Raw genomic sequence first — 57,671 nt, 5'->3', positions numbered from 1 at the left:
CGGAATCACCGCCAGTTCATGGCGGCCGGGCACGATTTGCTCCAGACGTTGGTGGCAGACGATATTGGAGTTGCGGAACAAGGCATTGTCCTGGCCGGCGACGAATAGGCACGGCGTGTCAATTTCGGCGGCATGTTGGAAATAATTGTCCGGCAAGCTGCGGTAACGCGGTTCGTTGGGCTGATATTTCACGGCGGTGTTATTAGCATTGACCATTTTCAACACATGCCGGTAGTAATTGACGCTACAGCCGCCAAACAAATCACCGCAGCGGCGATGAGTCACATCCTGCAGATTTTCGTGTTTGTACAACACAGGAAAGCCCCAGCCCCACATGAAACTGAGCATATGACATTCCGGCGAGTCGCATTCGTGATGAAACGCCGAAATGGCCGTCGCCAGCAATTTACCCGCCCCCCAACCCGGTTCGCGCCGCCAATAAGGGTTCAGATAATCCACGCCCAAAATGTAATCGGCGGCCAGCGGGCCCAGATACAGCTTGATCTTGGCCGGCAGCGGCACGCACGGCGTCAGCGCCACGCCGTTGGCGATCAGGCTGCGCACGCCGGTCACCGCTTTGCCGAACAAGCCCATGGTAAACGCCAGCGCCCCAAAGCAGTGGCTGATGACATGAATGCGGGCGGAAGGACCGACCGCCGCGCGCACGGTGGCGATGGCCGCCGGCATGTCGTATAGCGCCAGATCGTCAACATTGAAGTTGTGTCTATGCAGGTTATAGGAATAGCGGTTACTGATCCGACCGTCCAAAGTCCAGACGTCGCCAAAACCATGATCCAACAGATAACTGGTCAGGTTGTAATGTTCCGGCATGATGAACATATCGCTGGCGGCGGTCAGGCCCGGCACCAGCACTACCACATCGTCGCTAGCCGCGCGCTTGAAGCGCAATAAGCTCAGGCCCAGCCGGTCGGCGGTCGTGAACTGATGGGTGCTGACCTCCGCATCCTTGACGCCTTCCAAGGTATACAGTGGGATTTCCCGCTCGAAGCTGCCCATCTTTGGCAACATGGATGGTTTGTAGACTTCCCACAACGCGCCTAAAAAGAAGCCGCCGAAGCGTTCGATGGCATGCAGACGGTCTTTCAAGGTATCGCCGCTGGCTTTGATCGTCGTCAGCTGTTTGGCAAAGTCCATCACTTCGATATACAACAAGCCGGTGGCGTAAACCTTGGCTTTGGCTTCCTTGTCGGCTTCCACATGGCCCTTGAATAAGTTAGTGAACAAGGTGGTGGTGTCGGCCCATAAGTCCGGGCCGACGTTGTTTTGAATCTGTTTGCGACCGCTCAAGGTCATGGCCTGACCATTGGCATCGGTAAAAAACAGCCGGTAGAGCATTTGTTTGCGGTCGGCGTCGGCGCTGTCGACGAACAGATTGAACACGCCTTTATCGACGTTACGCCGGCCACCGATCAAATCGCCTTCGACATAGCCGATGGCCGCCGATTGGTGAGCTTCGGACTCCAAAAAGGTATCCAGGTCGTCGCTCTGGATGGTCAGATGAAACATGAAGTAATGGTTATCTTCCTTGCCTTGCTGGTAACCGTCCTCAAAAGCGGTTTGGCCCAGGCTGAGATAGCCTTTCATTTCTTCGGTGAATTCGAACGAGGTTTTGCTGTTAGTTGTCATGTCAGTAGTCCTGTGAATTGGGTTTACACGCCCAGGCTGGCATCGGGTTTGATGCCGGTGATGCCTTCCGCAATCCATTCCGCGGTCGCGGAAATGGTCGCTACCGGATTGGCACCGACTGCGCTCGGCAAGATCGAGCCGTCCACCACATACAAGCCCTGATAACCGAAGGCTTGGCCGCGCTGCTCGGGATGGCCGCTGACCACGCCTTTGTCCGGCGAGTCGGCCAGGATGCAGCCGCCTAAAGGATGCACGGTCACGTTATGACGGATCGGTAAGTCCCAGGTCGGCAACGGGAAAAACCAGTCGGATTTGACAAATTTTTTGAAGCGTTCGCCAGTCGCGAGAATTGCTTGATACAAGCTCATGCTGGTATCTTGCGGCCAATCCAGATCAATGTGTCCGGTCTTGTTCAAGGTCAGCGTGCCGTCGCCATGATCCAGGCCCATGCACAACATCACCACGGATTTGGAAGATAAATCGTCCTTTAATATTTCGTGTAGCGAGAACCCCAACGTGCCGTTCCAGACGCCGTTGCTCACGTATTTCTTCAGCCACTCGATTAACGCTTTCACGGCGCGAATCAGTTTGCGTAAAGTGCTGGTCGGGAAAACGCCTTCGATATACCAGGCCAGTGAAGCCGGATAAGAAGCGTCTTCCAGCACGAAGGCTTGCTGTCTGTTGAAGCGGTCGAACAGGTTGTAATCGGTGTATTGGGTGATTACCGGGCCGTAGTTGGGGTCGGCGTCTTTTTTGCCTTCAATCGCGAACGATAAAAAGTCGCCGTTGCCGGAGAACCAGCGTCCCAGTTGCTCGCTAAGTTTGGGCAGGCTGTGATGCACATCGCGGCAGCGCAGCAATAGCTCGTTGCTGCCGAAGGTGCCTGCCGACACCACGACGCGGCGGGTTTTCAGGCTTTCCAGTTTTCCCGTGGCAAAGTTTTGAAATTCAACCCGATAACCGAATTCGCCGCTGGCGGAGCTGTCGTCGTCACCATGCTGATTGAGCGGGATGATATTTTCGGCTTGGCAGTCGGTAAATACCTGGCCGCCATGCTGGTGTTGGCCGGCGTGAATGTAGTTCAGATCCAGCGTGTTTTTCGAGTGAGTGTTACAGCCGATATCGCATTCTCCGCAATAGGTACACGAGGTTTGCGTGGCGCCGTAACGGTTTTTTTCCTGCAAACCGATGGGGATTGGCGAATCCGAAGCGTTATAGTTGTAATCGTTACCAAAGAACACGCAGATGTCGGCCAGCTTGCTGCTGCGGTTTTCGTGGGCGGCAAACTCTTGAAACAGTTCGGTGCGGACGATTTTTCTGCGGTCGTCAGTTTGCCAGGATGGCACCGGGCGAGCGCCCAATACTTGTTTGGCAACTTGATAATACGGGGCCAGGGTGGCTTTATCCAGACCGGTCGGCCAGCCCTGCTCGAAGACCTGTTCGGGCGGTTCGAGGAAGACGTTGGCGTAAATCAACGAGCCGCCGCCCAGGCCCGCCGAAATCACTGCATCCATTTTTTTGTAATTGCGGACGTCAAACAAGCCGCGCAGATTTTTGTTTTGAATGTGGCGTGGTCGGTCTATCGCCTCGCCTTCCACGCTCCAAAAACTGTCGGAAATTTGTTTGGGCGAGCGGGCGAAAGAGCCCATTGGATAATGCCTGCCGCGTTCCAACAGCAAGACTTTGGAACCCCACTTCTGCGCGAGCCGGCAAAAGCTGATGGAACCGCCGAAACCGCTACCGATGACTATCGCTTCGTAATCGAAGTGCTGACTAGCCATTTACACCTCCTCAAGAATGATTTTTTATTATTATTGGCTCATTGTCCTGCTATCGGATGTTGAAGAAAAACGGTGTTGCCGGGTAAAGGCTATTGCTAAAACCCTGTACAGAACAATGTCTTACGGCAGCATGCGTAGACGCTGCCTGGGCAGTATAGCCTAGTTTTTGCCGTGATTCGATTAATGCGAGACGCGCTGCAGACAGAGCCGAGCAAGCCGTTAAACATTCCGTGCTTCAGGGGTAGGCAGGCTATACTGAAGGCCTCTTTTAGCGATAGGTGAGGAGCCGTTATGAAGAAAATATCCGTCAAAAATCCGGTGGTGGAGATCGACGGCGATGAAATGACCCGCATCATCTGGCATTTCATTAAAGACAAATTGATTCTGCCTTACCTAGATCTGCAAATCGATTATTACGACTTAGGTATCGAGCAGCGCGATGCTACCGACGACCAAGTCACCATCGATGCGGCCCACGCCATTCAAAAGCACGGCGTTGGCATCAAATGCGCAACCATCACCCCGGACGAAGCGCGGGTGGCAGAGTTTGGATTGAAAAAAATGTACAAATCACCGAACGGCACCATTCGCAACATCCTGGACGGCACCGTGTTCCGCGAACCGATCATTTGCAAAAACGTGCCGCGCTTGGTGCCGAATTGGACCCAGCCGATCTGCATCGGCCGGCATGCGTTTGGCGACCAGTACCGAGCCACCGATTTCGTCACCAAAGGCAAAGGCAAGCTAAAAATCAGCTTCATGCCGGACGGCGGCGGCCCGGAGCAAAGCTTTGAGGTCTATCATTTCGAAGGCGACGGCGTCGCGTTGGCGATGTACAACACCGACGAGTCCATCGCTGGTTTCGCTCGCAGCTGTTTCAATGTGGCCTTGGATCGAGGCTGGCCGCTGTATCTTTCCACCAAAAACACCATCCTGAAAAAATACGATGGCCGCTTCAAAGACATCTTCGAAGAAATCTACCAAGCGGAATACAAAGCCTTATACGAAGCCAAAGGCATTGTCTACGAACATAAACTGATCGACGACATGGTGGCTTCAGCCTTGAAATGGAACGGCGCCTTCGTTTGGGCCTGCAAAAACTACGATGGCGATGTGCAATCCGACACGGTGGCCCAAGGTTTTGGTTCACTGGGTTTGATGACCTCCACCTTAGTCACGCCAGATGGCAAAACCATGGAAGCCGAAGCAGCTCACGGCACCGTTACCCGCCATTACCGCATGCATCAACAGGGTAAGAAGACCTCGACCAATCCGATTGCCTCGATTTTTGCCTGGACGCGCGGTTTGGCGTTTCGCGGCAAACTGGACGGCAACGCCGAGTTGATCAACTTCTGCGAAACCTTGGAAAAGGTCTGTGTCGATACCGTCGAGGCCGGGCAAATGACCAAGGATTTGGCCTTGTGTATCTACGGCGATGATTTAAACGACTCGCATTATTTAACGACCGAGGATTTTCTGGAAGCTTTGCGAGCCAATCTGGAACGCAGCCTTTCGGCGTCATGAGGCTTTTGCCGTTCGCTGGGTTTTAGTTGCAATCCCAGCGAACTTTTAAGTTGCTTACTCGCTCACAGAACACTGAGAAATCATTGCTACAATCCAGGCTAAGTTAATCACTCAGCCCATAGGTACACAAACATCATGCGCTTATTATTGGTAGAAGATGACGCCATCCTTGGTGATGGTTTAAAAGCCGGCTTGACGCTGGAAGGTTATGCGGTGGATTGGTTAATCGACGGCGCGCAGGCCGACGAGGCGCTGAAGTTGAACCACTATGATCTGGTGGTGTTGGACTTGAACTTGCCGCGCATGGACGGAATGAGCGTGTTGAAGAACCTGCGCCGGCGCAAGGACAGCACCCCGGTTTTGGTCTTAACCGCCCGCGAAGGCGTCGCCGAACGGGTGGCCGGTCTGGACAATGGCGCCGACGACTTTGTCACCAAACCGTTCGACCTAGCGGAAATTTGCGCGCGCTTACGCGCATTGGCCCGCCGCCACGATGGTCATAGCCTGCCAGTGATCGAACATAAAGGCGTTACCATCGATCCCGCCGCGCACCAGGTGTATTTCAACGGCAAGCCGGTTGATCTGGCGCAAAAAGAATTTGAAGTGCTGAGTTACCTAATGGGACATATCGGCCAGGTTATTTCCCGGGCTCGTCTGGAAGAGTCGCTCTACGCCTGGGGCTCGGAAGTGGAAAGCAATGCGGTGGAAGTACATATTCACCATCTGCGTAAAAAACTGGATAGCAACCTGATTCGGACCATCCGCGGGGTCGGTTACATCATCGACGAGAACTGATGGTCAAACATTTTCGTCTGGCGCCACGCTCCCTGAAAAAGCAGCTGCTGCTGTCGCTCCTAACCTCGCTGTTGTTGGTTTGGGGCGTTACCGCCTACTTCAGTTACAAACAAACCCGCGACGAAGTCACCGAACTATTCAACGCTGAATTAGCTCAATCGGCACGGGTGGTACACGCCTTTGTCGAGAATATGGTCCGGCAACGTGCACTGACCAAACTCTGGGAGCGCGACAAAGCTCCAGAACTGTTCGACACGCCCATCCTCGGCCACAAATACGAACGCAAAATTGCCTTTCAATTACGCTCAGTGAAAGAGGGGCTGGTGTTGCGCTCGGAAAGCGCGCCGGAATTTGCCTTATCCTTGACGCGAAACGGCTACAGCGAAACCATGCTGTATGGTCAGCTTTGGCATGTATTTAGCCTGAGTACCGAAAACGGCAATTATGTGATTCATGTCGGTCAGCGCGACGATATTCGCCGGGAATTGGTGGAAGGCATCGCCGGCCAGCAAGTGATTGGTTTTTTGATCGCATTGCCGATATTGGGCATGATGATCTGGTGGATCGTCAGCCGCACCTTGTCGCCGGTCAACCAGGTCAAGGAGCAATTGGCCAGCCGGGCAGCCGGCTTTCTGCAACCGCTGTCGGTGGATAATCTGCCGGACGAAGTATTACCGGTGGTCACGCAAATCAACAGCTTGTTTGCGATGCTGGAACAGGCTTTTGCCAACGAGCGCAATTTTACCTCCGACGCTTCCCACGAACTGCGCACGCCCTTGGCTGGTCTGTTGACGCAAATTCAAGTGGCGCAAAAAACCACCGATACACAGATGCGCGATCAGGCTTTGCAAAAAGCCCAGCAAGCGGTATCGCGGATGACGCATACGGTGCAACAATTGCTGACTTTGTCGCGAGTGCAGCATCAGCAGGCCGGGATTGCCAAGCAGTCCGTTGATGTTAACCAGGCCTTGATAGAGGTGATTTCCGATCTGGATCACGCCGCCCGCGATAAGCGTATCGATATTGAATTGCAAGGAGAGCCGGCTCTAGTGATCGTCGCCAATCCTCAGTTATTTCAAGTGTTGTTACGCAACTTGATCGATAACGCCATTAAATATTCTCCGATTGAAGGGCATATCAAAGTAGCTTGTCGCCGCGAAAACAAGCGCTTGCAGCTGACTGTGGACGACAGCGGCCCCGGTGTTGCCGACGACGATTATCAGCGCATCACGCAGCGCTTTTACCGTTGCGTGGAAACCGCCAATAGCGTTGAAGGCAGCGGCTTGGGTTTGTCCATCGTGCAGCGGATTGTGGCGTTACATGCGGCGGATATTGATTTTGCCAAGTCGGAGCTGGGTGGTTTGCAAGCACGGTTACACATGGATTTGGCCGGTTCTGCGCCTGTGAAATAGAGGCAAATTTATTCGAATCAACTGACGCCCAAGAATATGCTTGCAGCAAGACGAATGCAGTTTTGAAGAGCCAGCAGATTATCTTGCGGTCTCGTAAGTCGGGTTAGCTCGATAGCGCGTAACCCGACATTTCAACTAATGCCTAATCGGTTGCTTTTAAACTTGTCTACGACAGCGGCTTAACGAGAACACACCGACTACGCTGCCAAATAACCAAATTGCAGCCGGCAACGGTACTGCGGCCGGTTGCAAAAATCCGCGAATCTCGCCGCCGGGAAATAACGAAGTATGAATGTTGAGATAGGCTTTGCCCGCCTCCGCGCCAACTAGTAGCGCATTCAGGGCACTGCTGACGGTACCGCCGTTATTGGTGATGAATGTCGCGTTATAGCTGCTGGCAAGGCTAAGATCGAATGTTTGGTCCATACTGCCGGATGTTACGCCCAAAGGAAATCCAACAAAGCTTGGCGTTTGACTAGCGACCCCGGCAGTCGCCGCGCCCGCAACGGAAGTGCAGCAATGAATGTGAGCGGCTGTGGTATTGCCCTGCAACCCACTGAAAGAAAAATTAACCCGCATGGTGACCAAGTCCAGATCGAAAGTGACTGTACCGCTGCCAAAACCTAAAGAGCTATTGGGCGGCGCTTCGTTTGGCCCGGATAAAACGACGGCATAACTAAGTTCGTGAGCTGCCACGCCAATACTGGTTAAACTTGCCGATAGTAACGCTAGTAACAACATAATGCTTTTCATGTAAATCTCCCTAAATACCAATGCAAAATTAAAAGATTTTGTGTCAAAAAAACGTCTGCCAAATATCTCAGCCCGCTACCTTCCCCCGACAAGGCGATGGGATTGTCACTTGCTTTAATAGGTACGGTCAATCATACAATTTTTAAGTTTTTCAATGGCTAGCCATTAAACCAAGTGGGCTGGCGGCAATGCCGGGATAGGGCGATTTGGCCTTCAAACGGCGGACCGAAATTTGATCGACGCGGCTGCTATCCATTGGACTCCTGCATTGCTCGAAGTTGCGGGTGTTTCCCGGTTCTGATTTGCGCGCCAATATGATCTAATCATCGCCTTTTTTGTCAGAGAGGCGTCATACCCATGCCGAACTTGAAGGCTATATACTTGAGCGTTGCCGTGCTCACCAGCTTGGCGTCGTTTGGTTGTGGCGAGCAAAAACTTGTTACGGCGAAGCTGGCTTTAGATCAAAGTGTTCTCAGTCCTATCGACGCCAAAACGCTAGGTTTACAAAATTTGGTCAGTTTCGATGTGTATGTCGACAGGCAGACCGTGCATGCCGCCTTCGTCGCGACACCAACCGGCAGTAAGCAACCTTATATAGGCTATCTGCATTCCGAAGACGGCGGATTGCATTGGTCGCAGCCCAGCGCTTTGAGTCCGCAATTTAACCAGCCCGTAGAGGCGAAAGTCGGTAACGATATACAAATTGCTGCCGCCGGCGACAAATTGCTAATCGTCTGGCAAACTACCGGCGAATTGCCCGGCATGGGGCCGTTAGTTGCGATTTATTCCAATGACGCCGGCAAAACTTGGCAGCAAGGCGCCAAACCGACCGGCAGCGATGCCGACCAATCGCATCACGAACTATTGGCAGATACCGAAGGCCGTTTTCACGCGGTGTGGCTGGATGATAGAGACGAGAACGGTTACCAAGGTGTGCGCTATGCGCGCAGCAGCGACAGCGGCAAAAGCTGGGAGATGGCGCAGACGATAGACGATTCCAGTTGCTCGTGCTGTTGGAACCGCATGATTCTGGGTGCAGACGGTAAATTGAATACGTTGTATCGGGATATGAAACCCCGCGACATGGCGTTGGCGCAATCAGCCGATGGCGGCGCCAGTTGGCAACGCCTGAGTACGGTGGGCGAGTTCAACTGGATTTTCGACGGTTGTCCGCATAACGGTGGCGGCCTGGCGGTGGCCAGTGATGGTTCCTTGCATAGCCTGGTGTGGACCGGCGCGGACAATCAAGTTGGGCTTTATCATATGCAATCCATCGACAGTGGTAAAAGCTGGACGCCACCGCAACGGCTTGGCGAAGCCGGCGCGTTTCATGTGGACATCGCGTTCGGCGCCGGGCGCTTAGTCGCGGTGTGGGATGCACTGGGGCCGGAAGGCTCTAAAGTGTTTGTCTCGGAATCCGTCGATAATGGCGAACATTGGTCGGCAAGTAAGTTGCTATCATCCGCCGGCGCTTCGGCGACCTTCCCGCGCATCGTCGCCACGCCGACGGGCTTGTTGGCAATGTGGTTAGAGCAAACGCCCACCGGCAAGCAATGGTCGGCGGCGGTTTTACAATGATTTTTATACTTTAAGAGGTGGTCATGCCCAAGTTAGACATAACAAAAATAATAAAACCCGGCTTGTTGGCGCTCGCGTTATTCAGCCCGGTCTCAGTATTTGCGCACGCGATTCTAGTGAAATCGCAACCCGCCAAGGACGAGACCGTCACCGAATCGCCCAAGCAAATCGACCTGTGGTTTAACGACGCAGTCCGCAGCGAATACAAAGCCCTGGCCGTCATCGACAGCACCGGCAAGCGGGTGGATAACCACGACGTCGCGCAAAGTCTGACCAATGGTGCCAATATCTACGCCACTGTGCCAACACTGGCGCCGGGCACCTACACTATTCGCTACCGCGTGGTTTCCGAGGACACTCACATAGTCACCGGTAAATTCGAATTTACCGTCAAACCCTAGTCTGCATTCTTCCATCGGTTTATTTCTATGAATATTCAGCGACTTCCCGTCTTTTTTATCGCCGGGCTCGTGGCCTGCGTGGTTTTACTCAGCGGTTGCGACAAACTTGGCTTCGGTACCAAACAATCTAATGCACTGGGCAATCGTCCGGATTTGGATTGCATCATCGCCAACGATTTTTACGCGGTGCACTTCAGCGCTTACCTGCAGCCGGATAAAAACGATAAAAATCCTGATCCTAAAGCTGCGTTCGTGCCGTTTTGCCAGAAAATCCCCAGAGCCGGCAAGATGTTTTTCACTGCCGATTTGATCGACCGTGATATTCGCGCCACGCCGATTGGCATTAAATTGGTGGAAGTGGAAAAAACCGGCCAGAAGGCCCCGGATGATGTGCGCGAAATCCGCACAGTCGCCGAAATTCCTTCCAAACTGTATCCGAAAGGCGCGGTAGAAGCGCAAGCCGATGTGGATAAAACCGGCGACTACGTGCTGTACCTGTTGATCGGCGAAGCGATGGAAGACGATGATAAATTCCGCATTGCGCTGGAAGTGGGGGTCGATCCCAAGGGCGCCGATTTACCACTAGTGGCAATAGGTGGCGTGGTGGCCTTGGTGCTGCTGGTGCTGGGATTTTTGGTTTACCTGCAGAAACGTAGAAAAGCCGCGCAAACCAATGGAAATGGGGAACAGCCCTAATGACGAGCGGATGGAAAATGCTTAGGCTGTTTGCCCGCTGGCAATGCCTGCTGCTGGTTTGTTTGCTGCTGCCATCGGGCTGGGCAGCGGCGCACGCCCCTGGCCTTAGCTCAATTGATGTGACTGTCAAATCCGACCAAGTTATCGCTAAATTGACCTTTGCCCTGCAAGACATCGAAGCCTTTGCGCCGATGGATAGCGACCTGGATGCGGAAGTCAGCGCCGCGGAGCGCGAAGCGGCCAAGCCGGACATCGCCAAAATGCTGGCTGCGCAGTTGCGGGTTAATATTGATAGCGTTGATGTGCAAGCCGTGGCGCCGGGGGCTGTCGTTTACGACGAACAGAACAACGCCCATGTCGAATTTATTTTTCAATCTGTGCCGCACCAACAGTTGCTGGTGCAATCCAAGTTATTGGCCTGGCTACCTGACGGGCATCAGCAGTATGTCACAGTGCGCGACGCCGCCGGGAAAACACTGAGCGAGAAAATGCTAAGCAGGGCCGACGACCAGTTGCAATTGGCATTGTCTCCTGCCGATCAATCCGTGGCGCAAAACGATTCCCGATTTTCCGCGTTTGCCGATTTTTTGAAGCTGGGCATCGAGCACATCCTCACCGGTTACGACCACCTGTTATTCCTGTTTGCCTTGCTGGCAGTCACGCATAGTTTCTGGCCGGCGATCAAGATCGTCACCTTCTTTACCATCGCTCATTCCATCACCTTGGCGTTTGCAGGGCTTAATATCATCGAGTTACCCAGCAGCTTTGTCGAACCAGTGATTGCGTTGACAATCATTTACGTGGCGGTAGAAAACATTATACGTGGCGATCACCCCAAGGGCCGGCAATGGCTGACCTTCGGCTTTGGTTTGATTCACGGCTTTGGTTTTGCGAGTGTGCTACGGGAAATGAACATTTCCAGCGGCGACACCGGCATCTTGTTGCCCTTGCTGTCGTTTAACCTAGGCATAGAAACCGGCCAAATCGCGGTGGCGTCGGTGGTGTTGCCTATTATCTGGTGGCTAAACAACAAGCCGGCTTTTGCCGAGAAATTCTTGAAAGGTTGTTCGGCGATGGTGGCCTTGATGGGGGCTTATTGGCTCCTGGAGCGGACGGTTTTGTAAACCGCCCTTGGCTGGGTTGCCGAGCACGAGAAGAGGCAAACACCCAGTTGACCCAAGATATTAACAACTCTGGAAAGTTTGAATATCCAATGCCCTTGCCGTCTGCAAAGACGCCTGCTCCGTCAACTGTGACAGCGCAGGCGAGGAGTTTCGCATTGCGCTACCCATCCTCGAAATTTGCCATCCCAGTCCCTTAGGCCGGTTAGCGCAACGCGAAACCCATCAATCAGGCCCTCGTTTTTCGTTAAATTGTAAACAATCCCGATCTAAAGCTGTGTTTATTCGCTATTTGCAATAGAATACAAACCATCCCCTTCTCAACAGCTAGCTCTCCGGAGAATTTGACATGACTGATAAAAAAGTGACGTTAAAACAGGAAGACCAAGACCGCGTAATCGAATTACCGGTCACACCCGGCACCATGGGTCCGTCCGTCATCGATATTCGGTCTTTATACGCACAGACCGGCCATTTTACTTACGACCCCGGCTTTACCTCCACCGCCAGCTGTACTTCAAAAATCACCTTTATCGACGGCGATGCCGGCGTGCTGTTGTATCGGGGCTACCCCATCGAACAACTGGCGGAAAAATGCGATTTTCTGGAAGTCTGTTATCTGCTGCTGAACGGCGACCTACCCAACGGCTCCGAAATGAAAGGCTTTGTCACCACTATCAGCCAACATGTGATGGTGCACGAACAGCTGATCAAATTCTACAGCGGCTTCCGCCGCGACGCGCATCCGATGGCGGTATTGGTAGGCGTAGTCGGCGCGCTGTCGGCGTTTTATCACGAAGTCATGGACATCAACTGCAAGGAAGACCGGTACATCTCCGCCATCCGCCTGATCGCGAAAATGCCGACCATGGTAGCGATGTGCTACAAATACAGCATCGGCATGCCGTTTATCTATCCCAAACGCAAACTGGGCTATGCGGAAAACTTTATGCGCATGATGCACGGCGACCCTGGCGAAGATTATCTGGCCAATCCGGTGTTGGTCAGAGCGTTGGATAGAATCCTGATCCTGCATGCCGACCACGAACAAAACGCATCTACCTCCACCGTGCGACTGGCCGGATCCAGCGGCGCCAACCCTTACGCTTGCGTCGCGGCCGGTATTGCCTGCCTGTGGGGCGCGGCACACGGCGGCGCCAACGAGGCGGTGTTGAACATGCTGGAAGAAATCGGCGATGTGTCGAAAATTGGCGAATATGTCGCCAGAGCCAAGGACAAAAACGACCCATTCCGCTTGATGGGTTTTGGTCACCGGGTTTACAAAAACTACGACCCGCGCGCCAAACTAATGCGGCAAACCTGCCACGAAGTGCTGGACGAATTGAATCTGAACGACGACCGCCTGTTCAAACTGGCGATGGAACTGGAGCGCATTGCGCTGGAAGACCCGTACTTCGTCGAGAAAAAACTCTACCCCAACGTGGATTTTTATTCCGGCATCGTCCTGCGCGCTCTAGGCATCCCGACCGAAATGTTCACCGCCATCTTTGCTTTGGCCCGCTCGGTGGGTTGGATCGCGCAATGGGACGAAATGATCTCCGATCCCGAATTGAAAATCGGCCGCCCGCGCCAGTTGTATAAAGGTGTGACGACTAGGGACGTGAAATCGATTTCTAATCGGTGATAAAATAAATAGTTAAGTCCCCTATCCTTCTGGACAACTGCACATAACTTAAAGACGGGCAGCCCCTTCTCCCTCAGTACCCACTGGGCATAAAGGAGAAGGCTGGGATGAGGGGATCAATAAAGTTCTTTGCCTTATTTATTCTCCTCACCCCAACCCTCTCCAGCAGGAGAGGGGCTTAACTTAACGGTATTAACTCTAGCTCTATCCCTTAGTAAGGGGGATTTTTTGGAGGTTATTTAGCGCATTGGTTGATGACCTTCAAGAAGTAACCGCCGAGCGCTTCAACACTCTAATCTGCAAAAAATCCCAGGCAAAACGTAGTAGAAACACCGGGTTGGTGGAAAAATAACGCTTAACCAGCCGCCTATCCTTAGCCATCCGATAGCACCATTCCAAACCGCTTTTTTGCATCCACAGCGGCGCCCGCTTGATGTGTCCGGAGTGAAAATCAAAAGCCGCGCCCACCCCCAATTGCACCGGCACATGCACTCTATCCAGGTGCGCCGCAATCCATTTTTCCTGCTTGGGCGCGCCTAAGCCCACCCAGAGAAAATCCGGCCTGGCGGCGTTGATCAAATCGACCAATTGTTGATCTTCTTCTGCTGACAAGGGCCGAAACGGCGGAGAAAGCCAGCCCACAAGCTCTGCTTGCGGATAACGCTTGCGGATGTTGGCGACCAAATCCGCCAAGACCTCGTCTTTACCGCCGAGAAAAAAATGCCGCCAGCCCAACTGCTGCCCGTGATCCAGGCATTTCAACATCAAGTCCGGCCCGCAAACTCGGGTTTTTATCGGCGCTTGATGCACCAGCTTGGCGTACCAAACCAAAGGCAGGCCATCCATGGTGGACAAGGCGTTGTTGGAAATATCACGCAACTCATGATCGGTGAGACAGGCCACGGTGGTATGCACATTGGCGATACAGACCTGATGGGCTTGGCCGCTGGCGATCCACTCCTGAAATAGTTGTAACGTAAGCTCGTAATCCAGGATAGGGAAGCGTATTCCGAAAATATCTACTGACTTGATTGCTTGCATTCCGTGCTCCATCGGGCGGTTAATTGAAAAGTGATGCTTTTAATTTTGTCCCCCTAGCATCGCTATATTTGCCTCCGGAGTCAATTCAGAGCAGACCAATTCGACAAAATCAACGAGGTATCAATCAAGCACACCTGTATTCCGCCTGCGGACAATGCCATTAACTTAAGTTGAACCATAATAGATCCCTCTCCCTATGGGAGAGGGCTAGGGTGAGGGGGTAAATAATGATTTTAACCCCCTCATCCCAACTTTCTCCTTTGTGCCCTGCTGATAAGAGATTTTTAAATTTTTCGCAGCCCCCTATAAGTTTAAGGAGCGCTGCCATAGCTAAAGCGTTCAGAAAACCAGCGCGGTCAAGGTGCACAATTAACCACCAGCTCATCACTATATTGACCAACCTCGGCGTCTTTCAAGATATAAACCGCTGTATAGCGGCGCAATTCCGGCTTGCCGGCAACCAGTAAAGGCCGGTTATCGATATACGGCGGTATCGTATCCCTGGCTAAAAACAAAAACTCCGGTTCCCCCTCGCGCTGACAATAGATATTGATACCGTCGCTCTTGGATTTAACAAAATTGAGAACCACCACGCCGCCCGTTTGATCTACACCGGTCAAAACCGGTTTAGCGTCGGTAAGCTTGGTTGTATCTTCCGAGCCTATGATACCGAGCAAATTACCCAAAGCATCGGAATAAGCCGGATGCGCCTTGATGCGTCTGACTAGGGCTCTCACTCGGCTTTCGATATTATTGCGACTGGCAGTTTTAGCCGCCGTGGCATGCCTTGCTGCCGCAGAAGCGGCATTTACTTCGCTGATCTTGGTATGTAACTCCTGATTATCGCTATCGACACTAGCAATATCCTCGGCGGATAAACCAAATTCCGCCTGACGCGCGGCGAGATTGACCTTAAAACGATCATGCCAAATCAATAAATCGCTATCAGGGTGCGGAAAATAATCGGATTTAGCCATTTTGAATTCTCCATATTGTTATCAGAGGAAACCTCAAAAAATTAAGAAACCGCCTTCTCGCTCTGGGGTATGTCGTAAAAAACGAAATAGTCCCTTCTCCCCAGTACCCGCAGTGCATAAAGGAGAAGGTTAGGATGAGGGTATATAAAACACTAGTTTATTGCCTTCTCACTCTAGCCCGCTCCGATATGCCCAGTGGGAGCGGGAGGAGAAGGGATTTTTAGACGCTTAAAATACGCAATACCGCACAGACATCGGCGCGGCAGACTTCACCGTAGAGCTAACCAAAATCGACGGCGAAACTCTAACGGCTTAATTAATTCTATATACATTATAAGAAGCTCTACAAGCCTTTGGTGGTGCGGCTAAATGTCGCGTCCGCACCGACGACTAGCTCATGGTTGCCGACAAACCAATTGGCGGCAACCATAGAAAGTTCATCGGCACCCACAAAACACCTGGAGGTACCCACAGAAGGCTCAGCGGTGCCAACAACGTTCCTGGCGGTAACCCCAGACGTTTCATCGGTACCGACAATGCCTCCGGCGTTGCCAATCAAGGCCTGTAGCGTGCCTCCTAGCCCTCTGTGAATACTCCCAAATCGTCCAGATCAAACCAGAAAGCAGGCTTCGGTACACAATTAAGATTTAATTAAAATAAAAAAATGGCTTGGTTATCAAGCCATTATGTTTTAGGCTGTACCTAGCCTCCAATATCATCCGCTTATAATTCGACACACTTGGCCAGGCTGGAACAGTTAGCTTGATGCACGCATCAACAACACCACACTCGCCAAACCTGACGAATTTACTCATTGGTCGCACATAGCTATAGGGAACCTTTAAAAATTAAAAAATCTCCTTCTCCCTCCGGGAGAAGGTTGGGATGAGGGAATTAAATATGAAATATGTTCATCCCTCACCCTCTCCTTTATGCCATGCGGTTACGTAGGAAAAGGGATTTTTAGAGGCTACCCATATAAGCTTGGATGGGCACATAAAAAGCCATTATCGACACATGCAATCGAGCTAGGCTGTTACCAACACATTTCAACAGCATGTCAGAACGGTGCGCTTTAGTTCAGATGCTAGCCAAGCGCACCAATTTGGCTCGTCAAAAATTTATTACACCCTGACTGCGGTTGAAAAAGCGGTATTCGTGAGGTTACGTATTTCGTTATTGAAAAGAGCTGCTAGTATTGATTCCGTGTTGGCGATGCAGACTGAATGGAATGGCCCGCAGTTGACCCAATTCTGAAACAATTTCCAAGTATCTTCGTAACCAAGGACCGGAACACTACCCCTCAAATATTAACTGAATTAGCTGACTGTATTCCGTGGTCTGTCAGGCTATTGGAGCATGAGTTAATAAAAGGAGAAAACTATGTTTATTAAACTTGTCATTACCCTAACCTTTGCAACGTTCTGCTCGGCAGCATGGGCGCAAGATTTTTATGTATCGCCCTCAGGTAGCGACAGCCTGAATGGCCTATCTCCAAGAGTGAATTTCTGGACTAAAACCGGCCCCTTCAAAACATTGGCTCGCGCCCAGCAAGCGATCAGAAGTTTAAAAGCTACTGGTAACTTTAACCAGGCGATCACCGTACATGTTGGCAAAGGCGTTTACCAATTGCAAGCGCCGCTGGAACTCAATGCCGAAGATTCGGGCCTGCCTGGACAAGAAATTATTTGGGAAGGCGAAAGCGGCGGTAGTATAGTTTCTGGAGGCATTCAATTAAAAAATTGCCAAACATACGACGAACTCTCGCCAGAAAAGATAATTAGCTGCCCAGTAACTAACTCGACACTATCCACTATAACGGGAGAGAAATCTCCCCGGATTGTAGGGGAAGCCCCTAAATTTGATGTTTTTGTCAATGAACATAAAATGCATTTAGCCAGATGGCCAAATCAAGATTGGGCTCATATAAAAACTCCCTTGCGGACTCGGACTAGGCTATTGGTTTTAGAAAAAATGCCTAAATTTCAGGGCGACCTTAGCAATGCTCAAGTGCACATTTTTGCAGGCAATGACATTAAAGACGAATATATAGACGTAGCCGCGTTTGACTTAGCGAATAACCATATTACCTTATCCAGCGATACTTCCTATAACATTTCATCTGGCAGAAGATTCTACCTAGAAAACATCAAAGCAGAGTTAGATATGCCGGAAGAATGGTTTTACGATAAAACCACCAGTAGAATTTACTTTATACCGCCAAAATACACCATTCCAGAAAAAATACTTCTTTCTTATGCCACCAATTTAATAAAATTAAGAAAATCCAGCCACATTACTTTTAGAAACTTAATATTTCGCCATAGCACAGGAAACGCTATTAACGCCGACAATTCGAACAACATCACCCTTGAAAAACTAGAAATAAACAATATAGGTGGCGTAGCTATAAGAGCCCCTAATAACAATAACGTCATTATCTCGAATAACCATATCCACGATACCGGACTTGGCGGCATATTTTTGTCTGGTGGTGACCGCACGCTATTAGAAAGCTCAAATAATGTGATCGATAACAACACCATCACTAATTATGACACCGTCTTATTAAACTATTCCCCAGCAATAGCTATCTCAGGCGTTGGTGTATCCGTTACTCACAATTTAATAAGCAACAGCACCGGCAATGCCATTATTGTCGGTGGAAATGAACATTTGATCGAAAAGAACGAAATCACCCAAATATGCAAACAATCCGGTGACTGCGGAGCGATATATTTATCCGGAAGAGACTGGACATATAGAGGAAATGTCGTTCGGCACAATTATATTCATGACTTCACAGGTTATCAATTAAACCAAGCCACATTGGATATTCAAAAGAATAAAGTTGAATACATATTCGATGGCGCTAGAGGCATTTATCTGGACGACGGATCGAGTGGAAATACTGTTTACGGCAATATACTAGACAATGTTAGCTTCATTTCGATTCATATTGGCGGAGGCAGGGACAACCGCATCGAAAATAACGTTGTTAAAACAAAAAGCTACGCTTTTTTGATGGATAACCGCGGCATATACGCTGATTGGACTCCGAACAGAGAAAGCCTCGCAACGATGCCGATCAACAGCGATATATGGTCGCAAAAGTATCCGCAACTAAACCAGCCCATGAACAATGACACTTGGCCTGAAGGTAACACAATAACTCGAAATGTTTTTGCGATTACTAGCAATAGCCCCACCAGATCGTTGCGTTACGTGGCCCCACGCGACTCTACCAATATCAGTGATAATTTAGTATGGCACAAAGGAAACGATATTAGAGTGGATTATATGATACTGGAATCGAACGATGGCAAAGGCGGAGTGCCCTGGTCAACGTGGATCGATCAAGGCTTGGAATTAAATAGTATTAACGCCGACCCCTGCCTTAATATCACCCAAGGAATATTAAGCGTAACCTGTAGCGATTCACCCATAAATTCAATCGGATTAAAACCTATACCGACAGATATAGGCCTGATTCAGTAAATAGGGGTTTTCTAGCTCGGCACAAAGCCCATCGCCGATCATGTCTGGCTTTTCTATAAAGTAAAACCGATAAGACTCCGTTATTCTGCAGTTGTTGATTACACCGGGATCCCCGTGCAAGCGGGGACTAACCCAATCGTTTTTTTGCATTGCATTCTTTAGGAAGAAACTCACACGAATTTTTGGCGGCTTCAATACGTTTCTTGAAAATTGCCGGTTATTACTCAAACAACATGGCGGCTGGTGATAGCGCAGATGAGGTCAGAGCCGGCCAGTTAAACATCACTTACCTCAGCAGGTGGTATATGCAGATAACAACAACGGGGAATTCCCTTGTTTACAACAACCGGGATAACGATGCGCCGCTTGCTATCCCACCGCTATTTAGCTCAATGCGCGCGGCTCAAGCACGACCGATTAAATTACTACTGCTGATAAGCCTGCTATGCCAATGCAGCATAGCCTTGTCTGCAGATTTTTACGTTTCCACTGCCGGGAACGACCAAGCGGATGGAATGGCGGCTAAGCCTGAGACCTCTGGTTCTCACGGCCCATTTTTCAGTTTAGCCAGAGCGCAGCAGGCTGTCAGAGAACAAAAAGCTCAAAACCGGTTTAACGAGCCAATTACTGTACATATCCGGTCGGGAGACTACTCATTGCCAAAAACGTTAACGTTCAATATCCGGGACACCGGTTTTGCGGATCGGCCAATACGGTGGCAAGGAGAAGGAGGCCCGGTAACCATCAGCGCCGGAACGTCATTGACCGACTGTACCCCCTACCAGCCGCCGACCTGGAGTTGCAATGTAAAAGGCCAAACTTTTACCAACCTCAAATATCAGCAAAACCATCGCCAGCAAGGCGCCGTACCCGGATTCGAATTATTTGTCAACGACCGTGCACTGCATCTAGCCCGCTGGCCTAATAGTGATTGGGCCCACATAAAAATACCGACTGACGACCGGACCCGCTTCAGCAGTTTCGAACCGCTTCCACCATTGGAAAATAATTCCAAAGCCCAAGTCCATATTTTCGCTGGGAACGACTGGTACGATCAGTACATTGGCGTAAAGACGCTCGAGTCTGCAAGCAATACGTTAACGCTTGACGATAAAACCGCCTACCACCTTGCGAGCGGCCGGAGATTTTATCTGCAAAATATTCGCTCCGAACTGGATGCTCCCGGAGAATGGTTTTACGACCAAAGTGAAGGCAAGATACTATTCATACCCATCGATTCCGCAAGTCCGTATCAAGTTACGGCATCGACATTACCTAATCTGCTCACATTCGACGGCGTCCGACATGTTAGCTTTAGTCGTTTGAGCTTTCGCTACTCGACCGGACATGCCATCAAAATCGACAAAAGCGAGCATCTCAATTTTACCGATATCGAGATCAATAACACTGGGGGGAAAGCAATCGAGGTAAAAAACAGTACTCACGTCACAATTGCCCACTGCCATATTCACGATACCGGTGAAGGCGGCATCCTGCTCAGCGGCGGAGACCGCAACACTTTGCAGCCCGCGAACAATACGGCGCATAACAACCGTATTCACGATTTCGGCCGCGTCGTCATGACTTACATGCCGGCAATCGAGTTGGCAGGCGTGGGCAATCAAGCGACACACAACCTTATTACCGATGCCCCCGGCTCCGGAATATTGGTAAGCGGCAACGACCACCTCATCGAAAAAAATGAAATCCACAATGTTTGCGAACAGGCATCGGACTGTGGCGCAATATATTCCGGTCGAGACTGGACCTATCATGGCAATACCATCCGCTATAACAGCATCCACGATCTGTTCGGCTACGGCCTGAAGAAAATTGATGTAACCCAGAACTCCTTTAGCTATGCACGCCCGGATGGAGTACGCGCAATTTATCTCGACGACGAAGTAAGCGGATTCAACGTAATAGGCAATCTACTTTACAACCCTGGCATGATTGGCATCCAGGTGGGCGGAGGACGCTACACGACGATAGAAAACAATATAATCGTCACCGATAAATACGCTATCACTGTTGATCAACGTCAACCCAGTGCGGAAATCAAACGCCGATTAGCTGCAATCCCTTACCGCAATCCAATATGGAGCAATAAATATCCCGCGCTATCCGCACCAATGCACAATGAAAACTGGCCGGAGAACAATAGCATTATAAGAAATATAGTGATATCGACAGCCGCGAATAATTGGGGGCTACGCTATCGAATGCCGGATGCCAGCAACAATATAGCCCATAATCTGGTTTGGAATACTTCAGGGCCTTTTAAAATCAGCTACGAAATACTGGATCGTTCGAAAAAACGCGATGGCGCCTTGTGGACGGAATGGGTCAACGAAGGCGTTGAAAAGAACAGCGTCGAAGCCGACCCTTGTATGACAATAACCGGCAATAATCTCAAATTTTGCTCAGACACGCCGGTTAAAAAGATCAATTTTCAACCCTTGCCGGAGGACATCGGCCTAACTAGCATCTCTGCGACACCGTAAAATTTACTCCGCCAGCTAACTCTCAGCGCTCAATTAGCTGGCTTGAGTAACCTGGACGCAGACTGATGCAAACCGGACAATAACGCCTCCAACCCACGCCTAACGGCAGGATTGACGGACTTTTCAAAATAACGACTTACCACCCAAGACAGCAGTAACATACCAACCATAATAATAATATTTAGTAATATGCCGCTTGCGGTAATTGTAAGATGCTTCATCAGAATATTGCCAATTTTCAAATGTAGCAAATATAAGGGATACGTAACAGCGCCAGCGACGACCAAGGAATTACACTTAATATCGTCAAACCTTTTTGATGATATAAGCCACATTAATCCATAACAAACGAAAATAACACAGCCAACACCAATATCCGTTAATTCTTTAAACCGATCTACACCAACCAGGACTGCCAGACAGAAGGACAAGACAACCGTCATAACAGACAACATTCGATGTCTTTCTTGATAGATATGGTAAAAAGCCCCCCCGGCGGAAAAATAATAACCATACGATGTGATAAACAACTGCTTAATCCACCCTATATTTACCCCATAATAGTCAACAAAACAAAGAACCACCCACCCCAAAAGAAGCCAATGATAAAACCGGTAAACCTTGAATAGGATTAATACAGCGACTAACAAATAAAAGCGAAACTCTATTGCTATCGTCCAATAAACGCCATCTATAAAGCTCTCGCCCAAGGGGCGTTGTAAAAAAGCCAAGTTTGCAAACAATTGCCGCAAACTTAAAGGTTGATATTGAAAAATCAAAATAACTGCCGAGGTTAATATAATCGCTAGCCAGTAAGTCGGCACGATTCTGGCGACACGCGAGGCGAGGAATCCGCTAAACGATCGTCCTTCAGCACTGAGCGCTATCACAAACCCGCTGATAAGAAAAAACAGGTCTACTCCGAATCGGCCGTATTCGAAAAATGCCAAATGCGGAAATTCGAAAATTTTTCCGTACAAGACATTAAACCGAGTCTGTGCTGAATTGACATCTGCAAAGTAGTGAAAACAAACCACAGAAATTGCAGCCAAAAACCGATATCCATCTATAAGCAATATATGCTGATTTTTTGCCATGCTTAACATTCCTTACGCGGAGCAGCATTTACTTGAAAGGCCAACCATAACGAATAGCCGGCAAGCCGGTACAAGTCTTAACTTTTTCCAATAACGTCGGCATAAATTGCAGCCAACTGGGTATAATTTATTTCTGCCGTATATTTTTCGTTGTATGCCCGCTTTGCGTTTAGCCCCATACGAACTTGTTCTGCCGGATGCTCTAACAACCAACGCGCTTTTTGGGCTAAGTCTTTCGAGTTTCCTGGCTCGAACAATAATCCGGTTTCTCCCTCTTGAACAACTTCCGCCAAACTCCCAACTTGGGAAGCAATTACCGGCAGTCCATTGGCAAAGGCTTCCAACAACACCATTGGAAAACCTTCGTACCATTCGGAAGGTAGTATCAAAAACCCGGCCTGCTGCATTAGACAAGCAATTGCTTGGCTGTTTTGAAAACCCAATAATTGCACGTTATCCATTCCAACAAACCGATTGCTCAGCTCGCCACTGCCTGCAACCTTCAAGACACAATCGCCGTGAAGTCCACCCCATGCCTCGACCAAAGTAGCAATACCTTTTTCCGGACTGAGTCGGCCAACATATAGTGCCTGTCTAGTATCACGCCCGGCATGCCCCAAACTCTCCACCGATGGCGAATCCGCGACAAAATTGGGTTTAACGCAGATTTTATCCTCAGGGAAACCGGCTTGAACGAATTTACTTTTAGCAAATTCCGTTAACGCAATAAAACGATCTACTTTAGTATTCCAGGTTCTCAATGCCCGGTGCCGTGCAACCATATGCGCGACCACCAAACTGCCTAATCGGGAGTTGCGGTAACAACCATACAAAACCGCTTGATACGGGCTTCCATTAATGCACTGTTCGCAGATTTTTCCATCGCGCATTAAAAACGCCCCAGGACAAATCAGCCGATAATTATGTAACGTCTGGACAACCGGAACACCGACATTAATGCACGCATCGTAAATAGCCGGACTGATTTGAGGGAAGAAATTATGCACATGAACCAAATCCGGCTTTAAACTGCCTAATAGCTTATCCGCTGCCGCTAAACTGGTTTTTGAATGACAAGTTGACAACGCCACTTTAACTTTGCCGCCAAGCCCCCCTGTTAGCGTGTTATTGTCTACAGTCCAGACTTCGACGTTATGTCCATATTGACTTAATAGTGAAATTTCAGCCGAAACAACACTATCTTCACCTCCGGCTTGTTGATATCGGTTATGAACAACTAGAATTTTCATTTCTCAACTTATAACGGTAGATTGTCGCGTCATTCGCGGCCATGGGACTTGGATAATATAGACATATTCACAAACTAAGGCCTATGAATGCTCACCGTCGACCAGTCAACCTGGATAATAGCCGCGGCCAAAAGAAACGCTTGAGATGGGAGAAATTAGGTAGAAAACAACATATTTTGAGCAAGCTAACCATTAAGCTTGACCGATTTTCAAAAAAACCGAATTGACAGATAATAATCCCCAAGGGTACATCCAAATCCTTATAAGCTTCGACCATTGCCCTTTTTTGCAAATGGATATAAACAAACTCCCTACTGCATCCATCATTAGAGAAACAATGTAATTTGCCTTGCAACCAAATAAAATACTGCCCCCAATGATTAGGATGGGACGTCATATGCAAAAAAGCCGACCGCGGCGCAATGTCGGCTATTAATTCGCCTCTAAATACCGGTAACTCCAAACTTGCGAAGATGGCATCTATGCCGTTAGTCTCATCAAAGTTGCAAAACTGCTTGATTGAAAAAATCCGTCGAAAATCCAAAAGTCCTTGACCTTCTCTATAAATGGAATTGATTTTGGCCGTATTTTTATACAGGGTCATATGGCCCCTGCGAAATATCTTGACATAATCTCCGCTTGCCGCCTCCACCAGTAACGGATTCAGATCGCCAAACACCATATCGAAATCACAATGCCCCCACCAGTCGTAGCCATTAAAGTACTCGGCCAATAACTCCCCATACGCCGGCTGAAAATCAGTCAATTTATAAGGAGAGTCAAGAGCCAGCGGGAAATCAAAATGGCGCTGAAAACTCTCTCTTACCTCCTGAAAACTTATTTTTACAACCTTGACATTGGGTGGCAACTTAAAATTAACTTCAAAATCAACTAAAAATAAAAAATCGATTTTTGAGTTGTATCCGCATGATCTGACAAACAAATCAAAATACGCAGGGCATTTACCAAAATAAATATTGGCAACGATCATCTTCATATAAAACCCTTACTAACCAGGAATGACGGTTTAAATTCTAGAATACATATAACAGAACGAGAAAGGTTATGAAATAAAATCTGCATCATCCCAAACCAGAGTGCAAGAAACACATCAAAGGCATTAATTTGGACATACATGCTCCAGCTGGCGCATTTCCATTTTATTGAGTTTCGATATTGAACGCGCCATGCCATACATAACCATTAGCTGATATTGAAAAGCACAGAGCGCTTGGTGAACTTCAAGCAAATTAAGCACGGCATAACAGTTATTAACTGCCATTTACATGAGGCACTTTAATATGCCATCAACAAAGTTTGAAGCCATCTTCTCAATAGAAAATCGAACACTGCTAGCTAACGCATTTGTTCTCAACATTGACAACAAAGCCTGATCACCCAAGCAGTGAGATACAGCTTCCGAATAAACATTTATCTCTGGCGCGGTAATCATACCGTTAACCCCATGCTCAAGGTATTCTATCTCGGGACTATGATTGGGAATATCGCTAGTAAATAACGGCAAGCCTGCACTAAAAGCGTCCAAAATCGCTAATCCAACCAACCCAGGACACAGAAATATCTCCGCCGATTTAAAAACCAAGGCCTTATCCGACCCGAATAACGGTCCAAGATATTTTACAAACTCATGCTGACAGGCGTACTCCTCCACCAATCTACGATCATTTCCATCGCCAACCACCAATAATATAAAATCCGGATTAATTTCTTTTATTGCTATTGAGGCATCCAATAAGAACCTTAATTTTTTATCGGAATATAACCCGCCACAGAATAAACCTATCCTAGATTTATCACGTATTCCTAATCGCTCCTTTAAGGCGTTAACGGCCTCCCCTTCCTGAGCAGACAAAAGTTGCTTGAAACATGATGTATCAATACTATTATTCAGAGCAGTGATTTTATTTTTCGGATACCCTAATATGGAAACATACTCAGCGACGCCGGGCGTATAAGCAAACCACCAGTCACACTGAGTAGATAATAGTTTTTTTATCTTTTCCCGAAAACTATGAGGATTACCTTGTCTATTTTGACCATGTCCCCAATATGCAAATCGCTTATATCCAATTAAACGCGCTAAAATCAACAGATAATTATGCAAATGTTTATTAGCCTGCTCAGTGATCACGAAATCGGCCCAAACAATATGCCGCATAGCGCTAGGCAAAATATGTAGTTTGCCCCCGAACAACCAGACGCTTGCATCGACTACACAATATTGATTACTGACCAACACATTATCGCCCTTATTCCTTTCATGACTAGGCGGAGTTCCACATACTACCCTCAATTCATGACCGGCTTCGCTTAACATTTCGCCCATCAATTTGAATAACGGTATCCGATATTGCTTCAGCATCGGCTGGAAGATCACTATTTTCATACGCTAATTGTTATAGCCTTAGTTTTTTGCGAGTAATAAGTGTATAAAATACCCTGAAATTACCCTAGCTAAATCTACCATTATGTAGATCGGAAATAATATCCTCGGACAGTTATTCCACCCAAACCACCAACGGACCTTTATATTCGCTGGAGAACGAATACTGGTAAAATAGTCGAACATGTGCTTCGCAGATAGTTGACTACGCAATGCAGCCATTCCGGTGACCTCAACATAGGAATACACCTTACAATTCCGGCAACTCAATATGCGATATCCGCCCCTTCTCGCTCTATGGCTGAAATCGTAATCGGCGCCATAGTGAGGCAAATGAATCTCATCATATAAGCCCAATTCCTTGAAAACGCCTATCGGAAACAATGTCCCTCGTCCAGATGCATGAGTCACGGATACAACATCGACATCGCCCGGCAAATGGTCTTTTTCGAAACTCACGGGAATCGACTTCGCGATCAACCAGCTTTGCCGGAATCCAAACGACAAGGGCTTTCCGTTCTTAATATCGTGCGGCACTGAAGTTAATACCGAATGCGGATATTTAATAATCAATTTGGCAAACTCTGCCAAATAATCAGGAGGCAACTCAGTATCGTTATTCAGAGTAAGCAAATAATCATCGGGCGCTGCGTGTTCCAATGCGTAATCTACGCAACGATTAATGGCGCCAGTCCACCATAAGCTGCTATCAGCCGATATTAAATGCACTTCAGGGTAATCGGTTCTAATCAAATCAGAGGTACCATCAGATGAACCATGGTCGCAAATCACAATATTGAAATTCTGATTAGTCTGTAACCTAAGACTTTCCAAAAATTTAATAGTAAAACTGACTCTATTAAAAACAGGAACACAAATCCATATTTTCATAAAACACTTCTAGTTATTTTGTAGTCGACAAAGACTGAAACTAACGATTTTTGCCAATCATGTCAATTCTATTAACTGAGACAACCAAAAACGAACTAATTAGCATGAACGTCAAATTTAGCCCATTTAACCCTCTCAGATATGACGATTCCGCTAAATTATGCACCAATATCCCCAAAAAACCGGTCGATAAGAAAGCAAAAAGGCCTGGATTCACATTTTTGATAAACATTAAACATCGAAAGTTTTTTAATATAATTAAAAAAAGTAGAACTATTGCGACCCCTCCTCCTTTTGCAAGGACCTCTATATAACCATTATGTAGGTGTGACATTTTGATGCCATATTTTTGAGTCAATCCATCCAGATTATCAAAACCATGCCCAATTAAAGGACTATCAAAAAATGACTGAACCCCTCTTTCCCACAATGCCGACCTTCCTGTAAACGTTGTATCACGCCCACCACTTGCTAGAGACTTATTGACTATTTCTTCGCTGTTCATATAGAAGGTGGTAATTATCATAAAGCCTAATCCTATAACAACAAATAGCACGAGTTTGAATGATGCACTCGCGCGACCCAAGAACCTAAAATACAGCATCGATACTACTACTACAAATGAGGCTACAATACTTGTCATACTGTCCGCCATTACCACCGCATACATCGCTGCCGCTATCGCAACGGATGAAATAGCTTTTCTTAAAAAACCTCCCTCGCTAAAAAATAAATTTACACTACACCAAATCGAAATCAGCACCAATCCGCCTAATTTATTGGGATGATTTGTAATGCCTATCCAACGGACTTTGGCAAAATCAGACGAGTTAATCCCGAGTTTCGGATATTTTAGCGCCACAAAAATACTGGCCAGCACCATAAGAAAAGTCAGTGTAAACAACCAAGCGATAAAATTATTGTGCCTGTCATAGAATGCTAAAGCTGTAATAACCGCAATTAACAACGACGACAATAGGAATATAAAAATCATCAATGTGGCTTTGGGATCGGCTGACCACGCAACAGACAATAAAGCGTAGAAAATCAAGCATAAAAATAACTTACTCTTAGTCAAAACTTCGGCAACAATCTTGAAATTGGCTAATAACAGAACTAGAGTCAGAAAGATAAAAATCCTATGAAATGGAATTCTTTCCTCTCCTCCAGTCAGAGTCATGTCTATTCCAAAAAAATCCCAAAATACATAGCAACAAAATACTAAAATCGTAATAGTTCTATACTTAAAACCTCTAGTACCAGCATTCATAGTTTCAATAAGCTTTGATATTCTGAAATTGTTTTCTCAGCATTTATATCTGCGTTATAGGCAAGTTGAGTGTTTGTGTACATACACTGAATTTTATCTACAGGGCTCTCTATTAGCGCTGCATCTAACTTTTTAATCCAATCTGAAACGTCATTTGGTTTTGCTAAAATCCCTGCCTCACCATTCAAGACCATTTCCCGAGTGCCGTCGATGTCACTGGTGATAATCAGTTTTTTCATGGCTCCCGCCTCCAAGATGGGCCGGGCAAAATGCGGTTCGGTAAAAGGCGCGGCGATAATATCTACCTCGGCAATATAATTTGCGATATCAAATATCACTCCGGGAAAAAATACACGATCTTGCAAACCGTAGTGATCGATCACTTCCTGTATTTGTAATCGCAAATTTTTCTTGCCGGTTAACCAACGCAATAAATTTCTAAGCTTGTTTTGGTCGGCTATCCGCTCCCCTTCCCCGAACAACACCAGCACAGTGTCGGGATGATTATCCTTTATCTTGGCAAAAGCCTTTAGCAATGTCAGCGCACCTTTGGCAGGCGTATTCCAACCCAGCATCGCTATGATCTTTGTACTTTCAGCAATATCGAGTTGTTGGCGTAGATTAACCGGTACAACCTTTTCGGGATTAAACTTATCGAAACTGACAAAATTAGGAACGACTACGCCGCGTTTTTCCGGCTTTATTCTTTGCAATTCCGAGTCGCATAACGCAATAACCACATCGGCGCAACTGGAAATAATTTTTCTTAAAACACCATAACGAAATCTAAAGCTCCCATATTCAAGAAAGTCTCGCATATGCCATACCAATGGCACTCCCATTGCCTTGACGGCAAGGCCTTCTGAAATTAAAACGGATGAATTAAGGTGAACAATATCCGGTTGCTCCATCGCTATAATATGCTTCATTTCATAATAACTTGGTAACAACTTTAAATAATGTCGTATATAAACTTTTAGGTTGTGGTAAAACTTGGCGGAAAACGGATTTAGGGATTGATTTTCTATCGTACAATGAGGGAGCTTGCCAAGCCTGGTATTTATTTTGCATTGAATCCCTGCCTTTCGATAAAAATCAACCGCCGGACCGTCGATTATAAAATATACAACTATTTCATATTCCTTTCTTACAAACTCCAGAAGATAAAATAAACTCATCGGCGAACCTCCATTGGCTCCGGAGTGCTGCACGTAAAGTATTTTCTTAGCTGACATTGCCAATTTCCTTAGCAGGATTTCCTGCAACTATTTTAGATTCCGCAACGGCCTTCACTACTACCGAGCCGGCACCAACAATACTGTTACAGCCGATATTCACACCTTTAGTTATAATTGAGTTAGCACCTATAAAAACATTGTCTTCAACGACCAGGGGCTTAGTAGCAATTTTCTCCATTTCCCTACAATATCTTCTATTGACAGGACTTTTTGCATGAAAATCGGTGTCAAAAAGCAAAACATTGGCTCCTATCAAGGATTTTTTACCGATTGTAATATTCACTGCCGCGCATATAGAAGACCCGCTCAGTCCGCTGTCGTCACCGATGTTTAACTCAGCCCCTTCCCTTAAGGTTCTCAAGATAACAGGGTGATTCACTCCCAGCGCGGTATACCTGGAATCCGAACACAATACTACACGATCACCAATAACGATATGAGAATTCTTAGCTCTGGAAATAATTGGTAATCCGTAAAATTTACAACCTTTTCCTATTACTACTCCATGCATTCTAGCAAGTCCGTAGCCCATAACTTGCCAATATAGCATCCTTATCTTATTAATAATTCTCAAGAAAATATTCATTCTTAAATTACTTCGCTAAATATGAGGCAATTGGATCATTAGGAAAAGGTGCATTTTCGTGTTTATATGCCCAAACACCTTCTACTATATCAATCAATATTTCCATTCTATGGCGCTGCGTATGATGCGCCCGCACATACTGAGCTGCACTCATTCCCATTGCTTCTCGCTGCCCGTCAGGTAGCGATAATAACCACTTGACTTTATCTACTGCTTGTTGCGGAGTTTTGAAATAATGGCAATGTTCTCCATCCTTCAGGATTTGGTCGAATTTGGGCGAGTAACCAGAAACATAAGGGATGCCGGTGGCAATGGTGTTAAAAGGCCTATTCGATTCGTAGTATTCGATATCGCTAAATTGCGGAATACCAATCGCCACTTTGGATTTATTGTAGGCATCGACCTGCTTAAAGAAATCTATCGGTCCTCGTGCGCATGAGAATTTGTCCCATCCCTTTCCGTACAAGGCAAATCTGCTGCCAAACTCTTCTTCGAGCGCTTGAATCAGCATTGGCCTAGACTTGGCTCCAGGTGCCGAAGCGAAAGGCCGACGAGATTTCCATTGATTCGCGATCATTACCAAATCGTTTTCGTAACTACTTTCCTGCCGGCCCAAATCGTTAAACGACACCTCGTCGTAGCCGTGCGGCAGCAAATATACGTGGCCTGCCCCTTTTCTTTTCAAATATTCCGCCACGCGACCTAATCCGGAATTGAAACAAACATCAGTATATTTGACCAGACTTAACAAGCATTTCGGGTAAGGCACAACCCAAATATTACCGAACGGGTCGCCATTTTCGTTACAAATAGCAGGCTTTGACGGCAGGCTTTTTATCTGGCGCATAATGTCTTCATTCAAGTGTCCACCCCAAAGTCCGTGCCAGTAAATGGCATCGGCGGCGAACTCTCTGGCGATATCGAGAACTCTCTTAGCCATTTCGTCCCATCCGTACTCGCGGCCGAAGAGTCTATAAGAGAAAATCTCCAATGCCTCCAACCTTCCTTCCGCGAGCATATCGGCGAAAATTTTGCGGCGTGCCCGCTGATCGCCTTCCACGTTTTCTACAGGTAAATATAAAAGCCGTAATTTCTTCATAATTTAATACCCTTTCTTTAACAGCGCCTTGCTCAATTTAGCCAACCCAGAACTTGGTGGGCGAGCGTCTATAAAACATCGCAAGATTACTCTGAAATATTTTGCAGGTCCGATAATGACATATATCATAAAGCCAACTGCGCCCGTTAGCATCTGCAAAGGTAGCAACTGAAACGAATTAATATCAAGCAGCTGCCTGGACATTAAGTATATTAAAGCGGCTATCCATGCCCCGGCCAATAGCTGAGAAACTAGTATTTTTATACTAAGCCAAAAACGAATCCCCAACTTCACATTCAAGATAGAAATATAAATAATAAACCGCAGCCAGTAATAAGAAGTCAACACCAATAAAATTGGCATGATTTGACCTTGTAGCGCAAAAAACAACATAGCGGGAATCAACAGTACTAGTAAATAAGCTTGCAGTCTTATTTGCAGGGATAATGCACCCAATGCGCTGCAAGCGGTAGCAGCAACGCTAGCCAACATTTCTACAGGCACGAATATTGCGGACAATTGCACAAAGTTAACCGCGTTTTCCCAATTCGCCCCCAGTAGTACTTCAACTAACTGGGCTGCAGCCGCATACATCCCGCCGCCAACGGGAATTAGAAAAAACCCGGTTACTACCAGGCTTTTTAAATAAAGCTCTCGAAATTGCGCTTTATCATTCTGGCATTTTGAATATGCCGGCAATAGTACTCTGGTTATGGATACTAGCAAGTTATAAGCCGGCATTGAAATTAAGTTCCTACTTCTATTCCATAATCCTAATTCAGCCGCCGGGAAGAACTTACCCACTAGAATATGGTCTATGTTTGAGCCTATGAATGTCATAAAACTGGCGACCGAATATCCACCACCATACTTTATGATATGTTTATAATCGGCCAGCCTGAATGTAATTCTCAATGAATGCTGTGTTTTTACATACGCAGCCAATAAGAGTAGAAACGTTTGTGTCAAGTAAGCAGCCGACAGACTAAATACTCCAAATCCATAATATGCCAAAACCACACCAACCAAACCATTACCGATTAAATAGGTAACAGTTTCAACTATAGACAGATATTTAAAATTCATATTTCGCTTCAACAACCCGGTAGACGTTGCCGATGCGCCAATCAAAATGAAGTTTACGGCCAACAATTCAATAACAGGCACTAATTTTGGAGTCTGAAAAAACTCCGCCAAAGGCTCCGCCAAAAAATATGTGGCTATAAAAAAAAATAGACCCGATATAAGCGAAAACCAAAACGACGCTTCTATGTCCGAGCGAGTTATTTCTGATTTCTGTTGTATTGCAGCAGCCAAACCAAAATCGGAAAAATAACCACCAACTTTAACCGCAGTCAATGCCAATGCCATAAGCCCGAATTCTTCAGGCGCTAAAAGTCGGGCCATTATGGCCAACACCACCAACTGCGACACGCCTTTAAATAGCGCTCCCAAATAATTCCATTTAATACTGTGCAATATACTCATATTTTATTCAGAAGACGCTTTTGAATTACCCGCAATTTCAATCTAGCGCGATATAATAGAACTACGGCCTTTTTTACAACCGCCCAACTGCAGGCAATACAGTTAATTAAGCCTTAGGCTCTTTGCACCCCTCTTTATAAAGAGAGGAAAAGCGCCTCATTTTAACGGCTTTGCCACTTCAGGCGCCCTTAGAAATACAACATCCAAAGGCACTACCGGTACTATATAAATTCTGTAAACTCCTTTTGTATCAATTAAATTTATTAAACCCCAACATAGGCAAATGCATGACTTTTAAGTGTACTTCTATCGTTTTTGTTTGCATTGCAACCATCTGCTTTTTTAATTATTTCCCGCAGTTTATTTATTCGGACAAGGAAATATTAATAAACTCTAGCTTTAACGATGGATTTTCCAAGTGGATACCGTCAAAAACCGGCGTAGAGATACATCCGGCAGCGAAAATCGACACCACTAATCTCTCTAATTTCGTATCGCCTCCCGAAACGAGTGTTATTCTCTCCGCCCCAAATTTCGAACGCGCAATTAGCCTTGGACAATTTATTCCGCCTGTAACCGCTGGCTCATTACTGCATTTAAGTGCTTACACCAAAACCATTGGAATAACCGACGGTCTTCGTCCATGGGAAACTGCTCGAGTCATATTGGTGGGTTATGACCAATTCAACAAAGCGATGTATAACCATCCCCACCTACTAGTTGCGCAAAAAGGCTCCTCGGACTGGGCGTACCACGAACGCGTTTTTCGGATAGCTGAAAATACGGCCAAACTTCAACTGATAATCCAATTAATTCACGCGAAAGGCCAGTTCTTCGTTAAAACGCTTAGCCTTCGCCCAGCAACACCCAATCCCGAATTTGGGCGATACAGATCATGGTTTATAGCTATTTGGACATTCCTGGGACTGTGGGTCGGCTTACCGCTAGTTCACAAAGCGGCAACCAGGCGTCCTCACGCCCTAATTCTGCTGATTGCGCTCGGCATTTTAGCCGGCGTTTTAATGCCGAACTCCTTAAAGGAATACATCGGCGAGTCGATTTTGCCATCCGCGGATGCTGGCGCCTACATTATCCATTCTGATGAGCTAAGCGTTTTTCGGCTTACATTTTCGATACCCGAACTGGACAAATACAAATACGGCCACTTTATTATGTTCGGGCTATTAGCTGCAACGGCGAGCAATCGCGGATGGTTTAACCTATCGACTTTCAAAGCACTTGTTTTAACGACGTTATTTGCCTTTGCTACCGAGGTGTTGCAGCTATTCATTCCTGGACGCGGCCCTCAACTAGGTGATGTTCTTATTGACACCGCTGGTATTTTTACGGGCTGGGCCTTATCAGGTTTTTACCGTTCAAGCAGCATTAATTGCTAACAGCTCAATAAGCTTGCTGCCCCACAAATCCTTTGAAAATAGTCACGATCACAATCTTTAAATCCAAAATTACGGACCATTGGCGGATGTATTCCAGGTCGTGATGAATCCGTCTTTCCATTTTATCGATGGTTTCGGTTTCGCCTCTGCAACCGCTGATTTGCGCTAGACCGGTGATGCCGGGTTTCATTTTGTGCCGCAGCATATAGCCTTGAATCTGTTTGCGGTAGTATTCATTGTGAGCCACCGCATGCGGCCGTGGACCGACCACGGACATAGTGCCGCTCAACACATTCAGAAATTGTGGCAACTCATCTAACGAGGTCCGCCGCAGAAAACCACCTAACGGCGTCACCCGGCTGTCGTTGGCAGTGGCTTGTTTGATGCTTTCACCATTTTCACACACCGACATCGACCGAAATTTCCACACTTCAATCTGCTCACCCTTCACGCCATAACGCATCTGTTTAAAAATGACCGGCCCCGGCGAGGTAAGCTTGATCGCAATGGCGATGATCAGCATCGGGATAGCGATAATCGGCAAAATGATCGCACACAGCAACAGATCCTCAAGGCGTTTGGCGAAGCCATCCAGCGATGAATTTAAAGGCGTATCGAAGACGCTGACCACCGGAATACCTTTTACGCTGCTGAGTTTGGACTGCATCAGGTTAAAGGTAAAAAAGTCCGGGACTATATTTACCGACACCGTACTATCAGCCAATTCTCGGATCAGTTGGTTGATCCGTTTTTCCGCTCGCAACGGCAAGGTAATATAGATATGATCGATTTCTCCGCGCTGCGCTCTTTCCAGTAGCTCTTTAAAGTCGCCAACGATGACATCGACCATGTCTTCATCCTGCCTGCGCTGCTTGTTCTCGATGCGGTCGTCAAAAAAACCAACAAAGCTATAGCCCAGCCAAGGCATTTCAGTCAGCGCGGCATTTAGGCGTTTGCCTAGCGAATTGCCGCCCAAAATCGCGTAGTTACGGGTGTTAAGGCCGTGCATCCGCAAATAAGACAATGTCGAGCGGCGCAGCGAGTGCAGCATGATGATGCTGAGCGGCGCCAGCGGCAGCCACAATTCCAAGACTTGCCGCGAATATTCAAAGCCAAGGTCAAATACGAAAAAACTGCTGGCAATCAGTGCAAAGGCCACTATCCACGATAATAATATCCGCACGGCGTCGTCAAACAGGGGATCACCGCGCCAGCCGTGATAGATCTCTTGATGCTCGGCAAAAATACCGAACAGCACGGTACAGACAATAAATAAACCCAGGTATTCACGGTCGAACGGCTCGCCATAGATGTGTAGCGAGACATATAGCGTGATAAAAATCAACGCGGTATCCATGGCCCGCTTAATGCTCTGCAATTCCGGCTGTAACGGCCTGATAAATCCTTTTGGGCGAAACTGATTCATATCAAATATACTGGTTAGCTTAATGAGTTGATCATTTGCCTGCCTGATTATAGGACTTTAAGCCAAGATTATTTCAGCTTAATGAAAGTTTAATGCTACACCGGCGGTGGCATGTAATCCGTTCGGTGCCTACAAGTTTTTAATGCATGCCGCTTCTTAGTGACATCGCAGGCGCAACAATTGTTACTTAAACACCAACTGAAAAATCAACGTTGCTTGTAAACCACTTTAGCAGGTCTTGCCAAGCTCACCAATAAAAACGCTACCCTTAACCCAGTAAACAGACTATTTCATAATCCTTATGACAGAATCTTTCATATCAAATAAAGCCATTCCAGTCCGCGACCGTCTGATCATGGCGCTGGATGTTTCCAGCATTGCAGAAGCGCAAGCTTTGGTCGAAGAACTGGGTGAAGCGGTGATTTTTTACAAAGTGGGCATGGAGCTATTCATGTCGGGTGATTATTTCGGATTTATCGAATGGCTGAAGGCCCGTGACAAAAAAGTGTTTGTCGATCTTAAATTCTTCGACATTCCAGCCACGGTGGGCAGGGCAATTAAAGCGCTAAGTAACAAAGGCGTGGATCTGGCCACTATCCACGGCAACGATTCCATCATGGAAGCAGCGGCAGCGGCGAAAGGCGACTTAAAAGTGTTGGCCGTCACCGCATTAACCAGTCTGGATCGCGGCGATTTGGACGACTTGGGCTTTCAATGCGATGTGCGCGAGCTGGTGTTGTCCCGCGCTAAGCGGGCGTTGCAAATTGGTTGCGACGGTATCGTCTCATCAGGCCTGGAAGTAGCAATGATTAGGCAACAATTGGGCGAAAAGCTGCTGGTAATCACTCCCGGTATCCGGCCGGTGGATAACCGCGAAGACGATGATCAAAAACGCGCTGTCAGTGTCGAGCAAGCGATTCAAAACGGCGCGGATTACATAGTAGTGGGCAGGCCTATCCGTGACGCGACTGACCGTAAAGCCATGGCGGAAAAAATTCAGGCACAGATTGCAGCGCAGTTTGCTTGAGTATTTGCGCCAAAGCTTTCTGGAATTTTATTCTCGGTATTTTTGCTTGAAGGGCAAAAAATTAAATTTGCCGGGGCTTTTAACTCCCCTCACCCCAGCCCTCTCCCAAGGGGAGAGGGGGAATACCGGTATTTTTGTTAGCTAGACTAAATTAGGATCGCCTCATCTAGCTCGGAAATATAACTCCCTCTCCCCCCGGGAGAGGGCAGGGGTGAGGGAATCCAAAAAAGGCTTTTGCAATGAAAGATTTGGCCCGTTCATTACGCAAAAATCAAACCGACGCAGAACGAGTGATTTGGCAACAGCTGAGTAATCGGCAATTGTTGGGCTGTAAATTTCGTAGACAACAGGTTATCGGCCCATTTATCGTTGATTTTGTTTGCTTGGAACCCAAGTTGGTAATTGAAGTTGATGGCGGGCAGCATGCCGAGCAACAAGAATACGATCAAAACAGAAGCCATTATTTACAGCGGCTGGGGTATCGGGTGCTGCGATTTTGGAATCATGAGGTTTTACAAAACAGGCTTGCCGTAATGGAAGTAATTCGTCTGGCTGTAATTGAGTTAAGAGAACCTGTAAAAACCTAGCCCCCTCTTAAAGAAGACTGGGATCAGGGAATTAAAATAGTTGATCCCCTCACCCTAGTCCTCTCCCGGAGGGAGAGGGGATGCTCCAACCTATTCGCTTTGGCCTGGAGAAGTAATAACGTCAATTCACCCCCTCTCCTGCTGGACGACTGCATGGATGCAGGATATAGGGCAACGCTGGGAGTAATTGCCGAGGGTTGCGGTGAGAAGAAAAAATCAATTAACTGCCGCCCTTCACCCAAACCCAATACCATTAAGTTAAAAACGACCAACCCCTCCTCCCTCCGGGAGAAGATTGGGATGAGGGTATCAAATAAATCTTTTGCCGTATTTATTCCCGCTAACCTTCTCCTGCTGGGGAAGGGAATGTTTCCCTAAACTTAATGACGCTGCATCCTAACCTTACCCCGTAAGTAAAGGGAATGCCCCTCTCCTGCTGGAGAGGGTTGGGGTGAGGAGAATAAAATCAATTAAATACAGGCCCTCCCACGGAGGAAGTGGGTATTTGTTGAGCCGCCCAAAAGCGGGTGTTCGGCATCTAAAATTTAACTCCCTGCAAAAAGTGGGCATAATGCTCCGGTTTTTAATGCGCGCAACCAGCCAATGCAATGAAACCAGCGGCAAACATCTATTTGATCGGCCTGATGGGCGTGGGTAAAACCACGATAGGCAAACAGCTTGCTAAAGCCTTGCAATGGCCGTTCTACGACAGCGATAGAGTCATTGAGGAATGCACGGGAGTCGATATTCCCACTATCTTTTCTTACGAAGGTGAAGACGGCTTTCGGATGCGCGAGCAAACCGTGATTCGGCATTTATCGGCGTTGCAAGGGATAGTGATGGCCACCGGCGGCGGCGCGGTTTTAATGCCAGAGAATCGGGCGGCAATCAAGGAAAACGGCTTCGTTGTCTATTTGCACTGTTCGATAGATAAAATCCTGCACCGCACCAAACACGATACGCAACGTCCGCTATTGCGTACCGAAAATCCCAGACAACGCCTGCAAACCTTGTTGGCGCAGCGCGACCCGCTGTATACGGAATGTGCCGATTTTAAAATCGACTCCGGCGTACTGCCCACTAAAACCGTGGTTAAAACCATTTTGCAGCAATATCAGGCTGCCCTAGAAGATCATGAAAGAATTGCAAGTTGCACTAAATAACGACAGAAGTTACCCGATTTACATCGGCGCCGGCCTGCTGGCTCAGCCGGAATTGTTGACCAGACATATTCGCGCCAAACAGGTGCTGATCGTTTCCAACGAGACTATCGCGCCACTGTATCTGGCCAAATTACAGATAGCATTGGGCGACTATCAAGTCGAAACGGTGATTCTGCCTGACGGCGAGCAATACAAAACGCTCCAATATTTGGAAAAAGTCTTCGATCAATTGCTCGCCAAAAAATTTAGCCGCAACGCCACTTTAATTGCCTTGGGCGGCGGCGTAATCGGCGATATGGGCGGCTTTGCGGCAGCCTGTTATCAACGAGGCATTGCGTTTGTTCAGATTCCCACCACCTTGCTGGCCCAGGTCGACTCCTCGGTGGGCGGCAAAACCGGCGTTAACCATCCGTTGGGCAAAAACATGATAGGGGCGTTTTACCAGCCGCAATGCGTGATTGCCGACGCCGATGTACTGGACACCTTGGACGACAGACAGCTGTCCGCCGGCTTGGCGGAAGTGATCAAATATGGCCTAATTCGCGACCCGGATTTTTTGCAATGGCTGGAAGCCAATATGCCGAAATTGCTGGCTCGCGACAAAGACGCCTTGGCTTATGCCATTGAGCGTTCCTGCATCAATAAAGCCCAAGTGGTTGGTGAAGACGAGTTTGAATCCGGCGTGCGCGCCACATTAAATCTGGGCCACACCTTCGGCCACGCCATCGAAACCGGCAGCGGCTACGGCCACTATCTGCACGGCGAGGCGGTAGCTATCGGCACCTGCTTTGCCGCCGATTTATCGCGGCGTCTGGGCTGGCTGAACGATGCCGACGTTAAGCGGATTATCGACGTTTTCCAGGCCGCCAAGCTACCCGTGACACCGCCTACGGAAATGACGACCGAACAATACGTGGATTTGATGGCGGTCGATAAAAAAAATGTCGACGGCAAAATCCGCGTGATTCTGTTGGAAGCGGTCGGCAAAGCCTCTCTCCCCGTCAACGTCGATCTGACGCAATTACAGGCAACCTTGAACGGCTATGCTGGATAACGACGACTTGACCTACAGTTACCAAAAACGCTCGGTGACCAACAACGCCGAACGGGCTTTAATCACGTTGGAGCGTTCGCAAAAACTGGATTTGCTGCTGCACTTACTGGCCAATTTGCAGCAATCCCTGATCGTCTGCGGCCCGGAAGGCATCGGTAAAACCACCTTATTGGAAACTGTCCGGCAAAATCGCAAGGATATGTGGGAAGTCGTGTTGCTGCCGGCTTCACCAGACTCCAGCTTCGAAAGCCTAATCAACGATTTGTTGCGCGGCCTGAATATCGCCAAAGCCTCCGCTTTCGATCTGAGCGCTTTGCGTGACAAATGTGCCCGACAAAAGGTAGTGTTGCTGATTGATGATGCCGGTAATTTGGTACCTGGCCTGATGACGATGCTGATCGAATTTGCCGACTCGCTACTGGGCTTGCGGCTGGTGTTGGCGATGAATCACGATCAATTCCACATCAAAAGCGGTACCGACAAATTGGTGGAGGAGTGCCATTTCATCGAACTGCCGCCGCTCAGCAAAAAACAATGTGGCGAATATTTACAAAATCTGTCGGCGCCACCGGGCGCAGTGGTGTCGTTTAACGCCATCAGCGACAGCCTGATCGAGGATTTATATCGCGCCAGCAACGGCATCCCCGGCAAAATACTCGCGCAATTGCCTAAATTCGCTCATTCCCAAAGCCATAAACGCAGCAAACTGGGCTTATGGCTCGCAATCGCCGGTGTGCTAACCGGAGCCGGCTATGCGCTGAAATCTTTATTACCGCCGGATCTTGTCACAGGGCAAATCGCCGGCAACCTGCCTATTGCGGTTACAACCGAAAAGGCCGACAAAGCTGCCACCGAAAACACAAGCGCTCCGCAGCCGACACCCACTCCGACAGTCGAAACCGTCCTGGCACCGCCGCAGATCGCTCCACCACCCGAGCCCAAAGCGCCGGAACCGTCACCGACAATCGTGTCTGCCGCCCTCAGCCCGGCAAACAATACCGTGGAGTCAAGCCATGCACTGATCGAAGCCGAAGCGACCGGCCAAGCTCCGCTCCGCTCTGCCGACGCTGAATCGATAAATAGTTCAACAACACCCAGCCCGAAATTACCGAACAAACCGTCGCCCGAGACCCTAAGCACGCAGCCAAGCACTCAGAGCATTGCTGCCGACAAGCAGACGGCGCCCGCGAAAGCACCAAACCCTGAGCAAGCCAAGCCCGAGCAGCAAGCTGAAAAACCGTCGCCAGCCAACTCTGCGCCGACCGAGGAGATAGCGCCGGTTGCTGTGCCAACCCCGGCTAAACCCGTCGAACACAAACCCGCCAAACCCGCCTTCGAAGGCAGCGATCAGGACTGGATCATGGCGCAACCAGCCAACAACTTCACGCTGCAAGTCATGGTGCTGTCCACTAAAGATGCGGCACTACGTTTTCAAAAAAAATACGCCGATTACCGCGACGGCCTGAAGTTCTACCCCATCAAACAGGGCGAACAGGAAAAATACGTGGTAATTTACGGCTCTTTTCAATCTGCCGCCGAAGCGATACAGCTTAAAGCCGTTATGCCCGGCGAGTTTAAGCAGGCCATGGAAAAACGCTTCCGGGCCGTACAAAAAGAAAGCCGCCGCTGATTCTCATCCCAATCGAAACGAATGACCAACTTACAAAACGATTTATTCTTAAAAGCCCTGTTAAGACAGCCCGTCGACCGCACCCCCGTCTGGATGATGCGCCAAGCCGGACGTTATTTACCCGAGTATCGGGAAGTACGCACCAAGGCCGGCAGCTTCATGCAGCTTTGTACCAACCCGGAATTGGCCTGCGAAGTGACGCTGCAACCGCTGGAACGTTTTAACTTCGACGCGGCCATCTTGTTTTCCGATATTTTGACTATCCCCGACGCGATGGGCTTGGGCCTGTCGTTTGCCGAAGGCGAAGGCCCGCAATTCGCCAATCCGGTCAGAACCGCAGCCGACATTGCCAAATTACCGATTCCCGATCCGGAAACCGAATTGCGTTATGTGATCGACGCCGTGCGCTTGATCAAAACCAATCTGCACGGCAAGGTACCCTTGATTGGCTTTTCCGGCAGTCCCTGGACGCTGGCGACTTACATGGTGGAAGGCAAAAGCAGCAAAAGCTTTCAAAAAGTCAAAAGCCTAATGTTCGAACAGCCGCAACTGATGCATCAAATGCTGGATAAGCTGGCGCAGTCGGTAGCCGCCTATTTGAATGCGCAAATTGCCGCCGGCGCCGACGCCGTGATGGTGTTCGATACCTGGGGCGGCATGCTCAGCCATGACGATTACCTGGAGTTTTCGTTGCGCTATGCGCGGCAAGTGCGCGAGCTATTGAACACGCGTCGCGACGGCCGGCAAATTCCGACCATATTATTTACCAAGGGCGGCGGTCTATGGCTGGAAGCGATGGCCGACACCGGCTACGACGCGCTGGGCCTGGACTGGCAAACCGACATCGGCCAGGCGCGCGCCCGCGTCGGCGACCGGGTAGTGTTGCAGGGCAACATGGATCCGATTACTTTGTACGCACAACCGGAAGTCATTCGCGAGAAGGTAGGGAAAGTGCTGGCAGGTTTCGGTAACGGCTCAGGACATGTATTCAATCTGGGGCACGGCATTTTGCCGGATATTAATCCGGAACACGTCAAAGCCATGGTCGATGCGGTGCGGGAATTGAGTCCACAATATCATCGCTAAATAAGGGCGTTTATACTTGAGGGGAATGCCGCTAAGTTAAGCACCTCTTACCAGCGGGTCTTGTAAAAAGCACCCTCTCCTCGCGGGAGAGGGTTGGGGTGAGGGTGAGGGTGAGGGGGAGAAGGAACGGTCCTTCACACTGAATAGTTACCAATTTTTAGTCTTTCATATGTGGATTCAAAAACGCATCCAGCTTGCCGCCAAACCGCGCGGCTTTCATTTGATCACCCGGGAAATAGTCGGCCAGCTGGCCGAACTGGATAAAATTGAAATAGGCTTGGCCCATGTGTTTTTGCAACATACTTCGGCATCACTGGCAATCAACGAAAACGCGGATGCAGATGTACGCCGGGACCTGGAAAGTTATTTCTCCAGAGCGGTTGCTGAAAATGAACCATACTACCGCCACACGCTCGAAGGGCCGGACGATATGCCCGCTCATATTAAAACCGTTATTTTAGGCAGCTCGCTGAGCATTCCGATCAGCGACGGCCAATTGGCCTTGGGGATTTGGCAAGGCATTTATTTATGTGAGCATCGCAATCATGCCGGCAATCGCACTATCATCGTAACGCTACACGGCGAATAAAGAGGTATTTATGAGAGCAGCAAAACTAATTGTTTTATTACTGGCGGCTTGCAGCCAAAGCCTGTCTGCTGAAGAAGCCGGAAAGCCGCTGGAAATGACAGTCTATCGCAGCCCCACTTGCGGTTGTTGCGGCAAATGGCTGGAACATGCCAAACAAAACGGTTTTAAAATCAACGACGTGGTTAGCGACGACATGGAAACCATCAAAGCCCGTTTCGGCGTGCCTGAAAAGCTGGCGTCCTGCCATACCGCCATCGTGGACGGCCACGTTATCGAAGGCCATGTGCCTGCTGCCGACATTCAGAAGCTCTTACAAAGCAAATCCAACATCGCCGGTATCGCCGCGCCGGGCATGCCTATGGGCAGCCCCGGCATGGAAATGGGCGGGCAGCAAGACGCTTACAAGGTGATATCCTTTGATAAGGAAGGTAAGTATGAAGTATTTGCAGAACATGGCAGCAAGCAATAACTCAACTTACGTACTCTCAGCCGCCGCTTAATTCGCTGCCAATTATTATGTCTTTTTGGCAACATAAAGCATGACTAAGGCCCTCGTCACCGGCGCCAGCGGTTTTATTGGCCAGCACCTATGCCAAGCCTTAAAAAATCAAGGTTATGTGGTAAGAACTTGCAGTCGCGCCGGGCATGACCCGGACAACATAGCCTTGGATTTGGCTGAACCGGGAGCTTGCCCCCCTGAGTTGTGCGCCGGCATAGACGTGATATTTCATCTGGCCGGCAAAGCCCACGCCTTGGCGGAAAGTCGGCAAGATGCGGCCGAATACCGGCAAGTCAACACCGAAGGAACCCGTAAACTGCTGAAAGCGGCGCAACAGGCCGGGGTAAAAAGCTTTGTGTTCTTCAGCAGCGTCAAAGCGGTCGGCCAGAGCAGTCAACAACCCATGGATGAAACGATTAACGACCCGGCCAGAGATCCCTATGGCTTATCCAAATACGATGCCGAGCAATTGGTGTTGCACGGTGGTTATGTATCGCACCCCGTGGTGTTACGACTCAGTATGGTCTACGGCGACACCGGCAAAGGCAATCTGCCGCGCATGATCCGCGCCATCCGCCGGGGCATATTCCCGCCGCTACCGAAATCGGAAAACCACCGCTCCATGGTGCATGTAAAGGACGTCATTGCATCGGCATTGTTGGCGGCCGAGAAACCCGAAGCAGCCGGACAAATTTATATCGTCACCGATCAACAAAACTATTCCACCCGGCAGATTTACGACGCGATCAGAGCCGCTCTCGGCAAGCCGCCTGTTGCCTGGTCTATACCGATGCCGTTGCTAACCAGCTTAGCCAAATTGGGTGATGGCTATGGCCGACTAACGGGGCGACGCTTTCCTATCGATAGCGATAGTCTGGAAAAATTAACCGGTTCGGCGTGGTATTCGTCTGCTAAAATCGCCCGCGAATTGGGTTTTCAACCTCGCCAAACTCTCTGGAAAGCCCTGCCCGATATTATTCGCCATCTAAGTTAATCTAGCGTGCTACTGCTTTCTACTGTTACCTTGCTGCTCGCCGCCGTATTGACCGGCCTGATTCGCCGTTACGCCTTAACTTACAAGGTGCTGGACATTCCCAACCAACGCAGCTCACACAGCGTGCCAACCCCGCGCGGCGGCGGCTTGGCTATCGTGCTGGCCTTCAGCGTGGCGATGCTCTGGTTGTTTTTTGACCGGCAACTGACTGGCACTTCCCTGGCCTTGCTGGGCTCCACGCTATTGGTAGCCGCTATCGGCTTTTGTGACGATCACGGCGAAGTGGCCGCGCGCTGGCGTTTCTTGACGCATTTGCTGGCGGCGATCATCGCCCTGGAATTGTTGGGCGGCCTTCCCGTGGTATTGGTCCCCGCGCCATTCGACGCTCTCTTCGGGCGCTTAAGCGTCAATCCAGGCTGGTTGGGCTACCCCTTGGGCGCACTGTTTTTGGTTTGGGCCTTAAACCTGTTCAATTTCATGGACGGTACCGACGGCATTGCCGCGTCGGAAGCGCTGTTTGTATCCTCGGCATTGGCGGGCTATCTGTTTTTTATCGACCAAAGCTTATGCGGTGTTGCCTTGAGTTTGGCGGCGGCTTGCAGCGGCTTTTTGCTGTGGAATTGGCCAAAAGCGAAAATCTTCATGGGCGATGTCGGCAGTGGCTTTATCGGGCTACTACTGGGTTTGTTGATTCTACTGGCCGCACAACAGGCCGCCGTGCTGCTGTATTGCGGGCTGATTTTATTCGGTGCGTTTATCGTGGATGCCAGCTATACCCTGGCGGTTAGAATGTTCAGCAGACAAAAATGGTACGCGGCGCATTGCTCGCATACCTATCAGCATGCAGCCAAGCGTTTCGGGCATTTACCGGTGTTATTGGCAAGCTGGGCAATTAATTGCGGTTGGCTGCTGCCTGTCTCCCTATGGATATTCAAGCATCCCAGCCATGCTTTGGTCGGCGTTATCGTGGCTTATCTGCCCTTAATCTATCTGGCTTACCGGTTTAAGGCCGGCCAATCCGAGTGGGTTAATTCGTGACTTTAAGATTCCGCTCCCGCACCACCATTTTCTTACACGACCTGGCCATGATCCCGCTGGCCTGGTTTGGCGCTTACTGGCTACGCTTTAATCTGCAAAACATCCCGGACGAATTTTTTTATTCGGCCTTATTGTTCCTGCCTTGGGTCATAGCCATCCAAGTCAGTTTATTCTGGGTGTATGGTTTGTACCGCGGCGTTTGGCGGTTTTCCTCGCTGCCCGACCTGATCCGCATCGGCAAAGCGGTGTTGACCGGGATTTTTTTTATTGCCTCCGCCTTGTTTTTATACGACCGCCTACACGGCGTGCCGCGTTCGGTCGTCCCCCTTTACGTGCTGATCCTGTTTTCCTTGCTCAGCATTCCGCGTCTGGTATATCGCTTTTGGAAGGAACAGACGTTCGCGGAGCGCGTGGGTAAGCGCGCCTTGATCGTCGGTGCCGGTTCCGCCGGCGAAATGCTGGTGAGAGATTTATTGGCCAATGTCGATAGCGATTATGTGCCGATAGTGTTCGTCGACGACAACCATGGCAAATACAAACGCGAAATTCGCGGCATCCGCGTCGCCGGCACGGTCGAGCAAATTCCGGAGTTAATCGAACGCTGGAATATCGAAACGGTGCTGATTGCAGTGCCGTCGGCCAGCGATCAGCAAATGCGCCGGATCGTGGAAATCTGCGAAAACTGCTCGGTGGATTTTCAGACCCTACCCTCGGTCAAAGAATTGCTGAGCGGCGCGGTCACCACCGCCAATCTACGTAGCGTTTCCATCGAAGATATTCTGGGCCGCACGCCGGTGAAGCTGGATTGGCCCGGCATAAAAAACCATCTGCACGACAAAGTCATTTTGGTGACGGGCGGCGGCGGCTCGATAGGTTCCGAGCTTTGCAAGCAACTGGCGAGAGCCCAGCCGCGCAAGCTGATCGTATTCGATCAGTGCGAGTTTAATTTGTACAAAGTCAACGCCGACTTGAATCGGCTGTTTCCGGAGTTATCGCACCAAGCGGTGTTGGGCGATGTCGCCGATCCCGTTGCGGTGCAGCAATTAATTGCCGGGCAAAAACCGGAAATCGTGTTTCACGCCGCCGCTTATAAACATGTGCCTTTGCTGGAAAATCAGATCCGCGAAGCGGTGCATAACAACCTGATCGGCACCAAAATCCTGGCGGAAGCGGCGATTGCCGCCGGTGTGGCGCGCTTTGTATTAATTTCCACCGATAAAGCCGTCAATCCGACCAACGTGATGGGCGCCACCAAGCGGGCGGCGGAAATCCTCTGCCAAAACCTGAATCAGACCGGCAGCACTCGCTTTACCACGGTACGCTTCGGCAACGTGCTCGATTCGGCCGGTAGCGTGGTGCCGCTGTTTAGAGAGCAAATCAAGGCCGGCGGCCCTATCACGGTGACGCATCCGGATATTACCCGCTACTTCATGACGATTCCGGAAGCCTGCCAGCTCATCATGCAAGCGGAAACCATAGGCCAGGGCGGCGAAGTGTTTGTATTGGATATGGGCGAACCGGTCAAAATTACTTACCTGGCGGAGCAGATGATCCGCCTGAGCGGCAAAGTCCCGAATAAAGATATTGCCATTAAGATTGTCGGCTTGCGGCCCGGCGAAAAACTCTACGAAGAATTATTCCACGATCAGGAACAATTAATGGCAACCAGCCATGCGAAATTGCGCCTGGCCAAAGCCCGACTCTACGACTCGGTGGAATGGGCTAAACAGATTGAGGATTTGCAGAAGGAGTGCAGGAGCTACGATAACCAACAGCTGTTGGCCGGTTTGAAGCAGTTGGTCCCCGAATTTACGAATACGCCGGCGGCTTAATAATAGCGCTAAGACTCACTCTCTCCAGGCAATGTCATTGAGCTAAGCCCCTCCTGCTGAAGAAAGCCAAAGGGTTCTTAACTTTTCAGAGATCCACCTATCCGATAGCAATACAGCTTAGTTTTGCGGCTATCGTTCAGTTCGAGCACCGATTCGGGGTGGCTATCCGGTATCGGAAAAGAGGACGAGATAAATAAGCGGCCGTCCCGCATTTCCCGCCGGACTTTTTCGCCTATTTTCGCCATCACCAGCGGCGACAGGAAGGCGAACACCACATCAAACTCGCGTAAATCCTGCTCCCAAAAACTGGATCTGCCGACCCGGACATTAGCCAGATTGCGGCAACGCCATCTTGCCAGCAGCCAGGGTAGCGGCGCCCGCTCCAAGGCCACCACAGCCATGTCCGGCCGGGCTTTTGCAAGCGGCACGACAACGGTAGCCAGACCGGCGCCAATATCGATAAACGCTTGCGCCCGTTCGCGGCTTACTATTTCGATCAGCGCCTCGCTGACTGCGGAAGAGGACAAGAACAACGGTACATCGCCTTTCACTGTACCCCAAAATAATAGGGTTAGCAGCAGCAACATCAGCAGATACAGCCAAGCAGGCACTTGCCAGCTCAGCCCCATTAACACGGTCGGTATAAATAGCAAATGAATCGGCAGCCACCAGACAGGCTGGCGAAAACCGCGCGAAAACAGTGCGGCCAAGCCGGCCTGAATAGCGACAGCTTGCAAAACGCTAATGGGCAGGGGGATCAGTGCGCGTAAGCCCATCACAGCGACACAGGCCATTAGCTGACTCAGCAGAGCCTTGAATAACTGCATCAGATCCTTACCGTACGTTCAGCCTTGTACTGACCGGGCCAAATTAATGCGCAGCGCCTTCCGCCCCTGTAATTTTGGTATTTTGCTGTATCGTTGGCGACATGGCCGGCAAACCGGGCACAGAAGTATCGCTGCTGCCCGGTTTATCTTCGGCGCCATCGTGCAGCACCTGATTTTCGGTCTTTTTATTCATCACGACGATGGAAATCCGCCGATTCATCGGATCGTTAGGCACGTCGCCCTTGTAAGGAATACTGGATGCCAAGCCGACCACGCGCAGCACCTTGTCTTCACTGAGTCCGCCTTGGGTTAACTCACGGCGCGCCACATTGGCCCGATCGCTGGATAGCTCCCAGTTGGAATAACCGGTGCGATTGCTGGGAAACGGCAATGCGTCGGTATGGCCGTTGATGGTGACCTTGTTGGGTAATTCGTTGATCACCGGTGCCAACTCGCGCAGGATGGCTTGCGCATAGGTTTCGATACCGGAACTGGCCAGTTTGAACATCGGCCGATTTTGCGCATCGATAATCTGGATTTTCAAACCTTCCGGGGTGGTTTCCAGCTTGATCTGATCTTTATATTCCGCCAACTTGTCATTGGCTTTCAGCATGTCCTCGATTTTTTCCTGCAATTTTTCCAGCTTGAGTTTTTCCTGCTCTTCCGCCAGTTTTTCAATATCCTCAGGCGTTGGCTCGGCCGGGGTATTTTCCCCTTGATGCACTTGCCCCTCGTCTTGCGATTTCAAGTCCTGGCCGCCGGCCTGGATGATGCTGGTCCGGTCGCCGGAGCCCTCACCGGGGTTACTGACAATCGCGACGCCAAACGGGTTTTGGAAATATTCGGAAATGCCTTTTTTAGTTTTCTCGTCGGTGGAACCGAGTAACCACATCAACAGAAAGAAAGCCATCATCGCCGTCACGAAGTCGGCATAGGCAATTTTCCAGGCCCCGCCGTGGTGCCCACCGTGCCCACCCTTCTTGATTTTCTTGATGATTATGGGTTGTTCGGCCATTGTCGTTTACCTTATTTGCCGGCTTTCAATTGTTCTTCCAGCTCGGTAAAGGTCGGCCTGGCATGATGAGGAATCGCGGTACGCATGAACTCCACCGTCATCGCCGGCGAAGTACCTTTCGCGCAATTCAGCAGGCCTTTTTGCGTGCATTTATAGGCGTTGCTTTCTTCTTCCAGCCGCGCTTCCATGACCGACGCTACCGGGCCGATAAAGCCGTAAGACACCAAAATACCCAGGAAGGTACCGACCAGCGCCGCGGCGATCAGTTTGCCCAGTTCCGCCGGCGGAATCCCCACCGATTCCATCGTATGTACCACCCCCATTACCGCCGCGACGATACCGAAAGCCGGCATGCCGTCACCGACTTTTTGCACGGCTTTGATCGGCTCGTTGCCTTCGGCGTGGTGTACTTCGATTTCCGCGTCCATGATGTCTTCCAGTTGGTTGACATCGACACCGGTCAGGATCAGCCTGAGCTTGTCGCAAATAAACTCCATCAGATGGTGATCGTGGACGATTTTTTCACCGAATATCGAGCTACCCTCCGGATCGTCCACCACTTTTTCCAGGGACAACAAACCTTCCTTGCGGGCCTTCTGACTCAGCGCGTTAAAGCTCATCAGCAGCTCCATGTAGTACTCCTTGGTGTAGGTACTACCTTTCAGCGTGGCGGTTCCGCCGGCCATCGCCGCTTTACTGGTGGCCAGCGAGTTACTGGCCAGGAAGGAACCGAAGGCGGCACCGACGATGATCAGCACCTCAACCGGCTGCCAAAGCACGCCCAGATGGCCGCCGGCCATCAAAAAGCCGCCCAATACACAGCCTAAAATAATCACATAACCAATGATTACAAACATGGTTGCCTCTAAAAAACTAAAAGTTAATTATAAAAATCAAACTTACCCTGGGTTCGCTACCTTTACCGGCCGCCATGTAAGTTGCCGGATAAGTCTAGGCTATGGTTTTCAAACTCTCAGGCTAAATGCTCAGTTTTTTTTAAAACCAGCTTGCTGATAGCCGGCAGCACCACAAAAGTACACGTCATGATCCAGAAAATGCCGATAGTGATGACCAAGCCCATGCTGGAGATGCCCTGATGCGGGGAAAATGCCAAACCAACAAAGCTGGAAATGGTAGTCAACGCGCCGTAGAACATGCCGCGCGCGGTACTGGATTGATAAATATTCTGATCCTCGGACAACGAATGATGCAATTTTTCAACCATATGGATGCCGTTATCGACACCCAGCCCCATTAATAAAGGCAAGGCGATAATATTGGCAAAATTGATCGGCGTGCCGGTAAACACGGTAGTTGCCATTGTGAACAAGCCGGCCAACACTAAGGGTGTCATCACCAACAGCGTGTCGACGATGCTGCGGCGAATAAACATCAGCAGCAAGGCAATCGCCACCAGGGCAATGATGATGGCTTCCTGGAAGGCACCGATCACCGCTTTCATGGATTCCCAATACATGACCGGCAAATCGGTGGCGTTGGGCGCTACGGCCTGTACGTCGGTGATGAAAGCCTGCAAGTTACCGAGATCGTTCAAATCTTCCTTGGGAAAAATCTGGATACGGTATAAACCGTCTTTACTCAACCAGCGTTCCTTGATTTCCGCCGGGATACTGGTCGGTACAATTTCCTCGGCATGGAAACCGATCAGAAGCTGGTTCATGACAGTGGGCAAAGTGCCGAGCAACGAGGTTTGAATCTTCTCGATAAACACGCCGCGATCAGGCTGGAATCTGGCTTCCAACTCCACCATCACGTCTTGCAACTGCTGTTTAAAGGTTTGCAGGGATTTGATGTCCGCCGGATTGGTTTTTTTCGGCAGGTTGGCATCAATCGCGGCGATCATCCGCTTGATGGCCGGCAAGGGATCAGTGCCGGTTTTCAATTGCGGGAAAAACTGGCTCTGCGGACCCAGCGTCAGCACCATATCGTCGATGATACCCAATTTGCTTTCTTGATCGTCAGGCACAAAGTCGAACAAGCTGATGGTTTTGTCGACAGTCTTCAGGCTCTCCAGCTTTTTCTGCGCCGCTCTGGCTTCGTCTTCGTTTTTCACCAAAACCGTCAAGGTCATCGGCGAAGTTTCGCGCTCTTTCATCAAGTCCTTGAAGGCAATCACCGACTCGGTATGCGGATCGCGCAGATTCAAGGGATTGAAATCGGTTTGCACCTGAAACACAAAGTACACGGCAACCACCGCGCCAAGCAAAGTCAACAAGGAAATCGGTTTGGCATAGTGCAACGTATAATGAGCCAACACGTGGGTAAACTTCGACTCGCCGGGTTGCTCGCCATGCAATTGATGCACGGGCGGATTCGGTAGTACCTTAAGCAGCACCGGCAGCACAGTCAGCGTAATGAATAAGCAAATAAACAAGCTGGTACCGGCCAGCAAACCCAACTCGGAAATGCCTTGGTAGTCGGTGGGAATAAAGGCATACAAACCGATGGAGGTAGTGCCGGCGCACAGAATCAAAGACGGGCTGGTCGCCAACAAGGCCGAACGAATCGCTTTGCCCTTGTCGCTGCCGTAGAGGTCCAGATTGTCGCGATAACGCAGGCAAAAATGGATCGCATATTCCACGCCCAAACCAATATTGGAGACCGCGAAGGCCACCGAAATCAGATTGAGTTGTTTCACCGCCACGGAGGCGAACAATCCGCAAAACACCATGCCCAAAGCCAATGTCAGCAAGGTAGCCAGCATCAACAGCCAAGAACGGTAAGCAACCAATAAAATGCCGCAGACCAACACGATGGAAAAAATGCTGGCGGTAAATGTGCCCTCGCTCATGCCGGCCATTTCATCGTGTTCCAAACCGACTTCGCCGGTCACCCAAACTTTGACGGCCGGCATGTTGGGGTCTTGAATTTTGTCAGCAGCGTGACGGATGACATTAATCGCCGGCTCTACCGGCAAAATTTGGGTGTAATCGAATTTTGGCGTGACGAAGATAAAGGCTTTGTCCGATTGCTCTTCGCTGATCTTGTTTTCGGCAATCAGTTTTTGCCAGGAGAGCAGGTCGGTTTCGCCGTTCAGGGTCTTATGCAGCGAGTTGCTGACCTTGTCGATTAAAGACATCAGATCGATGGGCACTTCTTCGGTTTTGGTTTCTGCATTCAGCGCATCTTCGAAGATCGAGAAAAAGCCATTCAGGCTGGGATCTTGCGAGATGCGGCCGATAAACGGCTGGGCTTGCGCCAGCGTCACCGAAAAATCCTGCAACTTATCAGTATCCAGATACAGCAGGCCATTGCGCTGAAAAAACGCATTTTCATCCGGCCGATAGACTTTGGTGAAATGTTCGGTATCCGCTCTAAGCTCCCGGCTCAAGCGTTGGGCAGCGGCCTTGGTCAACTCCGGACTGGAAGACTCGATCACCAGCAGCAAGGTATGGACTTCCTGGCCGAACTGCTGTTCGAATTTGCGGCGGTTTTGCTGAAACGGCGCTTCCGGAGCGATCAGTTCCGCCGTATCGGTGTTGACGGTCAGATGATTGCCGGTGTATTGCGCGGCCAGATAAGCCAAGATTACCGAAGCCAGTAACACTAACCCCGGCGAATACAGCAACCAGTTGCCCCATCGAAAAGCGATATTTCCCAAACGTTTTTCCAAGGACATACTTAAGCGCTCACGACGGTGTTAATCAAGTACACGGTGTAACTGGCGTAAATGGCCAACAAGATGCCGCCTTCAACCCGATTGATGCGGCCTTGCTCGCCTTTTCTGGCGTAGCCCAAAAAGAACAGCGACACCGTTAACAAGGCCATCAGCGGCCAATCGCGATTAACGATTTCCAGTGGAATCGACATCGGCTGAATCACCCCGGCCAAACCCACCACCGCCAACGTGTTGAATAAATTGGAGCCGATGATATTGCCCAAGGCCAGATCGTGCTCGCCTTTGCGGGCGGCGGCAATCGACGATGCCAACTCAGGCAAGGAGGTGCCGATGGCGACGATGGTTAAGCCGATTACCAAATCGCTGACGCCCAAATCCTGGGCAATCGATACCGCACCCCAAACCAATAAGCGGGAGCTGATCACCAATAACAGCAAACCGGAAACCAGCCAGATGACAGCCTGAGCGCAGGACATCGCATGCTCTTCCAATTCTTCAGCAACTTCTTCGCCTAACACGTCGGTGGTCTCGGCTGTTTTACTCATCCCTTGCCGGACCATCCAGGTCATCACGCCAACGAATACCGCCAACTCCAGCACCGCATCCATCCGCGACAGATCGCCGTCGTATACCTGACCGAGCACAAACAAGGTCACCGCGAACAACACCGGCAGTTCTTTTTTAACGATTTGCGAATGGACGGTAATGGGACTGATCAAGGCTACCATCCCCAGAATCAAGGCAATATTGGTGATATTCGACCCGTAAGCATTGCCCAGCGCTATGCCCGGATTGCCTTGCCAGGCCGACAAGGCGGACACGGACAACTCCGGCGCGGAGGTGCCAAAACCGATCACCACCATACCTATTAATAACGGCGACATTCCCAGAAAACGCGCTATCGCCGCAGCTCCTTCGACAAAAATATCGGCACTCCAAACCAACACAATCAGACCGATGACTATCATCAACAGTGGCAAAGCCATAACCTACCCTTAATTTTAAAGATCAAAAAACCGAAATACTGCCCTACGTGACGCCGAATACTAATCCACCGTCCATTGCACCAGACCGCTGTAAGCACTGGCAATCACCACCACGCCAAACACAATCCGATACCAGGCAAAAATGATGAAATCGTGATGACTGATGTAACGCAGCAAACCTTTAACCGCCAGCAAGGCACTGATAAACGCCGCGACTAATCCCACCGCGAACGACAGCGCATCGCTCTCGATGTGCAGTAAGTCGCGGTGCTTGTATAAGTCGTACAGACTGGCGACGACCAAGGTGGGAATCGCCAAAAAGAAAGAAAACTCGGTAGACGCCTTACGCGACAAACCGAACAGCAAGCCGCCGATAATGGTCGCGCCGGAACGGGAGGTGCCGGGGATCAAGGCAAAAGCTTGGGCGATACCCAATTTCAAGGCATCCAGCGGACTGAGATCGTCAACATTATCGACCCGGATTTTGTGCTCGCGTTTTTCCGCCCAGATAATCACAAACGCACCAATGATAAACGCCAAGGCTACCGGCATCGGCTTGAACAGCGCGGCCTTGATATGTTTGCCAAACAACAAGCCCAGCGTCGCCAACGGCATAAACGCAATCGCCAGATTCAACACAAATTTTTGTGCTTGCCTGTCGCTGGTCAATCCGCTCAATACCGAGCCGATCTTGGCCCGGTATTCCCAGCAAATCGCCAGGATCGCGCCTACCTGAATGACGATGGTAAACAGCTTGGCCTTGTCGTCATTAAAATTCAGCAAATCGCCGGCTAGAATTAAATGGCCGGTGCTGGAAATGGGGAGAAATTCGGTTAATCCTTCAACTACGCCGAGTATCAGGGATTTAATGATGAGGGTAATATCCATTTTTTATCAGGCTCCGTACCAGTCAGGTACCAGGGTCGAAATCAGCATGTCGATGAAGTTGATGTAAACCAGTCGAATTTGGTAAGCCTATGAAAAAGCCATATAAGCGGGGCGGGATTATAGTCGAAATCTCAACCATTACGTAACTTTACGCTGTAAGGCACGGCAAATCCTGGCATTTATGACCGACGTGCCTGGCAGCAATTTAGGTTTGGGCGTGCTTTGCATAGCGCTCGCCGGTCTGCCAGAATCGCCGGCAGTACAGGCACTGCCGTTGCAGCATTAGTCGCGCTCAGTATGGGAAGGTGTTTAATCATGGTCAATGCATATCCTCCACTGATAAGCGCTCTTTGCGATCCGGCCTGTTTCCCGCACCCGGTCAAACGGGTCACCGTACTGGAAACCCATATTTCCTGGGTGTTGCTGGCCGGCCGCTATGCTTACAAGATTAAAAAACCGGTCGATTTGGGCTTTTTGGATTTCAGCCAACTTAGCCAGCGCTACTTTTACTGCCAGGAAGAAATTCGCTTGAATCGGCGTCTGGCGCCCGGCATTTATTTGCAGGTGGCGGCTATTGGCGGGTGCCCCAAACAACCCCGAATCAACGTGGAGCCGGCGTTTGAATATGCGGTAAAAATGCGCCGCTTTGCAGCCGATAAGTTGATGGATACGTTACTGGCCCAAGCGGAAGTTACGCCAACGCATATCGACAGCTTGGCCGACACTATCGCCCGGTTTCATAGGGGCTTGGCGCCGGCGAGTCCGGACTCGAACTACGGCTCTCCGGCCACCATTGAAGCGCCGGCCCGGCAAAATTTTCAGCAATTGCTTGAGTTGATGAAACCCGAAGATGCCGCATTGATCAAGTCAATGCAAGATAACTGTCGGCAGGCATTTTTGGCGGCCGAAAACCTGTTTTCACAGCGGCAACAAGCCGGCTTTATTCGTGAATGCCACGGAGACCTGCATCTGGGCAATATCGTGCTGTTAAGAGGCCGGCCGGTCGCATTCGACGGTATCGAGTTTTCGCCGGAATTGCGCTGGATAGATACGATCAGCGATGCGGCATTCCTGATCATGGACTTGCTCCATCGCGGGCGCGCCGATCTGGCGTACCGGTTTTTGAACGCCTATTTGCAAATCAGCGGCGATTACGCCGGCCTCGGCGTGTTGCGCTTTTATCTCAGTTACCGGGCCGCGGTGCGCGCGAAGATCGCCGGCTTCAGGTTCGCGCAAACCGGCGCAGAATCGGCCAGACAAGCATGCCTAAGTTATTTAAATTTGGCCGACAGCAGTTTAAGCCCGCGCAAACCGGCATTGCTTCTGACCCATGGCCTGCCAGGTTGCGGTAAAAGCGCGGTATCGCAATTACTATTGGAAAAACATCAGTTGATCCGCTTGCGTTCGGATGTCGAGAGAAAACGGCTGTTTGGGTTAAGCGCCCTGCAAAAAAGCAGTTCGGCAATCGATGGAGGCATATACCATCCACAAGCCGGCCAAAAAACCTACCAACGTTTGCTAGACCTAGCGCAAACCCTGCTTAAGTACGGGTTTCCGGTTATTGTCGATGCCGCTTTTTTGCAACACGCCCAACGCCACCCGTTCCAGTTACTGGCACAAAGCCTGGGAATTCCTTTCGTCATTGTTTCGATACAGGCTAAGGACAAGGTGCTGCAGCAACGCATACAACGTAGACAAGAACAAGGCGGCGACCCATCGGAAGCCGACTTGAACGTATTGGACAAAGCCAAGACAGGCGCCGAAGCATTGCAAACCGAAGAGCTGCCGTACAACCTCGTATTGACCAACAATAGCGACGGCCTGGACGAAATCGATCAACAAGCAGCTTGGCACGAGCTGGCGCGAACATTGGAATAAACCAAGCCAGACCGGCTTTTGCCGAAACGGACGCGGTAAAACTGTGCGCTTGGACAATATTAAATTCACGGTAAATTAGGCGGCGAGGGTTGGCATTTCCTACTGTCCACGATCTTTGTTAGAATCGCGGGTGATCGCTAGATAATTAAACCAATAAAAACCACCATTTGAGCCATGAATAAAAAGAAAATTATAATATTTGCCGTCTGTCTGGCAGGCCTGCTAGCCATTCAGATTAAGTTTTTCCTGCCGTTTATGTACGACATCGCCGCTTCCGATTTATTTTTGGTGGAAAGCAAGGACGCGGCCAACCCTATGTCCATTAGCACAGACATGACCGCTATGGCGTTCGCCCACTGCAACACCTACATCAAAAACGAAGCCGACGAAGATCAAAGCCTGTCATTTGCCAGCCAACCGACCAATGCCTGGACTCTCGGCAACTACGAATATATTGTCAATGCCGACGTGGAAATCAGCGGGAAAGACAGCCCCAACGTGATGCGTCACTACGCTTGCCGGATCCAATACGGCAAAGGCGACGACACCTCCGGAGCCAGCGATTTCGAAAATTGGTCTGTCGAAGGTGTAAGCGGATTGACCGACTAATCCGCATTCAGTTTGCTAGCACATCCCCTCCGACTATCGGAGGGTTTGTCTAAAACCGCTATGAATCACGTCACCGTTTAATACCTTTTGCTGTTGCAGACTTCTTTGGCAAACAGCTTGTCTGCAATGTAACCCCTCTTTCAGGTTTTCCCGCTGCTACAAAGCCGCATGGCGGCAAGCAGATGACTTACGCCCGACTCCCTGAATCAACAAACTTATAAACCTAAGCCTCTGCGTAGCACGCAGAATACCTGCCCTGAGTAAGCACATTTATCAAGAATTGAGATAAGCTTATCCCCAGCAGATAAACCGTGCACCCGCACACGCAAAGCCCCGCTGACCGTGACGCCGTTCGTTTCAAATCAAGTTCTTCGGTACCAACACATGCAAAAAACTCACTTAGCCCTGCTGTTCACCGGCCTTACGCTGACATCGTTCGCAGTTGAAGCCGGCCCCGTGCAAGACGATTTCAGCACCTGGATCAGCAATACCTATCAAACCGATTTCGGCGGCAGCCCCTACTTAGCTTTTCTGGAATTGGCACCGCGCACCAAAACCGACAATACCTTGTTTAATCAAATTATTGTCCGTCCACTGCTCGGCTATAAGCTAACCAACAAATTGCAGCTCTGGCTAGGTTATACCTGGCAGGGCGAATACAACGAGCAAACCGACTTTGAAATGGCCACCAACGATGCGATGCAGCAGGTGCAGTGGATAGACAACTGGACGTCGCAATTGAATTTTCAGTACCGGTTTCGTCTCGAGCAACGCTTCTTTGCCCACGAAGGCGACGTCGGTCATCGCATG

General features: G+C 49.4%; 48 protein-coding genes (2 of these 48 only partly in view). 26 read left to right on the top strand and 22 right to left on the bottom strand.

The genetic code is table 11. From position 1 onward, the window contains the following. Nucleotides 1–1,647, bottom strand: the 5' portion of a protein-coding gene (locus tag CWO84_RS16990) for an alpha/beta fold hydrolase (RefSeq protein ID WP_084153384.1). The gene continues 93 nt to the left of window position 1, outside the view; 1,647 of the gene's 1,740 nt are visible here — the first part of the coding sequence; it begins with the start codon at nucleotides 1,645–1,647; its stop codon lies beyond the left edge, outside the window. Between the two features lie 23 nt (nucleotides 1,648–1,670). Further along, nucleotides 1,671–3,428, bottom strand: a complete 1,758-nt coding sequence (locus CWO84_RS16985) for a GMC oxidoreductase (protein ID WP_033158180.1) — start codon at nucleotides 3,426–3,428, stop codon at nucleotides 1,671–1,673. 291 nt (nucleotides 3,429–3,719) lie between these two features. On the opposite strand from CWO84_RS16985, the gene CWO84_RS16980 reads away from it, so the two are divergent. The 3 genes from CWO84_RS16980 (at nucleotide 3,720) to CWO84_RS16970 (ending at nucleotide 7,159) form a co-directional block, all read left to right on the top strand. Continuing rightward, nucleotides 3,720–4,952: an NADP-dependent isocitrate dehydrogenase gene (locus CWO84_RS16980; RefSeq protein ID WP_033158181.1), complete on the top strand. Its 1,233-nt coding sequence runs from the start codon at nucleotides 3,720–3,722 to the stop codon at nucleotides 4,950–4,952. Between the two features lie 135 nt (nucleotides 4,953–5,087). Further along, on the top strand, nucleotides 5,088–5,747 hold the full coding sequence (locus CWO84_RS16975; protein WP_033158182.1) for a response regulator: 660 nt from the start codon (nucleotides 5,088–5,090) through the stop codon (nucleotides 5,745–5,747). Then, nucleotides 5,747–7,159 carry an ATP-binding protein gene (locus CWO84_RS16970; protein ID WP_033158183.1) on the top strand — a complete coding sequence of 471 codons (1,413 nt, stop codon included), beginning with the start codon at nucleotides 5,747–5,749 and terminating at the stop codon, nucleotides 7,157–7,159. Before CWO84_RS16975 ends, CWO84_RS16970 begins: the two co-directional genes overlap by 1 nt. Before the next feature lie 156 nt (nucleotides 7,160–7,315). On the opposite strand, the gene CWO84_RS16965 is transcribed toward CWO84_RS16970, so the two are convergent. Next, complete coding sequence (locus CWO84_RS16965) at nucleotides 7,316–7,912, bottom strand: CHRD domain-containing protein (protein ID WP_033158184.1); 597 nt, start codon at nucleotides 7,910–7,912, stop codon at nucleotides 7,316–7,318. 357 nt (nucleotides 7,913–8,269) lie between these two features. Between CWO84_RS16965 and CWO84_RS16960 the strand changes: the two genes are divergently transcribed. From CWO84_RS16960 to gltA, 5 genes are all read left to right on the top strand, one after another. Continuing rightward, nucleotides 8,270–9,490 (top strand): sialidase family protein, encoded by a 1,221-nt coding sequence (locus CWO84_RS16960; protein WP_101054055.1) that lies wholly within the window; start codon nucleotides 8,270–8,272, stop codon nucleotides 9,488–9,490. A 23-nt stretch (nucleotides 9,491–9,513) separates the two neighbouring features. Beyond that, a complete protein-coding gene (locus tag CWO84_RS16955) occupies nucleotides 9,514–9,891 on the top strand; it encodes a copper resistance CopC family protein (protein ID WP_033158186.1) in 378 nt (125 codons plus the stop codon). A 27-nt stretch (nucleotides 9,892–9,918) separates the two neighbouring features. Then, nucleotides 9,919–10,587: a hypothetical protein gene (locus CWO84_RS16950; RefSeq protein ID WP_101054052.1), complete on the top strand. Its 669-nt coding sequence runs from the start codon at nucleotides 9,919–9,921 to the stop codon at nucleotides 10,585–10,587. A 17-nt stretch (nucleotides 10,588–10,604) separates the two neighbouring features. Then, entirely contained in the window at nucleotides 10,605–11,711 is a 1,107-nt protein-coding gene (locus CWO84_RS16945; protein WP_240618084.1) for a HupE/UreJ family protein, read from the top strand. Nucleotides 11,712–12,057: 346 nt separating this feature from the next. After that, the gene (gene gltA, locus CWO84_RS16940) at nucleotides 12,058–13,353 is read left to right on the top strand and encodes a citrate synthase (RefSeq protein WP_033158189.1); all 1,296 of its coding nucleotides are present in this window, start codon (nucleotides 12,058–12,060) and stop codon (nucleotides 13,351–13,353) included. Between the two features lie 261 nt (nucleotides 13,354–13,614). Here the strand turns inward: gltA and CWO84_RS16935 are convergent, their stop codons facing one another. Both CWO84_RS16935 and CWO84_RS16925 read right to left on the bottom strand, forming a co-directional pair. Further along, complete coding sequence (locus tag CWO84_RS16935; protein WP_165786360.1) at nucleotides 13,615–14,394, bottom strand: WecB/TagA/CpsF family glycosyltransferase; 780 nt, start codon at nucleotides 14,392–14,394, stop codon at nucleotides 13,615–13,617. 356 nt (nucleotides 14,395–14,750) lie between these two features. Then, nucleotides 14,751–15,371: a hypothetical protein gene (locus tag CWO84_RS16925; RefSeq protein ID WP_101054041.1), complete on the bottom strand. Its 621-nt coding sequence runs from the start codon at nucleotides 15,369–15,371 to the stop codon at nucleotides 14,751–14,753. Between the two features lie 397 nt (nucleotides 15,372–15,768). Here CWO84_RS16925 and CWO84_RS24485 point away from each other — a divergent pair, with 397 nt between their 5' ends. The 3 genes from CWO84_RS24485 (at nucleotide 15,769) to CWO84_RS16915 (ending at nucleotide 21,373) form a co-directional block, all read left to right on the top strand. Next, nucleotides 15,769–15,939 carry a hypothetical protein gene (locus CWO84_RS24485; RefSeq protein ID WP_165786359.1) on the top strand — a complete coding sequence of 57 codons (171 nt, stop codon included), beginning with the start codon at nucleotides 15,769–15,771 and terminating at the stop codon, nucleotides 15,937–15,939. A gap of 815 nt (nucleotides 15,940–16,754) precedes the next feature. Next, nucleotides 16,755–18,869 carry a right-handed parallel beta-helix repeat-containing protein gene (locus CWO84_RS16920; RefSeq protein ID WP_101054039.1) on the top strand — a complete coding sequence of 705 codons (2,115 nt, stop codon included), beginning with the start codon at nucleotides 16,755–16,757 and terminating at the stop codon, nucleotides 18,867–18,869. A 203-nt stretch (nucleotides 18,870–19,072) separates the two neighbouring features. After that, entirely contained in the window at nucleotides 19,073–21,373 is a 2,301-nt protein-coding gene (locus CWO84_RS16915) for a right-handed parallel beta-helix repeat-containing protein (RefSeq protein WP_101054036.1), read from the top strand. A gap of 29 nt (nucleotides 21,374–21,402) precedes the next feature. Here the strand turns inward: CWO84_RS16915 and CWO84_RS16910 are convergent, their stop codons facing one another. The 10 genes from CWO84_RS16910 to CWO84_RS16865 form a co-directional block, all read right to left on the bottom strand. Then, nucleotides 21,403–22,470, bottom strand: a complete 1,068-nt coding sequence (locus CWO84_RS16910) for an acyltransferase (protein ID WP_165786357.1) — start codon at nucleotides 22,468–22,470, stop codon at nucleotides 21,403–21,405. A gap of 77 nt (nucleotides 22,471–22,547) precedes the next feature. Continuing rightward, nucleotides 22,548–23,720: a glycosyltransferase family 4 protein gene (locus tag CWO84_RS16905; RefSeq protein WP_101054030.1), complete on the bottom strand. Its 1,173-nt coding sequence runs from the start codon at nucleotides 23,718–23,720 to the stop codon at nucleotides 22,548–22,550. Between the two features lie 91 nt (nucleotides 23,721–23,811). Then, a complete protein-coding gene (locus CWO84_RS16900; RefSeq protein ID WP_101054027.1) occupies nucleotides 23,812–24,717 on the bottom strand; it encodes a DUF6625 family protein in 906 nt (301 codons plus the stop codon). 285 nt (nucleotides 24,718–25,002) lie between these two features. After that, nucleotides 25,003–26,127 (bottom strand): glycosyltransferase family 4 protein, encoded by a 1,125-nt coding sequence (locus CWO84_RS16895; protein WP_101054024.1) that lies wholly within the window; start codon nucleotides 26,125–26,127, stop codon nucleotides 25,003–25,005. A gap of 18 nt (nucleotides 26,128–26,145) precedes the next feature. After that, nucleotides 26,146–27,015, bottom strand: coding sequence for a glycosyltransferase family 2 protein (locus CWO84_RS16890; protein ID WP_101054021.1), 870 nt, complete (start codon nucleotides 27,013–27,015; stop codon nucleotides 26,146–26,148). Between the two features lie 40 nt (nucleotides 27,016–27,055). Then, a complete protein-coding gene (locus CWO84_RS16885; RefSeq protein ID WP_101054018.1) occupies nucleotides 27,056–28,285 on the bottom strand; it encodes an O-antigen ligase family protein in 1,230 nt (409 codons plus the stop codon). Beyond that, on the bottom strand, nucleotides 28,282–29,520 hold the full coding sequence (locus CWO84_RS16880; protein ID WP_101054015.1) for a glycosyltransferase: 1,239 nt from the start codon (nucleotides 29,518–29,520) through the stop codon (nucleotides 28,282–28,284). Before CWO84_RS16880 ends, CWO84_RS16885 begins: the two co-directional genes overlap by 4 nt. Further along, entirely contained in the window at nucleotides 29,510–30,109 is a 600-nt protein-coding gene (locus CWO84_RS16875; RefSeq protein WP_101054011.1) for an acyltransferase, read from the bottom strand. Before CWO84_RS16875 ends, CWO84_RS16880 begins: the two co-directional genes overlap by 11 nt. A gap of 7 nt (nucleotides 30,110–30,116) precedes the next feature. After that, complete coding sequence (locus CWO84_RS16870) at nucleotides 30,117–31,208, bottom strand: glycosyltransferase (RefSeq protein WP_101054008.1); 1,092 nt, start codon at nucleotides 31,206–31,208, stop codon at nucleotides 30,117–30,119. Nucleotides 31,209–31,211: 3 nt separating this feature from the next. Beyond that, a complete protein-coding gene (locus tag CWO84_RS16865) occupies nucleotides 31,212–32,696 on the bottom strand; it encodes a lipopolysaccharide biosynthesis protein (protein WP_101054005.1) in 1,485 nt (494 codons plus the stop codon). Between the two features lie 287 nt (nucleotides 32,697–32,983). On the opposite strand from CWO84_RS16865, the gene CWO84_RS16860 reads away from it, so the two are divergent. Beyond that, on the top strand, nucleotides 32,984–34,093 hold the full coding sequence (locus CWO84_RS16860; protein WP_101054002.1) for a VanZ family protein: 1,110 nt from the start codon (nucleotides 32,984–32,986) through the stop codon (nucleotides 34,091–34,093). 4 nt (nucleotides 34,094–34,097) lie between these two features. Here CWO84_RS16860 and CWO84_RS16855 read toward each other — a convergent pair whose 3' ends face one another. Then, a complete protein-coding gene (locus CWO84_RS16855) occupies nucleotides 34,098–35,519 on the bottom strand; it encodes an undecaprenyl-phosphate glucose phosphotransferase (protein ID WP_101053999.1) in 1,422 nt (473 codons plus the stop codon). Between the two features lie 301 nt (nucleotides 35,520–35,820). Between CWO84_RS16855 and pyrF the strand changes: the two genes are divergently transcribed. The 11 genes from pyrF to CWO84_RS16800 all read left to right on the top strand — a co-directional run bounded on the left by pyrF (nucleotide 35,821) and on the right by CWO84_RS16800 (nucleotide 47,018). Next, entirely contained in the window at nucleotides 35,821–36,546 is a 726-nt protein-coding gene (gene pyrF / locus CWO84_RS16850) for an orotidine-5'-phosphate decarboxylase (protein WP_101053996.1), read from the top strand. 239 nt (nucleotides 36,547–36,785) lie between these two features. Next, nucleotides 36,786–37,133, top strand: coding sequence for an endonuclease domain-containing protein (locus CWO84_RS16845; protein ID WP_033158208.1), 348 nt, complete (start codon nucleotides 36,786–36,788; stop codon nucleotides 37,131–37,133). A gap of 608 nt (nucleotides 37,134–37,741) precedes the next feature. Then, on the top strand, nucleotides 37,742–38,296 hold the full coding sequence (locus CWO84_RS16840) for a shikimate kinase (protein ID WP_101053993.1): 555 nt from the start codon (nucleotides 37,742–37,744) through the stop codon (nucleotides 38,294–38,296). Continuing rightward, nucleotides 38,268–39,350: a 3-dehydroquinate synthase gene (aroB, locus tag CWO84_RS16835; RefSeq protein ID WP_101053990.1), complete on the top strand. Its 1,083-nt coding sequence runs from the start codon at nucleotides 38,268–38,270 to the stop codon at nucleotides 39,348–39,350. The genes CWO84_RS16840 and aroB overlap by 29 nt, the downstream gene beginning before the upstream one ends. Beyond that, complete coding sequence (locus tag CWO84_RS16830; RefSeq protein WP_101053987.1) at nucleotides 39,340–40,980, top strand: AAA family ATPase; 1,641 nt, start codon at nucleotides 39,340–39,342, stop codon at nucleotides 40,978–40,980. Before aroB ends, CWO84_RS16830 begins: the two co-directional genes overlap by 11 nt. A 21-nt stretch (nucleotides 40,981–41,001) precedes the next feature. Then, nucleotides 41,002–42,066 (top strand): uroporphyrinogen decarboxylase, encoded by a 1,065-nt coding sequence (hemE, locus tag CWO84_RS16825; RefSeq protein WP_101053984.1) that lies wholly within the window; start codon nucleotides 41,002–41,004, stop codon nucleotides 42,064–42,066. 169 nt (nucleotides 42,067–42,235) lie between these two features. After that, on the top strand, nucleotides 42,236–42,655 hold the full coding sequence (locus CWO84_RS16820; protein WP_020484318.1) for a secondary thiamine-phosphate synthase enzyme YjbQ: 420 nt from the start codon (nucleotides 42,236–42,238) through the stop codon (nucleotides 42,653–42,655). A 10-nt stretch (nucleotides 42,656–42,665) separates the two neighbouring features. Further along, on the top strand, nucleotides 42,666–43,124 hold the full coding sequence (locus CWO84_RS16815; protein WP_101053982.1) for a DUF411 domain-containing protein: 459 nt from the start codon (nucleotides 42,666–42,668) through the stop codon (nucleotides 43,122–43,124). 70 nt (nucleotides 43,125–43,194) lie between these two features. Further along, nucleotides 43,195–44,148: an NAD-dependent epimerase/dehydratase family protein gene (locus tag CWO84_RS16810; protein WP_101053979.1), complete on the top strand. Its 954-nt coding sequence runs from the start codon at nucleotides 43,195–43,197 to the stop codon at nucleotides 44,146–44,148. 6 nt (nucleotides 44,149–44,154) lie between these two features. Further along, entirely contained in the window at nucleotides 44,155–45,186 is a 1,032-nt protein-coding gene (locus CWO84_RS16805) for a glycosyltransferase family 4 protein (protein ID WP_101053976.1), read from the top strand. Continuing rightward, nucleotides 45,183–47,018, top strand: a complete 1,836-nt coding sequence (locus tag CWO84_RS16800; RefSeq protein ID WP_033158310.1) for a nucleoside-diphosphate sugar epimerase/dehydratase — start codon at nucleotides 45,183–45,185, stop codon at nucleotides 47,016–47,018. The genes CWO84_RS16805 and CWO84_RS16800 overlap by 4 nt, the downstream gene beginning before the upstream one ends. A gap of 77 nt (nucleotides 47,019–47,095) precedes the next feature. Here the strand turns inward: CWO84_RS16800 and CWO84_RS16795 are convergent, their stop codons facing one another. The 6 genes from CWO84_RS16795 to CWO84_RS16770 all read right to left on the bottom strand — a co-directional run bounded on the left by CWO84_RS16795 (nucleotide 47,096) and on the right by CWO84_RS16770 (nucleotide 54,374). Further along, nucleotides 47,096–47,845 (bottom strand): hypothetical protein, encoded by a 750-nt coding sequence (locus CWO84_RS16795; RefSeq protein WP_033158216.1) that lies wholly within the window; start codon nucleotides 47,843–47,845, stop codon nucleotides 47,096–47,098. A gap of 43 nt (nucleotides 47,846–47,888) precedes the next feature. Beyond that, complete coding sequence (gene motB / locus CWO84_RS16790; protein WP_033158217.1) at nucleotides 47,889–48,860, bottom strand: flagellar motor protein MotB; 972 nt, start codon at nucleotides 48,858–48,860, stop codon at nucleotides 47,889–47,891. 11 nt (nucleotides 48,861–48,871) lie between these two features. Further along, nucleotides 48,872–49,717, bottom strand: coding sequence for a flagellar motor stator protein MotA (gene motA, locus CWO84_RS16785; RefSeq protein ID WP_033158218.1), 846 nt, complete (start codon nucleotides 49,715–49,717; stop codon nucleotides 48,872–48,874). A gap of 116 nt (nucleotides 49,718–49,833) precedes the next feature. Next, entirely contained in the window at nucleotides 49,834–52,500 is a 2,667-nt protein-coding gene (locus tag CWO84_RS16780) for an MMPL family transporter (RefSeq protein ID WP_101053973.1), read from the bottom strand. Nucleotides 52,501–52,502: 2 nt separating this feature from the next. Continuing rightward, nucleotides 52,503–53,486 (bottom strand): calcium/sodium antiporter, encoded by a 984-nt coding sequence (locus CWO84_RS16775; RefSeq protein ID WP_101053971.1) that lies wholly within the window; start codon nucleotides 53,484–53,486, stop codon nucleotides 52,503–52,505. 60 nt (nucleotides 53,487–53,546) lie between these two features. Next, entirely contained in the window at nucleotides 53,547–54,374 is an 828-nt protein-coding gene (locus CWO84_RS16770; RefSeq protein ID WP_101053967.1) for an undecaprenyl-diphosphate phosphatase, read from the bottom strand. Nucleotides 54,375–54,689: 315 nt separating this feature from the next. Here CWO84_RS16770 and CWO84_RS16765 point away from each other — a divergent pair, with 315 nt between their 5' ends. The 3 genes from CWO84_RS16765 to CWO84_RS16755 all read left to right on the top strand — a co-directional run. After that, the gene (locus CWO84_RS16765; RefSeq protein ID WP_101053964.1) at nucleotides 54,690–56,252 is read left to right on the top strand and encodes a bifunctional aminoglycoside phosphotransferase/ATP-binding protein; all 1,563 of its coding nucleotides are present in this window, start codon (nucleotides 54,690–54,692) and stop codon (nucleotides 56,250–56,252) included. Between the two features lie 174 nt (nucleotides 56,253–56,426). After that, nucleotides 56,427–56,861 (top strand): hypothetical protein, encoded by a 435-nt coding sequence (locus CWO84_RS16760; protein WP_033158222.1) that lies wholly within the window; start codon nucleotides 56,427–56,429, stop codon nucleotides 56,859–56,861. 384 nt (nucleotides 56,862–57,245) lie between these two features. After that, nucleotides 57,246–57,671, top strand: the 5' portion of a protein-coding gene (locus CWO84_RS16755) for a DUF2490 domain-containing protein (RefSeq protein ID WP_101053961.1). 279 nt of this gene lie beyond the right edge of the window; 426 of the gene's 705 nt are visible here — the first part of the coding sequence; it begins with the start codon at nucleotides 57,246–57,248; its stop codon lies beyond the right edge, outside the window.

Origin of the sequence: Methylomonas sp. Kb3 (assembly GCF_002834115.1) — a bacterium.
GTDB classification, from domain to species: Bacteria; Pseudomonadota; Gammaproteobacteria; order Methylococcales; family Methylomonadaceae; genus Methylomonas; species Methylomonas defluvii.
The sequence above is the reverse complement of the archived record's forward strand: the minus strand, read 5'-3'. Positions and strand labels throughout refer to the sequence as shown.

Excerpts from the sequence above, each read along its gene's own strand:
- CWO84_RS16985 (WP_033158180.1), bottom strand. The coding sequence starts at position 3,428 with ATGGCTAGTCAGCACTTCGATTACGAAGCGATAGTCATCGGTAGCGGT.
- gltA (WP_033158189.1), top strand. The coding sequence starts at position 12,058 with ATGACTGATAAAAAAGTGACGTTAAAACAGGAAGACCAAGACCGCGTA.
- CWO84_RS16845 (WP_033158208.1), top strand. The coding sequence starts at position 36,786 with ATGAAAGATTTGGCCCGTTCATTACGCAAAAATCAAACCGACGCAGAA.
- CWO84_RS16865 (WP_101054005.1), bottom strand. The coding sequence starts at position 32,696 with ATGAGTATATTGCACAGTATTAAATGGAATTATTTGGGAGCGCTATTT.
- CWO84_RS24485 (WP_165786359.1), top strand. The coding sequence starts at position 15,769 with ATGGTTGCCGACAAACCAATTGGCGGCAACCATAGAAAGTTCATCGGC.
- CWO84_RS16760 (WP_033158222.1), top strand. The coding sequence starts at position 56,427 with ATGAATAAAAAGAAAATTATAATATTTGCCGTCTGTCTGGCAGGCCTG.
- motA (WP_033158218.1), bottom strand. The coding sequence starts at position 49,717 with ATGTTTGTAATCATTGGTTATGTGATTATTTTAGGCTGTGTATTGGGC.
- CWO84_RS16770 (WP_101053967.1), bottom strand. The coding sequence starts at position 54,374 with ATGGATATTACCCTCATCATTAAATCCCTGATACTCGGCGTAGTTGAA.
- CWO84_RS16950 (WP_101054052.1), top strand. The coding sequence starts at position 9,919 with ATGAATATTCAGCGACTTCCCGTCTTTTTTATCGCCGGGCTCGTGGCC.
- CWO84_RS16885 (WP_101054018.1), bottom strand. The coding sequence starts at position 28,285 with ATGAATGCTGGTACTAGAGGTTTTAAGTATAGAACTATTACGATTTTA.
- CWO84_RS16815 (WP_101053982.1), top strand. The coding sequence starts at position 42,666 with ATGAGAGCAGCAAAACTAATTGTTTTATTACTGGCGGCTTGCAGCCAA.
- motB (WP_033158217.1), bottom strand. The coding sequence starts at position 48,860 with ATGGCCGAACAACCCATAATCATCAAGAAAATCAAGAAGGGTGGGCAC.
- CWO84_RS16910 (WP_165786357.1), bottom strand. The coding sequence starts at position 22,470 with ATGGCAAAAAATCAGCATATATTGCTTATAGATGGATATCGGTTTTTG.
- CWO84_RS16880 (WP_101054015.1), bottom strand. The coding sequence starts at position 29,520 with ATGTCAGCTAAGAAAATACTTTACGTGCAGCACTCCGGAGCCAATGGA.
- CWO84_RS16810 (WP_101053979.1), top strand. The coding sequence starts at position 43,195 with ATGACTAAGGCCCTCGTCACCGGCGCCAGCGGTTTTATTGGCCAGCAC.
- CWO84_RS16955 (WP_033158186.1), top strand. The coding sequence starts at position 9,514 with ATGCCCAAGTTAGACATAACAAAAATAATAAAACCCGGCTTGTTGGCG.
- CWO84_RS16875 (WP_101054011.1), bottom strand. The coding sequence starts at position 30,109 with ATGAATATTTTCTTGAGAATTATTAATAAGATAAGGATGCTATATTGG.
- CWO84_RS16820 (WP_020484318.1), top strand. The coding sequence starts at position 42,236 with ATGTGGATTCAAAAACGCATCCAGCTTGCCGCCAAACCGCGCGGCTTT.
- CWO84_RS16970 (WP_033158183.1), top strand. The coding sequence starts at position 5,747 with ATGGTCAAACATTTTCGTCTGGCGCCACGCTCCCTGAAAAAGCAGCTG.
- CWO84_RS16900 (WP_101054027.1), bottom strand. The coding sequence starts at position 24,717 with ATGAAGATGATCGTTGCCAATATTTATTTTGGTAAATGCCCTGCGTAT.
- CWO84_RS16925 (WP_101054041.1), bottom strand. The coding sequence starts at position 15,371 with ATGGCTAAATCCGATTATTTTCCGCACCCTGATAGCGATTTATTGATT.
- CWO84_RS16965 (WP_033158184.1), bottom strand. The coding sequence starts at position 7,912 with ATGAAAAGCATTATGTTGTTACTAGCGTTACTATCGGCAAGTTTAACC.
- CWO84_RS16895 (WP_101054024.1), bottom strand. The coding sequence starts at position 26,127 with ATGAAAATAGTGATCTTCCAGCCGATGCTGAAGCAATATCGGATACCG.
- CWO84_RS16780 (WP_101053973.1), bottom strand. The coding sequence starts at position 52,500 with ATGTCCTTGGAAAAACGTTTGGGAAATATCGCTTTTCGATGGGGCAAC.
- CWO84_RS16830 (WP_101053987.1), top strand. The coding sequence starts at position 39,340 with ATGCTGGATAACGACGACTTGACCTACAGTTACCAAAAACGCTCGGTG.
- CWO84_RS16935 (WP_165786360.1), bottom strand. The coding sequence starts at position 14,394 with ATGCAAGCAATCAAGTCAGTAGATATTTTCGGAATACGCTTCCCTATC.
- CWO84_RS16980 (WP_033158181.1), top strand. The coding sequence starts at position 3,720 with ATGAAGAAAATATCCGTCAAAAATCCGGTGGTGGAGATCGACGGCGAT.
- aroB (WP_101053990.1), top strand. The coding sequence starts at position 38,268 with ATGAAAGAATTGCAAGTTGCACTAAATAACGACAGAAGTTACCCGATT.
- CWO84_RS16920 (WP_101054039.1), top strand. The coding sequence starts at position 16,755 with ATGTTTATTAAACTTGTCATTACCCTAACCTTTGCAACGTTCTGCTCG.
- CWO84_RS16775 (WP_101053971.1), bottom strand. The coding sequence starts at position 53,486 with ATGGCTTTGCCACTGTTGATGATAGTCATCGGTCTGATTGTGTTGGTT.
- pyrF (WP_101053996.1), top strand. The coding sequence starts at position 35,821 with ATGACAGAATCTTTCATATCAAATAAAGCCATTCCAGTCCGCGACCGT.
- CWO84_RS16945 (WP_240618084.1), top strand. The coding sequence starts at position 10,605 with ATGCTTAGGCTGTTTGCCCGCTGGCAATGCCTGCTGCTGGTTTGTTTG.
- CWO84_RS16765 (WP_101053964.1), top strand. The coding sequence starts at position 54,690 with ATGGTCAATGCATATCCTCCACTGATAAGCGCTCTTTGCGATCCGGCC.
- CWO84_RS16975 (WP_033158182.1), top strand. The coding sequence starts at position 5,088 with ATGCGCTTATTATTGGTAGAAGATGACGCCATCCTTGGTGATGGTTTA.
- CWO84_RS16855 (WP_101053999.1), bottom strand. The coding sequence starts at position 35,519 with ATGAATCAGTTTCGCCCAAAAGGATTTATCAGGCCGTTACAGCCGGAA.
- CWO84_RS16860 (WP_101054002.1), top strand. The coding sequence starts at position 32,984 with ATGACTTTTAAGTGTACTTCTATCGTTTTTGTTTGCATTGCAACCATC.
- CWO84_RS16840 (WP_101053993.1), top strand. The coding sequence starts at position 37,742 with ATGAAACCAGCGGCAAACATCTATTTGATCGGCCTGATGGGCGTGGGT.
- hemE (WP_101053984.1), top strand. The coding sequence starts at position 41,002 with ATGACCAACTTACAAAACGATTTATTCTTAAAAGCCCTGTTAAGACAG.
- CWO84_RS16905 (WP_101054030.1), bottom strand. The coding sequence starts at position 23,720 with ATGAAAATTCTAGTTGTTCATAACCGATATCAACAAGCCGGAGGTGAA.
- CWO84_RS16795 (WP_033158216.1), bottom strand. The coding sequence starts at position 47,845 with ATGCAGTTATTCAAGGCTCTGCTGAGTCAGCTAATGGCCTGTGTCGCT.
- CWO84_RS16870 (WP_101054008.1), bottom strand. The coding sequence starts at position 31,208 with ATGAAGAAATTACGGCTTTTATATTTACCTGTAGAAAACGTGGAAGGC.
- CWO84_RS16960 (WP_101054055.1), top strand. The coding sequence starts at position 8,270 with ATGCCGAACTTGAAGGCTATATACTTGAGCGTTGCCGTGCTCACCAGC.
- CWO84_RS16890 (WP_101054021.1), bottom strand. The coding sequence starts at position 27,015 with ATGAAAATATGGATTTGTGTTCCTGTTTTTAATAGAGTCAGTTTTACT.